The 57,671-nt window shown below is 73.9% G+C and carries 42 protein-coding genes and 1 rRNA gene (1 of these 43 running past the window's edge); 12 read left to right on the top strand and 31 right to left on the bottom strand.

Annotated elements, in window-relative coordinates; translation table 11 throughout:
* The 4 genes from ABZ495_RS25100 to ABZ495_RS25085 all read right to left on the bottom strand — a co-directional run.
* Positions 1 to 555, bottom strand: partial view of an IucA/IucC family siderophore biosynthesis protein gene (locus tag ABZ495_RS25100; RefSeq protein ID WP_359838201.1) — the 5' end (the start) only. 1,239 nt of this gene lie to the left of the window's left edge; the window shows 555 of its 1,794 coding nt (coding positions 1-555); its start codon is at positions 553 to 555; the stop codon falls past the left edge of the window.
* Between the two features lie 7 nt (positions 556 to 562).
* Entirely contained in the window at positions 563 to 2,026 is a 1,464-nt protein-coding gene (locus ABZ495_RS25095; protein ID WP_359806487.1) for a SidA/IucD/PvdA family monooxygenase, read from the bottom strand.
* A 61-nt stretch (positions 2,027 to 2,087) separates the two neighbouring features.
* A complete protein-coding gene (locus tag ABZ495_RS25090; RefSeq protein ID WP_359806560.1) occupies positions 2,088 to 2,711 on the bottom strand; it encodes a GNAT family N-acetyltransferase in 624 nt (207 codons plus the stop codon).
* An 80-nt stretch (positions 2,712 to 2,791) separates the two neighbouring features.
* Complete coding sequence (locus ABZ495_RS25085; RefSeq protein ID WP_359838199.1) at positions 2,792 to 4,531, bottom strand: IucA/IucC family protein; 1,740 nt, start codon at positions 4,529 to 4,531, stop codon at positions 2,792 to 2,794.
* Between the two features lie 427 nt (positions 4,532 to 4,958).
* Here ABZ495_RS25085 and ABZ495_RS25080 point away from each other — a divergent pair, with 427 nt between their 5' ends.
* Together ABZ495_RS25080 and ABZ495_RS25075 are read left to right on the top strand one after the other, a co-directional pair.
* The gene (locus ABZ495_RS25080; RefSeq protein ID WP_359838190.1) at positions 4,959 to 6,155 is read left to right on the top strand and encodes a hypothetical protein; all 1,197 of its coding nucleotides are present in this window, start codon (positions 4,959 to 4,961) and stop codon (positions 6,153 to 6,155) included.
* A 32-nt stretch (positions 6,156 to 6,187) separates the two neighbouring features.
* Positions 6,188 to 7,333 (top strand): hypothetical protein, encoded by a 1,146-nt coding sequence (locus tag ABZ495_RS25075; protein WP_359838188.1) that lies wholly within the window; start codon positions 6,188 to 6,190, stop codon positions 7,331 to 7,333.
* A 78-nt stretch (positions 7,334 to 7,411) separates the two neighbouring features.
* Here ABZ495_RS25075 and hflX read toward each other — a convergent pair whose 3' ends face one another.
* From hflX to miaA, 5 genes are all read right to left on the bottom strand, one after another.
* The gene (gene hflX, locus ABZ495_RS25070; protein ID WP_329489832.1) at positions 7,412 to 8,920 is read right to left on the bottom strand and encodes a GTPase HflX; all 1,509 of its coding nucleotides are present in this window, start codon (positions 8,918 to 8,920) and stop codon (positions 7,412 to 7,414) included.
* A gap of 151 nt (positions 8,921 to 9,071) precedes the next feature.
* Entirely contained in the window at positions 9,072 to 11,447 is a 2,376-nt protein-coding gene (locus ABZ495_RS25065; RefSeq protein ID WP_359838186.1) for an HD domain-containing protein, read from the bottom strand.
* A gap of 180 nt (positions 11,448 to 11,627) precedes the next feature.
* The gene (dapF, locus tag ABZ495_RS25060; RefSeq protein ID WP_359838184.1) at positions 11,628 to 12,548 is read right to left on the bottom strand and encodes a diaminopimelate epimerase; all 921 of its coding nucleotides are present in this window, start codon (positions 12,546 to 12,548) and stop codon (positions 11,628 to 11,630) included.
* A gap of 74 nt (positions 12,549 to 12,622) precedes the next feature.
* Complete coding sequence (locus ABZ495_RS25055) at positions 12,623 to 13,132, bottom strand: hypothetical protein (RefSeq protein ID WP_359806499.1); 510 nt, start codon at positions 13,130 to 13,132, stop codon at positions 12,623 to 12,625.
* Positions 13,133 to 13,378: 246 nt separating this feature from the next.
* Positions 13,379 to 14,329 (bottom strand): tRNA (adenosine(37)-N6)-dimethylallyltransferase MiaA, encoded by a 951-nt coding sequence (gene miaA / locus ABZ495_RS25050; protein WP_359806502.1) that lies wholly within the window; start codon positions 14,327 to 14,329, stop codon positions 13,379 to 13,381.
* Between the two features lie 169 nt (positions 14,330 to 14,498).
* Between miaA and ABZ495_RS25045 the strand changes: the two genes are divergently transcribed.
* Positions 14,499 to 14,759, top strand: coding sequence for an antitoxin (locus ABZ495_RS25045; protein WP_329489827.1), 261 nt, complete (start codon positions 14,499 to 14,501; stop codon positions 14,757 to 14,759).
* Between the two features lie 37 nt (positions 14,760 to 14,796).
* On the opposite strand, the gene ABZ495_RS25040 is transcribed toward ABZ495_RS25045, so the two are convergent.
* Both ABZ495_RS25040 and miaB read right to left on the bottom strand, forming a co-directional pair.
* On the bottom strand, positions 14,797 to 15,495 hold the full coding sequence (locus tag ABZ495_RS25040) for a class III extradiol dioxygenase subunit B-like domain-containing protein (RefSeq protein ID WP_359806505.1): 699 nt from the start codon (positions 15,493 to 15,495) through the stop codon (positions 14,797 to 14,799).
* Positions 15,496 to 15,591: 96 nt separating this feature from the next.
* Entirely contained in the window at positions 15,592 to 17,088 is a 1,497-nt protein-coding gene (gene miaB, locus ABZ495_RS25035; RefSeq protein WP_329489825.1) for a tRNA (N6-isopentenyl adenosine(37)-C2)-methylthiotransferase MiaB, read from the bottom strand.
* Between the two features lie 138 nt (positions 17,089 to 17,226).
* Between miaB and ABZ495_RS25030 the strand changes: the two genes are divergently transcribed.
* On the top strand, positions 17,227 to 18,246 hold the full coding sequence (locus tag ABZ495_RS25030) for a TAXI family TRAP transporter solute-binding subunit (RefSeq protein WP_329489824.1): 1,020 nt from the start codon (positions 17,227 to 17,229) through the stop codon (positions 18,244 to 18,246).
* Positions 18,247 to 18,300: 54 nt separating this feature from the next.
* Here ABZ495_RS25030 and ABZ495_RS25025 read toward each other — a convergent pair whose 3' ends face one another.
* Together ABZ495_RS25025 and ABZ495_RS25020 are read right to left on the bottom strand one after the other, a co-directional pair.
* On the bottom strand, positions 18,301 to 19,737 hold the full coding sequence (locus tag ABZ495_RS25025; protein WP_329489823.1) for a HAMP domain-containing sensor histidine kinase: 1,437 nt from the start codon (positions 19,735 to 19,737) through the stop codon (positions 18,301 to 18,303).
* Positions 19,738 to 19,743: 6 nt separating this feature from the next.
* On the bottom strand, positions 19,744 to 20,517 hold the full coding sequence (locus tag ABZ495_RS25020; protein WP_329489822.1) for a response regulator transcription factor: 774 nt from the start codon (positions 20,515 to 20,517) through the stop codon (positions 19,744 to 19,746).
* Between the two features lie 385 nt (positions 20,518 to 20,902).
* On the opposite strand from ABZ495_RS25020, the gene ABZ495_RS25015 reads away from it, so the two are divergent.
* The 5 genes from ABZ495_RS25015 (at position 20,903) to ABZ495_RS24995 (ending at position 26,229) form a co-directional block, all read left to right on the top strand.
* On the top strand, positions 20,903 to 21,679 hold the full coding sequence (locus tag ABZ495_RS25015; RefSeq protein ID WP_329489821.1) for an amino acid ABC transporter ATP-binding protein: 777 nt from the start codon (positions 20,903 to 20,905) through the stop codon (positions 21,677 to 21,679).
* Between the two features lie 123 nt (positions 21,680 to 21,802).
* On the top strand, positions 21,803 to 22,705 hold the full coding sequence (locus ABZ495_RS25010; protein WP_329489820.1) for a glutamate ABC transporter substrate-binding protein: 903 nt from the start codon (positions 21,803 to 21,805) through the stop codon (positions 22,703 to 22,705).
* A 49-nt stretch (positions 22,706 to 22,754) separates the two neighbouring features.
* Complete coding sequence (locus ABZ495_RS25005) at positions 22,755 to 23,405, top strand: amino acid ABC transporter permease (RefSeq protein WP_329489819.1); 651 nt, start codon at positions 22,755 to 22,757, stop codon at positions 23,403 to 23,405.
* Positions 23,402 to 24,253, top strand: a complete 852-nt coding sequence (locus ABZ495_RS25000) for an amino acid ABC transporter permease (protein WP_359806511.1) — start codon at positions 23,402 to 23,404, stop codon at positions 24,251 to 24,253. Before ABZ495_RS25005 ends, ABZ495_RS25000 begins: the two co-directional genes overlap by 4 nt.
* 146 nt (positions 24,254 to 24,399) lie before the next feature.
* Positions 24,400 to 26,229, top strand: a complete 1,830-nt coding sequence (locus ABZ495_RS24995; protein ID WP_359806514.1) for an FAD-dependent monooxygenase — start codon at positions 24,400 to 24,402, stop codon at positions 26,227 to 26,229.
* Here ABZ495_RS24995 and rny read toward each other — a convergent pair.
* The 7 genes from rny to ABZ495_RS24960 all read right to left on the bottom strand — a co-directional run bounded on the left by rny (position 26,210) and on the right by ABZ495_RS24960 (position 34,099).
* Positions 26,210 to 27,664, bottom strand: coding sequence for a ribonuclease Y (rny, locus tag ABZ495_RS24990; RefSeq protein ID WP_329489816.1), 1,455 nt, complete (start codon positions 27,662 to 27,664; stop codon positions 26,210 to 26,212). The two genes, ABZ495_RS24995 and rny, sit on opposite strands and share 20 nt — an antisense overlap.
* Before the next feature lie 187 nt (positions 27,665 to 27,851).
* Positions 27,852 to 28,622: a regulatory protein RecX gene (locus tag ABZ495_RS24985; protein WP_359838197.1), complete on the bottom strand. Its 771-nt coding sequence runs from the start codon at positions 28,620 to 28,622 to the stop codon at positions 27,852 to 27,854.
* A 301-nt stretch (positions 28,623 to 28,923) separates the two neighbouring features.
* On the bottom strand, positions 28,924 to 30,054 hold the full coding sequence (gene recA, locus ABZ495_RS24980) for a recombinase RecA (RefSeq protein ID WP_329489815.1): 1,131 nt from the start codon (positions 30,052 to 30,054) through the stop codon (positions 28,924 to 28,926).
* Positions 30,055 to 30,254: 200 nt separating this feature from the next.
* Complete coding sequence (locus ABZ495_RS24975) at positions 30,255 to 31,493, bottom strand: AI-2E family transporter (RefSeq protein ID WP_359838195.1); 1,239 nt, start codon at positions 31,491 to 31,493, stop codon at positions 30,255 to 30,257.
* A gap of 191 nt (positions 31,494 to 31,684) precedes the next feature.
* Entirely contained in the window at positions 31,685 to 31,879 is a 195-nt protein-coding gene (locus tag ABZ495_RS24970; RefSeq protein ID WP_359806521.1) for a DUF3046 domain-containing protein, read from the bottom strand.
* A gap of 32 nt (positions 31,880 to 31,911) precedes the next feature.
* The gene (locus tag ABZ495_RS24965) at positions 31,912 to 32,466 is read right to left on the bottom strand and encodes a GNAT family N-acetyltransferase (protein WP_359806523.1); all 555 of its coding nucleotides are present in this window, start codon (positions 32,464 to 32,466) and stop codon (positions 31,912 to 31,914) included.
* A gap of 97 nt (positions 32,467 to 32,563) precedes the next feature.
* Positions 32,564 to 34,099: a S8 family serine peptidase gene (locus tag ABZ495_RS24960; protein ID WP_359838181.1), complete on the bottom strand. Its 1,536-nt coding sequence runs from the start codon at positions 34,097 to 34,099 to the stop codon at positions 32,564 to 32,566.
* A gap of 280 nt (positions 34,100 to 34,379) precedes the next feature.
* Between ABZ495_RS24960 and ABZ495_RS24955 the strand changes: the two genes are divergently transcribed.
* Positions 34,380 to 39,167, top strand: coding sequence for an ATP-dependent helicase (locus tag ABZ495_RS24955; protein ID WP_359838179.1), 4,788 nt, complete (start codon positions 34,380 to 34,382; stop codon positions 39,165 to 39,167).
* 100 nt (positions 39,168 to 39,267) lie between these two features.
* Here ABZ495_RS24955 and ABZ495_RS24950 read toward each other — a convergent pair whose 3' ends face one another.
* The 9 genes from ABZ495_RS24950 to ABZ495_RS24910 all read right to left on the bottom strand — a co-directional run bounded on the left by ABZ495_RS24950 (position 39,268) and on the right by ABZ495_RS24910 (position 52,612).
* A complete protein-coding gene (locus tag ABZ495_RS24950; RefSeq protein ID WP_359806531.1) occupies positions 39,268 to 39,549 on the bottom strand; it encodes a hypothetical protein in 282 nt (93 codons plus the stop codon).
* Positions 39,550 to 39,603: 54 nt separating this feature from the next.
* Positions 39,604 to 39,972 carry a helix-turn-helix transcriptional regulator gene (locus tag ABZ495_RS24945; RefSeq protein WP_329489809.1) on the bottom strand — a complete coding sequence of 123 codons (369 nt, stop codon included), beginning with the start codon at positions 39,970 to 39,972 and terminating at the stop codon, positions 39,604 to 39,606.
* A gap of 383 nt (positions 39,973 to 40,355) precedes the next feature.
* Positions 40,356 to 40,826: a CinA family protein gene (locus ABZ495_RS24940; RefSeq protein ID WP_329492264.1), complete on the bottom strand. Its 471-nt coding sequence runs from the start codon at positions 40,824 to 40,826 to the stop codon at positions 40,356 to 40,358.
* A 107-nt stretch (positions 40,827 to 40,933) separates the two neighbouring features.
* Positions 40,934 to 41,572 carry a CDP-diacylglycerol--glycerol-3-phosphate 3-phosphatidyltransferase gene (gene pgsA, locus ABZ495_RS24935; protein WP_359838177.1) on the bottom strand — a complete coding sequence of 213 codons (639 nt, stop codon included), beginning with the start codon at positions 41,570 to 41,572 and terminating at the stop codon, positions 40,934 to 40,936.
* The gene (gene rimO, locus ABZ495_RS24930; protein ID WP_329489807.1) at positions 41,569 to 43,041 is read right to left on the bottom strand and encodes a 30S ribosomal protein S12 methylthiotransferase RimO; all 1,473 of its coding nucleotides are present in this window, start codon (positions 43,039 to 43,041) and stop codon (positions 41,569 to 41,571) included. The genes pgsA and rimO overlap by 4 nt, the downstream gene beginning before the upstream one ends.
* A gap of 96 nt (positions 43,042 to 43,137) precedes the next feature.
* The gene (locus ABZ495_RS24925; protein ID WP_352297597.1) at positions 43,138 to 44,001 is read right to left on the bottom strand and encodes a RodZ domain-containing protein; all 864 of its coding nucleotides are present in this window, start codon (positions 43,999 to 44,001) and stop codon (positions 43,138 to 43,140) included.
* A 274-nt stretch (positions 44,002 to 44,275) separates the two neighbouring features.
* Positions 44,276 to 46,981, bottom strand: a complete 2,706-nt coding sequence (locus tag ABZ495_RS24920) for a DNA translocase FtsK (protein WP_359806541.1) — start codon at positions 46,979 to 46,981, stop codon at positions 44,276 to 44,278.
* 123 nt (positions 46,982 to 47,104) lie between these two features.
* Positions 47,105 to 47,740, bottom strand: a complete 636-nt coding sequence (locus ABZ495_RS24915) for a response regulator (protein WP_329489804.1) — start codon at positions 47,738 to 47,740, stop codon at positions 47,105 to 47,107.
* A gap of 339 nt (positions 47,741 to 48,079) precedes the next feature.
* Positions 48,080 to 52,612 (bottom strand): HAMP domain-containing protein, encoded by a 4,533-nt coding sequence (locus ABZ495_RS24910; protein ID WP_359806568.1) that lies wholly within the window; start codon positions 52,610 to 52,612, stop codon positions 48,080 to 48,082.
* Between the two features lie 540 nt (positions 52,613 to 53,152).
* Here ABZ495_RS24910 and ABZ495_RS24905 point away from each other — a divergent pair.
* Positions 53,153 to 55,705 (top strand): SpoIIE family protein phosphatase, encoded by a 2,553-nt coding sequence (locus ABZ495_RS24905; RefSeq protein ID WP_359806544.1) that lies wholly within the window; start codon positions 53,153 to 53,155, stop codon positions 55,703 to 55,705.
* A gap of 288 nt (positions 55,706 to 55,993) precedes the next feature.
* The gene (locus ABZ495_RS24900; RefSeq protein ID WP_359806547.1) at positions 55,994 to 56,557 is read left to right on the top strand and encodes an acetate uptake transporter; all 564 of its coding nucleotides are present in this window, start codon (positions 55,994 to 55,996) and stop codon (positions 56,555 to 56,557) included.
* A gap of 81 nt (positions 56,558 to 56,638) precedes the next feature.
* Here the strand turns inward: ABZ495_RS24900 and ABZ495_RS24895 are convergent, their stop codons facing one another.
* Both ABZ495_RS24895 and rrf read right to left on the bottom strand, forming a co-directional pair.
* Positions 56,639 to 57,511: a phosphatase PAP2 family protein gene (locus tag ABZ495_RS24895; protein WP_359838175.1), complete on the bottom strand. Its 873-nt coding sequence runs from the start codon at positions 57,509 to 57,511 to the stop codon at positions 56,639 to 56,641.
* 76 nt (positions 57,512 to 57,587) lie between these two features.
* A 5S ribosomal RNA gene (gene rrf, locus ABZ495_RS24890) occupies positions 57,588 to 57,671 on the bottom strand; the annotation flags it as partial.

The raw sequence follows: 57,671 nt of genomic DNA, 5'->3' as shown, positions 1-57,671 counted from the left end.
GCCGCGGTACTGCGCCAGCCGGCGGTGCACGGCGATCCAGGGCAGTGGTCGCGGGGTGCGCGCCTCCGGTGCCCAGCGGGCGGCGTCGGTGGCGGAGAAGCCGAGCCGGCCCTTGTTGGGGACGATCCAGGGGTGGCCGCCCTGCCGGCCCTCCAGCTCGGGGTGGCCGAGGTCGGCGAGCTCGGCGGCGGTGAGCGCGGTGGCGAGCTGGTGGGCGTCGGCGATCAGGGTCGCGGTGAGTTCGCGGATCAGGTGGCCGGTGGTGTCGCCGCGCAGCCCGAGGGTGTGCCGGGCGTAGGGGAGGAAGCGCAGCGGGTCCAGGCCGTCCGGCCGGGAGCAGCGCACCGAGTCCGGGACGACCTGCCAGCCGCCGTACGCGCCGCGGCCGGCGGTGAAGCGGTACTCGGCCTCGGGCAGCCGGAGCAGGTAGCCGTCGGGGCCGGCGGGGACGGGGGTGATCAGCTCCTCGTAGGCGAACTCGCCGAGCATCTTGGCCAGCAGCGCGCGGCCGGCCCGCGCCCAGTGCCCGGCGGTGAGCTGCGGGGGCAGGTACAGCGGGGGTTCAGCGGCCGGCGGTTGCGGCACGGGTCCACTCCTGGGGTCGCGGAACGGCGGGGACGTCCGCGGTGGCGGGGACGTCGCCCATGGCGGGGGCGGCAGGGCCGGTGGAGCCACCGGGGGTGGCGGGGGTGACGGGGGTGAGGGGGGTGACGGGTGGTGCGAAGCCGGTCCAGGCGGTGCGTTCGGGCAGCCGGTGGACCGTCCGGCCGGCGACGGCGTTGAGGATCACGGCGGCCCGGTGGGCGCCGAGCCCGAGATCGGGAGTGCCGACGCCATGAGTGTGCAACTCGGCGTTCTGTACGTACAGTCCGCCGACGAGGTCGGGCAGGGTCGCGACCCGGTGGTCGAGGTCGACCCGGTAGCGCCCGGCCGTGTCCCAGTCGATCAGGTGGGCGAGCGGCTCCAGGGCGGCCGGGCGGGCGGCGCGGTACCCGGTGGCGAGCACCACGGCGTCGGTGCGCAGCACGTGCTCGACGCCCGAGTCACCGTGCCGGCAGCGGAGTTCGAGACCGCCGCAGGGGCCGGGCCGGGCGTCCGTGACGGCCGTGCCGGGGGTGATCTCGACCGGGGCGTCGTCGATCGGCCGGCCGATGGTCCGCTCGTACAGGTGGTCGTGGATCTCGGCGAGGGTCTCGGCGCTGGCGGCCTTGTGCAGTTGCCACTGGGACTCGACCAGGGTGTCCCGGACGGGCCCGGGCAGGCCGTGGAAGTAGCGGGTGTAGTCGGGCGTGAAGTGCTCCAGCCCGAGCTTGGAGTACTCCATCGGCGCCAGCGCCCGGGTGCGGGTGAGCCAGCGCAGCCGGACGCCCTCCCCCACCCGGCGCAGCAGGTCGAGGAAGACCTCCGCGCCGGACTGCCCGCTGCCGACCACGGTGATGTCGCGCGCGTCGTCCAGGGTCGCCCGGCGGTCCAGGTAGTCGGCGGAGTGGAAGGCCCGGGGGTGGCCGTCGAGGGCGGTGAAGGCCTCGGGCAGCACCGGCCGGGTGCCGACGCCGAGCGCGAGGTTGCGGGCGTGCACCTCGGTGCGCCGGCCGGTGGCGGTGTCGCGGAGTTCGGCCCGGTACAGCGCGCCGTCCCGGTGCAGCGCGGTGACCTCGGTGCCGAAGCGGCAGTTGCCGAGCCGTTCGGCCGCCCAGCGGCAGTAGTGGTCGTACTCCCGGCGGGGCAGCTGGAAGCGCTCGGCGAAGTAGAACGGGAAGAGCCGGTCCTGCTCGCGCAGGTAGTTGAGGAAGGACCAGCGGTTGGTCGGGTCGACCAGGGAGACCAGGTCGGCGAGGAAGGGGACCTGCATCCGGGCCCCGTCGACCAGCATCCCGGGGTGCCAGCGGAACTCCGGGCGCTGGTCGCAGAAGAGCGTGCGCAGGCCGGGGGCGGGTTCGGCCAGCGCGGCGAGCGAGAGGTTGAACGGGCCGATGCCGACGCCGAGCAGGTCGTACGGCGCGGGTGGGGCTGCTGGGGTGTCCATGGAGTCGGAGGTGTCCTCGGCGGGGTCGGTCGCGGGCGGGCGGGCGGCGGAGGGGGCACGGTCAGGCGGCGGGCGGCCGGGCGGCGGGGGCTCGGTCCGGCGGCACCCGGCCCGGCCGGTCCGGACCGCGGTCGCGGACCATCAGCGCCGCGCGCTTGTCGGGCAGGTCGAGTTCGGCGGCCCGGGTGAAGCCGGCCCGCTCGAAGGCACGGATCGAGCGCAGGTTCCGGACGTCGGGCTCGGCGACCACCCGCCGGCAGCGCGGCCGCGCCCGCAGGATGCGGTCGGCCAGCGCGGCGAGCAGGGTCGCGCCCAGGCCCCGCCCCCGGCAGTCGGCGGGGCCGAGCAGCAGGTGGACGCCGGTGTCGTGGGGCTGGGCCGGGTAGTGCGCGGCGAGCGGGTCGAGGTCGGCGCGGTAGATCTCCCAGTAGCTCATCGGGGCGCCGTCGAGCAGCCCCAGGCGGGGCAGGCTGCGGGCGTCGCCGTCGAGCTGGGCCCGCAGGTGCCGTTCGGTGACGGCGGGCGGCCCGGCGAGCTCCCAGAAGGCGGCGGTCTCGGGGTCGTTCATCCACCCGGCGAGCAGCTCCAGGTCGGCGGGCAGCCGGACCGGGCGGAGCCGGAACTCCCCCGCGCCGGTGGCCATCGGGCCCCGGTCGGTCACACCGTCGGGGCCTTCGGCGGACACGCCGTCGGAGCCCTCACCGGAAACGTCCTCAAGACCTTCACCGGTACCGCAGCCGTCGTCGGAGCCGCTCGCGCGGGAGTTCACGCGCCGGCCACCGGGTTGGGGATGTCGACGTAGACGGACTGCGTGGCCACCGGTCCGACCAGCTCGTCCAGGCCGTTGATCCGGGTGAGCAGGTTGGCCTTGCAGGGCAGCGTGGCGGCGTCCAGCAGGAGCGCGGGCAGCGCGGACCCGGTGGCCGCGACGCGCGGTCCGGACAGGAAGCCGCGCAGGGCGGCCAGCAGCACCGACTCGTCGGCCAGCCGCTGCGAGCCGAAGGCGCCGATCAGGCCCAGGACGTGGTTGATCCCGAGGTAGTAGGCGAAGTGGTGGTCGATCACCTCGTCGGCCAGGAAGGTGTCGCTCCGGGCACCGAGCCCGGGCAGCCGGGCGGTGAGCCGGTCGGCCGCGCTCTGCCGGTAGTAGAAGCCCTGGTTGTCCCGGTAGCGGCCGCCCTGCGGCCACCCGTCGGCGTCGAGCAGGACGAGGCTGTTCTGCTGGTGCGCCTCCAGCGCGATGCCGGCCTGGCCGTCCAGCCAGAGCACCGGCAGGACGACGGCGTCCAGGTAGCGCAGGAACCATTCGGCGGCCACCGTGGGCAGCGGGCGTCCGCAGCGCGCGGCGAGCGCCCGCAGGGTGTCGCCGAGCCGCGACGGTACGGTGTCGCCGGTGCCGAGCGGCTGTTCGGCGACCAGCCCGGCCACGCAGAGGGCGCGGTCGCCCGGGGCGAACGGCTGGGCGCGCAGCACGGTGTCCAGCCCGCCGGGGTCGCCGAGCGCGGGGTGGTCGACGCCGATCCAGGCCGGGTCGCGGACGATGTCGAAGCCGGGGTGGGCGGCCCGCCACTCGGCGGCCAGTCCGGTCTCCAGCAGCCGGTGCATCTCCAGGCCCCGGTGGAGCTCCTTGCGGAGGTTCTCCCGCCGGGAGTTGGTGATCCGCAGGCCGAGCGAGAGCTTCAGCATCCAGGGCGTGCCGGGCCGGTAGACGGTGCGCACCGAGGAGGTCGGGTACCAGGGGTCACCGGCCGGGCCGAGGTCGCGCAGCCGCCCGTCGGCGAGCAGTTCCGCGACGGCCGGGCGCAGGGCGAGCTCGCGGGCCTGCCAGGGGTGCAGCGGGAGGGCGGCCGTCCCGGGCGGCACCAGGGTCGGGTCGCCGAGCAGGTGGGCGGTGATCCGGTCGGCGCTCTCGGTCAGCGCCGAACCGGCCGCGAGCAGGTCGCGGTCGACGGCGTACCAGTGCAGCCGGAAGGAGCCGTGGAGCTCCGGGGAGTACGCGGCGCTCTGCGCGGGCCCGAGGCCGTCGCGGCTCTTGGGCGTCGGGTGCAGCGGGTGGCCCAGCAGCAGGGACTGCTCGGCGGCCAGGAACTGCGAGCCCTCCGGCCCGCCGGGGGCGGCGGCGGTGCGGCGGTGGGCCAGGATGTCGGCGGTGCGGACCACCGAGTCGGCGACCCGGGCGGCGAGGTCGGCGACCTGGCCGGGGTCGGGGCGGTCGGCGGCCGCGGCGGCGAGCAGGGCGGCGGCGGTGACGGCGTCCACCGGGGCGGCGGCGGTGCCCTCACCGACCGCGAGGGTGGCCGGGCCGAAGCGGTGCCAGCCGGCCGGCGACCAGTAGCGGACCGGGGCGAGCAGCCGGGCGGCGCCGCCGAGTACGGCGATGCGCAGCCGCCCGTCCGTCCCGGGTACCGCCCCGGTCTCCCGGGCCCAGCACCGCAACAGGGCCTCCAGACCGGCCTGTTCGGCGGCGACGGCCGGGTCCGGATGGAGCAGCGGGTCGGGCGGCACCGGGCGGGCCGCGGCCGGCCGGACCCCGGCGGGCTGGACCGGGGCGGGGTGGCGCGTCGGGGCTTCGGGCGGGGCTCCGGTGACGGCGGTGCTCAAGGCTGCTCCTCGTGGCGCGTGGGGTGCGGACGCGCGCTGGTGGTGGAGAGGGTGTGGCGGGCGCTCGCACCGTCGCGTCAGGTAAGGGTTAGCTATCCCCGAGGGGTGATCACAAGGGCTGCTCACTCGTCCGAGTGAAGAGCGGTGAGAGTTCAACACTCAGGAGGGAGGACCTGCCGTGCCAACGAGCCAACCGGGCGTTCGTCACAGATCGGTGACCTCCGGCCGCCGTCGCAACCCGGGGGTCGGCCCGCGTCGTCCTGGTGGCCAGTGGGAGACTCCAAGGCGGTCGGCCGCCGCCGCACAGGACCAGCAGGGGGAAGCGAACACCATGCCATCGATCCACCGGTCAGCCATGGCCGCGGCCCTCGCCGCCGGAACGCTGCTCGTCGTGACGGCCTGCGGGCCCGACGGCCCCTCCGGCGGGGGCACCGCCGCCCCGCCGCCGGCCCCGGCGAGCGGCAGCGCCACGACCGCCGGGGGTGGCGGCGTGATCGGCGGCGGTGTGATCGGCGGCCTGACCCTGCCGTCGGGCATCCCGACCAGCCTGCTGGAGGGCCTGCCCACGAGCTGGGACGACCTGAAGAAGTGGAAGTTCGAGGACTGGGACAACTGGGCCTCCAAGCACGTCTTCAACAACCCGGTGGTGAAGGACTTCTGGAACCCGGACAAGATGGGCGACTCCAAGCCGGCCGACCCGGCCCCGCCCACCGCGAAGCCGACCGGCGACGCCGGGGTGACCGATCCGGACCCGGCCCCGGTCAAGGCCACGCCGGTGACCCGCCCGTACACCAAGCAGCCGTCCGGCAAGGTGTTCTTCAGCGCCGACGGCGGCCGCGGCAACTGCTCGGCCACGGTGATCGCCGACCCGGCGCACCCCGGCAAGAGCAACCTGGTCTGGACCGCCGGGCACTGCGTGCACCCCGGCAAGGGCGGCGACTTCTACAAGGACCTCGTCTTCGTCCCCGCCTACAACAACTCCGGTGCCTCCAGCGGCGGCAAGAAGGCCCCGCTCGCGGAGCTGGCACCGCTGGGCACCTGGTGGGCCAAGGACGTGGTGACCTCGCCGCAGTGGACGGTCGAGGGCGGCGGCACCGGTGACGCCGCCAACCAGTACGACTTCGCCGTGATGCGGGTGCAGAACCAGAACGACACCGGCAAGTCGCTGGAGGAGACGGTCGGCGCGGCCGTCCCGGTCTGGTTCGACGCCCCGCGCGACCGGATCTCCGCCTCGGCCTGGGGCTACCCGCTCTACAAGCCCTTCGACGGGCAGGAGTTGTACAAGTGCGACGGCGGGAAGCCCACCCGGCTCTCCTTCGACGCCAAGCGCCCGGCGATGCTCACCATCGGCTGCACCATGACCCAGGGCTCCAGCGGCGGCGGCTGGTTCGCCCCGATGCCGGACGGCCGGACCGCCCTGGTCAGCAACACCTCCATCGGCACCCAGGACCACACCTCGCTGAGCGGCCCGTACCTGGAGACGGTCGCCAAGCAGGCCCTGGACTACATCTCCAGGAAGCAGAAGTAGCCGCCTCCGCGCCGAAGACCACACGGGGACCGATGACCATGCCGAAGACCAGGCACCGCACCGCGCCGGCGGCCGCCGCCGTACTCGCCGCGCTCGCGCTCACCGCGACCGCCTGCGAACCGGAGGACGCGGGAAGCGCCGACGCCGCGTCCACCCCGGCCACGACCGCCGCCGCCACCGCCGCGTCCGCCAAGCCGGGCGCACTGCCCGGCAGCCTCCAGGACCTCGCCGGCTGGAAGCTCGACGACTGGGCCCGTTTCGTCAGCGAGAACGCCTTCGTCAACGAGGTCGCCCAGGGCTTCTGGTCGATCGCCAAGATGGAGAACGCCAAGGGTCGGCCCACCCCGGAGTACTCGCACAAGAGCCCGGGGAACACGGTCGTCCGGGACGACCCGCCGGCGGCCGTCCCGGCCAGGCCGCAGCCGCACCCGTACAGTCCGGCGACGGCGGTGGTCGGCAAGATCTTCATGACCGCGCCCGAGGGCGACTCGATGTGCTCGGGCACCGTGGTCTCCGACCCGGCCAACCCGGGCCGCAGCAACCTCGTCTACACCGCCGCGCACTGCCTGCACGACGGCAAGGGCGGCGGCTGGCTGAAGAACATCGTCTTCGTCCCCGGCTACAACCGCGACGGCCAGGCCAGCCGGGGCAGGCAGTACACCGAGCAGCAGGTCTCCCCGTACGGGCGGTGGACGGCGGTCCGCGCGCTGGTCGCGCCGACCTGGGTGAAGGAGACCGGTGTCGGCCCCAACTCCCAGTTCGACTACGGGATCATCCGGGTCCGCAACGAGAACGGCTCCGGCAAGTCGCTGGAGGAGACGGTCGGCGGCTCCGTCCCGATCTGGTTCAACGCCCCGCGCGAGCAGATCACCTCGGCCTTCTCCTACGGCTACCCGGCCGAGCGGCCGTTCGACGGCATGGAGCTCAACCACTGCGACTCCACCGTCCGGCCGGTCAGGCTCTCCTTCGACCAGGCCCGCCCGCCGATGTACGTGATCGGCTGCACCATGACCGGCGGGTCCAGCGGCGGCGGCTGGTTCATCACCAAGGACGGCAAGCCGAACCTGATCAGCGTCAACTCGATCGGCAACCGCAACCCGTCCGAGTACATGGCCGGCCCCTCGCTCCAGGACCAGGCGAAGCAGGCCTTCGACTACTTCTCCAAGAACGCCAAGTAGGACGCGCCCGGCCCCCGGGGACGACGACGGGCCCCGGCCTCCCGCAGGGGGAGGCCGGGGCCCGTCGGCTGCCGGTGCTCAGCTCTGCGAGCTCAGCGCGACCGCGTAGCGCTCCAGCTCGGCGGCCAGCTCGGCCGGCACCTTCGCGTGCAGCAGGGTGCCCTCGGCGGTGTGCTCGGTGGAGAGCAGCTCGCCCTCGGCGTGCACCCGGGAGACCAGGCCGCCCTGGGTGTACGGGACCAGCACCTGCACCTCGATCGCCGGGCGCGGCAGCTCGTCGTCGATGAGCTTCAGCAGCTCCTCGATGCCCAGGCCACTGCGGGCCGACACCACGATCGCATGCGGCTCGCGGCGCAGCAGGCGCTGCAGCACGAGCGGGTCGGCGGCGTCCGCCTTGTTGATCACCACGATCTCCGGCACGTTCTGTGCCTCGACCGAGACGATCACCTCGCGGACAGCGGCCAGCTGCGTCTCCGGCTCGGGGTGCGAGCCGTCCACCACGTGCAGGATGAGGTCCGCGTCGGCGACCTCCTCCATGGTCGAGCGGAACGCCTCGACCAGGTGGTGCGGCAGGTGCCGGACGAAGCCCACGGTGTCGGCCAGGGTGTAGAGCCGGCCGCTCGGGGTCTGCGCCCGGCGCACCGTGGGGTCGAGGGTGGCGAACAGCGAGTTCTCCACCAGCACGCCCGCGCCGGTGAGCCGGTTGAGCAGCGAGGACTTGCCGGCGTTGGTGTAACCGGCGATGGCCACGGACGGCACCTGGTGGCGCTTGCGCTCCTGGCGCTTGGTGTCGCGGCCCTTCTTCATGTCGGCGATCTCACGGCGGAGCTTCGCCATCTTCTCGCGGATCCGCCGCCGGTCGGTCTCGATCTTGGTCTCACCGGGACCACGGGTGGCCATGCCGCCGCCGGACGAGCCGGAGCCACCACCACCCATCTGCCGGGAGAGCGACTGACCCCAGCCCCGCAGGCGCGGCAGCATGTACTGCATCTGCGCGAGCGAGACCTGCGCCTTGCCCTCGCGGGACTTGGCGTGCTGGGCGAAGATGTCCAGGATCAGGGCCGTCCGGTCGACGACCTTGACCTTGACGACGTCTTCCAGGTGGATCAGCTGGCCCGGGGTGAGCTCACCGTCGCAGACCACGGTGTCGGCGCCGGTCGCCGCGACGATGTCGCGCAGCTCCTTCGCCTTGCCGGAGCCGATGTAGGTGGCCGCGTCGGGCTTGTCGCGGCGCTGGATGACGCCGTCCAGCACCTCGGAACCGGCGGTCTCGGCGAGGGCGGCGAGCTCGGCCAGCGAGTTCTCCGCCTCCTCGACGGTGCCGTCGGTCCAGACGCCGACGAGCACCACGCGCTCCAGACGGAGCTGGCGGTACTCGACCTCGGTGACGTCCTGGAGTTCGGTGGAGAGGCCGGCGACACGGCGCAGGGCGGCTCGCTCGCTGCGGTCGTACTGGTCGCCGTCGTAGTGGTGGTCGAGGTCCTCGTCGATGGCCGCGAGGTCCTCGTCCATGAGGGCTTCCGCCCGCAGACCGTCGAAGCGGCGCGGGGCGTCGGCGTGGTCGCGGGTGTCTGACGTGGAGGTCATTCTGTCCTTTGGCTGCAGGAGTGGGACGGCCTGTGGGCGCGACCGTGCACAACGGTCTCACCCGGAGTCTGCCCAGCTGCCGCCCCGTCTACCGCTCGGGCGAGTCGTGAGCTACCCCTCAGGGCCACGGAGCCCACTGGGACTCTTGTGTTCAGTGTCCAGTGAACGCCGCGGACCGGCCGTGAATTCCCCATGATGGTCGCACGCCGGGCGCCGACGGGTCATCCCCATTTCCCTGCGCGGACACCGGCCCGGACACCGACTCGGACACCGCGCCGGAGACCGGCTCGGGCACCGGGCCCGGCGCCGGGCGGGTCGCCGCCCCGGCCGCCGCGGCCGGGGTGCGGGCGCCGCCCCCCGCCGGGGCGTACGGCCGGCCCACGTCGTACACCCCGGAGACCCGGAGCATCGCCCGCAGCACGGCGGGCAGCGCGCCCGGCTCGGGCAGCTCCACGGTGTAGGTGTGCCGCACCCGCAGCTCCTGCGGCGGCTCCACCTCCGCCGAGACGATCCCGACGCCCTCCCCCGAGATCGCCGCGGTGAGGTCCGCCAGCAGCCGGGGCCGGTTCAGCGCCTCGGCCCGCAGGGTGGCCCGGTAGCCGGACGGCGGCGCGGCGCCGGGCCGCCAGCGGACCTCCGGGGTGCCCCGCCCGTCCGCCCGCATCCGCTCGCCGGCCGGACAGCCGGTGCGGTGCACGGCGACCGCGCCGCCGCGGATCGCGAAGCCGCTGACCTCGTCCGGTGGCACCGGGGTGCAGCAGCGGGCCAGCCGGACCGGCGCCCCGGGCCGGCCGACCACCGTGACCGGGGCCTCGCCGCGCTCGGCGGTGCGGTGCGCGGGCGGTGCCGGCTGGCCGGCCGACGGCCCGGTGCGGACCACCGGGACGCGCGGCGGGTGGTCGGCCAGCCACCGTTCGATGGCCAGCCGGGCGGCCGGCGTGCGGGCGTGCGCCAGCCACTCGGGCGCCGGGCCGGACGGGCGGGCGGCCGGATCGCCCTGCTCGGTGAGGATGGCCACCCGGTCACCGTCCTGGAGGACGGTGGAGAGCGCGGTGAGCCGGCCGTTGACCCGGGCGCCGATACATCGGTGGCCGGTCTCCTCGCCGAGCAGGTAGGCCGCGTCGACGCAGCTGGCACCGGCCCGCAGCTGAAGCGTTTCGCCGGCCTCGGTGACGACGGTGATCTCGCGGTCCCCGGCGAGGTCGGCGGTCAGCGCGGACCAGAACGCGTCCGGATCGGGCGTCTCCTGCTGCCACTCCAGCAGCCGGCTGAGCCAGCCGGGTCTGGCCGGGTCGGTGCGGTCCAGCTCGTCCGCGCCCGGCTCGGTGCCGGGCTGGCGGGGGTCCCCGAGGGCCACCACCCCGGTCTCGGCGATCTCGTGCATCCGCCGGGTGCGGACCAGCACCTCGACCACCTCGCCACCCTCCAGCGCCACCGCGGTGTGCAGCGACTGGTAGAGGTTGAACTTGGGAGCGGCCACGAAGTCCTTGAACTCGCCCGGCAGCGGTGTCCAGCAGGTGTGCAGTTCGCCGAGCACGGCGTAGCAGTCCGCGTTCTCCTCGACCACCACCAGCACCCGGCCGAAGTCGGCGGGCTGGGGCCCCTGCGGGCGCCCGTCCGGCCCGGCGGCGGCGTCCCGCTTGAGCAGGACCCGGTGCAGCGAGACGCAGTGCCGCGGCCGGACGGTGACCTCGGCGGCCACCCCGGCCTCGGCGAGCTGGCGGCCCAGCGCCAGGGCGAACGGGGCGAGCAGGGCGTCCGGGTGGTCCTCGCGGCCGGCCAGCAGCGCCCTGGTCCGGGCGTACTCCTCCGGGTGCAGGGTGGCGAAGACGATGTCCTCCAGCTCCGCCTTGAGCACCTGGATGCCCAGCCGCTCGGCCAGCGGGATCAGCACGTCCCGGGTGACCTTGGCGATCCGGACCCGGCTGGCCGGCTTCATGTGCCGGATGGTGCGCATGTTGTGCAGCCGGTCGGCGAGCTTGATGACCATCACCCGGACGTCGTCCCCGGTGGCGACCAGCATCTTGCGGAAGGTCTCCGCCTCGGCCGCCGCACCGAAGTCGACCTTCTCCAGCTTCGTCACCCCGTCGACCAGGTAGGCGACTTCGGGCCCGAAGCCGGCCCCCACCTGGTCCAGCGTCAACTCGGTGTCCTCCACGGTGTCGTGGAGCAGCGAGGCGACCAACGTGGTCGTCCCGGCGCCGAGTTGGGCCAGGATCATGGTGACGGCCAGTGGGTGGGTGATGTACGGCTCGCCGCTCTTGCGCTTCTGCCCGCGGTGGCTGGCCTCGGCGAGCCGGTAGGCCCGGCCGAGCAGGCCGAGGTCGGCCTGCGGATGGTGGCGGCGGTGGGCCTGCACCAGCGGTTCGAGCGCGTCCGGCACCGGCGTGCGGCCGGTGGCCAGCAGGGCGGCGCGCCCGGCCCGGCCGAGGGCGGCCCGGCCGAGGCCTCCCAGGGGCCGCTTGGGCCCGGCCTGCCGTGCGGACGTCGGCTGCCCCGCCAGGGGCTGCCCGGCTTCGATGGTCATCGGCACCTCCGGCAGCGGTCACCGGGAGCATTGGCCGACCCGGTGGTCCATGCTACCGAGCAGAGCACGTTCCGCGACGCCCTGCTCCCCGTCGGTCATCGGGATCACCCGAACGGGGGGATTCATCACCGCACGAAATGGGCAAACCGGCCGCACTGCCAGGGCCTGTTCGAACCGGACCTACCGGTGGGCGGTGGCGAGCCACCCCGGGTCGAGCTCGCCGCGGGCCACGATGACCGCCGGACCGGTCTTCTCCACCCGGCCGTCCGGGTACTCGGTGATCATCAGCCGGCCCCCGAGCACGTCCACGGTGTAGGTGACGGCCTCACCGGTGACCGCCGGGTCGACACCGTCCCGCCGGGCGGCGGCCACGGCGACGGCGCAGGCCCCGGTGCCGCAGGAGCGGGTCTCGCCCGAGCCGCGCTCGTGCACCCGCATCGCGACGTGGCGCGGACCGCGGTCCACCACGAACTCGACGTTGACGCCCTCCGGGTAGGCGTTCGCGGGGCTGGTGAGCGGCGCGCTCAGCAGGTCGCCGGCCTGGTCGAGGCTGTCCACGAAGGCCACCGCGTGCGGGTTGCCCATGTTCACGTTGCGGGCCGGCCAGCGCCGCTCGCCGACCGCCACCTCGATGCCGTCCGGTCCGGGCAGCACCGCGCGGCCCATGTCCACGGTCACCTGACCGGGCGTGCCGTCCCCGGCGTCCGCGCCCACCCGCACCCGCCGCACGCCGGCCCGGGTGGCCACCGCCAGCTCGCCAGGCTCGGCCAGCCCGGCCTCGACCAGGTAGCGGGCGAAGACCCGGACCCCGTTGCCGCACATCTCGCCGATCGAACCGTCGGAGTTGCGGTAGTCCATGAACCACTCGGCCTGCTCCGCCTGGTCGGCCGCGACCGGGTCGGCGGCCGAGCGCACCACCCGCAGCAGCCCGTCCCCGCCGATGCCGGCCCGGCGGTCGCAGAGCGCGGCGACCGCCTCGGGGCCGATCGTCAGCAGGCCGTCCGGATCGGGCACGATGACGAAGTCGTTCTGGGTGCCGTGCCCCTTCAGGAAGGGCAGGCCGGCGGGGGTCACGGAGGATTCGCTCACCCTCCCGATCATACTGAGCGGGCCCGCTCCGCAGCGCCGCGGACCAGCAGGCGGACCGCGCCCGCCGAGGCGGCGGGCGCTGGCGGTCAGCGCAGGTGGACGACCCGCCACAGCGCGAGCGCGCAGGCGACCAGGGCGACCAGGGTGTAGATCACGATCGCCTTCCACCCGGCGCGCCGGCCCGAGCCGCGACGCGGCAGCCCCGGCCACTTGTACCCGGCGTGCCGGGCGGCCATCGCGCCCCAGCCGACCGAGGCCGCGGTGAGCAGCAGACCGAGCATGCCGACCATCGCGGAGCCGGCCCCGGCCGAGCCGAAGGCGAGCGGGAAGGCGAACATCAGCGAGCCGGCGGTGCCCAGCAGCGCGATCGGCAGGGTCTGCCACCAGCGCAGCCGGCGGCGCGGCCGGATCTCCCGCTCGTGCACCGCGCCGGCCGGGGCGCTGGTGTCCAGGGCGGGCAGCGCGAGCGCGTAGGAGGTCGGTCCGTCGAGACCCGCCAGCACCGGCAGGTCCGGCAGGGAGGAGGTGTCGGGGCCGTCGGCCTGAGCCGTGGCGCTCCCGCTCTGACCGCTTTCGGGGCCGGTACCCGTCGACACGCGGCCTCCCCTGACAGTTCGACACGAGTGCGGACTCGCGGCCGGGCAACGGTCGACCCGCCCGGGGCCGACCCTTATGGCATCGATGATGGCATGTCCAGGAGGGCGTTCCGGGCCTGACCGGGGCCATCGGGTGATCCGTGGCCATGACGTGATCCGGCCGTAACCGCGGGTTCGTCCTGCACGCCCACCTGCGCGCGCAGGTGCACCGCCGGATTGGCCGGATCCCGTCCACGGGCCGTCCGATTACTGACGCTCGATCAGCTCCAGTGAGCGGGAGAGCAGCTCGGCGGGGTCGGCGCCGGCCGGCCGGGAGAGCCAGTGGATCCGGTCGTCGCGCCGGAACCAGGACTCCTGGCGGCGGGCGAACCGCTTGGTGGCCCGGACGGTCTCGGCACGGGCCTCGTCCTCGGTGCACTCGCCGGCGAAGTGGTCCAGCACCTGCTGGTAGCCGAGCGCCCGGGAGGCCGTCCGGCCCTCACGCAGGCCGAGCCCCTCCAGCTCCCGCACCTCGTCCAGGAGTCCGGCCCGCCACATCCGGTCGACCCGCAGGGCGATCCGCTCGTCCAGTTCGGGCCGGGGCACCGCGACGCCGATCTGGACGGCGTCGTAGACGGCGGTGTTGCTCGGCAGGTTGGCGGTGAAGGGCTGCCCGGTGATCTCGATGACCTCCAGCGCCCGGACGATCCGTCGGCCGTTGCCGGTCAGGATCGCCTCGGCGGCGGCCGGGTCCAGCTCCGCCAGCCGCCGGTGCAGCGCGTACGGGCCGGCCTGCGCCAGCTCGGCCTCCAGCCGGGCCCGGACCTCCGGGTCGGTGCCGGGGAACTCCATCTCGTCGATCGCCGCCCGGACGTACAGGCCCGAGCCGCCGACCAGGACGGCGGTCCGGCCGGCCGCGAGCAACCGGTCGATCTCGGCCCGGGCCAGCCGCTGGTACTCGGCGACGCTGGCGGCCTCGGTGACGTCCCAGATGTCCATCAGGTGGTGCGGGACGCCCTCGCGCTCCGCCAGGGTGAGCTTGGCCGTACCGATGTCCATGCCCCGGTAGAGCTGCATCGAGTCGGTGTTGATCACTTCGCCGCCCAGGGCCCGGGCGAGGGCGACGGCCAGGTCGGACTTGCCGGCGGCGGTCGCGCCCACCACCGAGACGACGCGCGGCGGGGCGGCATGGGGCTGGACGGTACGGGAGCTGCTCACCGGACCAGTCTCGCAAAACCGTCGCCGCGCCGGTGACCTCCCCGTCCGTCCGGCCCCACCGGGCGACGATATGAGCGGTTCCGGCCGTTTTCACCGGGCTGCGAACGGTTCGGCCACGACGGACGTTGAGCAGGAAACAGAGAGGAACGGTGAGACCACCATGGGTCTGATGGACAACCTCAAGGGCAAGGCCGGCGAGCTCAAGGGGAAGGCGAGCGAACTGGCCGGCAAGCACAGCGAGCAGATCGAGCAGGTGGTGGACAAGGCCGGCGGCGCGATCGACAAGGCGACCAAGGGCAAGTACAGCGACAAGATCGAGCACGGCGCCAGCAAGGCCAAGGGGGCGGTCGACGACTTCGCCCACAAGCCCGGCGACCCGGGCGCTCCAGGGGCTCCCGGCGCTCCCGGTGCCGGCGGCCCGTCCGCCTGACCCCGGCCCGCTCCCGGGTCGCTCGCCGGGCCCGGTCTCAGCTCCAGGACGCGACGAAGTACCCGACCCCGTACGGCGCGTCCCGGTAGCCCAGCCGCGCGGTGAGGCCGGCGCCCCCGGCGGCGCCGGCCAGCACCTGCCAGGGGGCCCGGCCCTCGGCCAGCAGCTCGCCGGCCAGGCCCGGGTCGACGGCGGCCAGCGCCGCCGTGTCCGCCGAGCCCAGCGCGTCCGCGATCACCGCGTCGAAGCCCTCGGCCCGCTCGTCCAGGTAGCCCGGCGCCTTCAGCGAGCGGCAGGCGCTGCCGTCGCCCATCACCAGCAGCCCGACCCGGTCGGCCAGCCCGGCCAGCCCCTGGCCCAGCCCGAGCATCCGGTCGGCGGGCGCGTCGGCGGGCACCGCGCAGGCGTGCGTCGGCAGGGTGGCCCCGGCCCGCTCCAGCAGCCAGGCGCCGACGGTCAGCGCGGGGCTCAGCTCCGGCCCCTCGACCCGGCCGGACGGCAGCCTGGCCACCAGCGGCACGCCGTACCGGTGGAAGGAGCCCGCGCCGCCCTCGGTCCAGACCTCGGGCTCGGGACCGGTCCCGACCACCACGACCAGCTCCGGTCCCGCCGCGAGCAGCGCGGCGAGCGCCTCGTCGCAGGCCGCGCGCAGCGGCTCCAGCTCGGCGGCGGCGCCGGCGGCGACCTCCGGGACGAGCAGCGGCGGACAGGGGCAGACGGCGGCGGCAACCAGCATGTGGATCACTCTAACGAAGAAGGACGGCCGTTCGGCCGGGGACGACGGCGGCCCGGCGGGATCCGAGATCCCGCCGGGCCGCCGAAGGAGCGCCGGTCAGTCGCCGCAGCAGCCGCCCGCCGCGGGGGCCGCCACCGGCGCCGGGGCGCCGATGGTGGGCAGGCCGAGCATCACGCCGGCCGGCTTGGCCGCCGGGGCCGCCTGGCGCTTCTCCCAGGCGTCGCCGGCCCGGGTGCGGCGCACCCCGAGGGTCGGGCCCTCGGCCAGCAGGTGGTGCGGGGCGGCGTAGGTGATCTCGACGGTCACCGTGTCGCCCGGGCGCACCGGCTCGGCGGGCCGGGTGAAGTGCACCAGCCGGTTGTCGGGCGCGCGGCCGGAGAGCCGGTCGGTCCGGTCGTCCTTCTTGCCCTCGCCCTCGGCGACCAGGATCTCCAGGGTGCGTCCGACCTGCTTCTTGTTCTCCTCCCAGGAGATCTCCTCCTGGAGCGCGATCAGCCGGTCGTAGCGGGCCTGCACGACGGCCTTCGGCACCTGGTTCTCCATCTCGGCGGCCGGGGTGCCGGGGCGCTTGGAGTACTGGAAGGTGAAGGCGTTGGTGAAGCGGGCCTCGCGCACGGTGTGCATGGTCTGCTCGAAGTCCTCCTCGGTCTCGCCGGGGAAGCCCACGATGATGTCGGTGGAGATGGCCGCGTCCGGCATCGCCTCGCGCACCTTCCGGATGATGCCGAGGAAGCGCTCCTGCCGGTACGAGCGGCGCATCGCCTTGAGCACGGTGTCCGAGCCGGACTGCAGCGGCATGTGCAGCTGGTGCATCACGTTCGGGGTCTCGGCCATCGCGGCGATCACGTCGTCGGTGAAGTCCCGCGGGTGCGGCGAGGTGAAGCGGATCCGCTCCAGGCCCTCGATCTGCCCGGCGGCGCGCAGCAGCTTGGAGAACGCCTCGCGGTCGCCCAGGTCGGAGCCGTAGGCGTTGACGTTCTGGCCCAGCAGGGTGACCTCGATGACGCCCTCGCCGACCAGCGCCTCGATCTCGGCGAGGACGTCGCCCGGGCGGCGGTCCTCCTCCTTGCCGCGCAGCGCGGGGACGATGCAGAACGTACAGGTGTTGTTGCAGCCGACCGAGATGGCCACCCACGCGGCGTACGCGGACTCGCGGCGGGTGGGCAGCGTGGACGGGAAGGTCTCCAGCGACTCCAGGATCTCGACCTGGGCCTTGCGCTCGACCGCGGCCCGCTCCAGCAGCGCGGGCAGGTGCCCGATGTTGTGGGTGCCGAACACCACGTCGACCCAGGGGGCCTTGCGGACGATGGTGTCGCGGTCCTTCTGCGCCAGGCAGCCGCCGACGGCGATCTGCATGCCCCGGTGGCGGCTCTTCACCGGCGCCAGCTGCCCGAGGTTGCCGTACAGCTTGTTGTCGGCGTTCTCGCGCACCGCGCAGGTGTTGAACACGACCAGGTCCGGGTCGCCGTCCTGCCCTGCCTTCACGTACCCGGCGTCCTCCAGCAGCCCGGACAGCCGCTCGGAGTCGTGGACGTTCATCTGGCAGCCGTACGTGACGACCTTGTAGCTCTTCAATCCGCTCTCACCGCTCACCCAACCAGGGTACGGGCACCCGCGAAGGGCTTTTCCCCGCCCGCCCGGGCGCCGCCCGCCCGCTCTCCGGGCGCCGGCCGCCACCCGCCCCGGCCTGCGCCCCTCCCGTTCGCCGCCCGCGCCTGGCACTATCCCTGCATGGCCCCCTCCCCCGATCCCCGCCCCGGCGGCGCCCTCCGCGCCGCCGCCCGCAGCCCGCTGTGGCGGACGCTGCTGGTCCTGGTGCTGGTGGCGGCCGGGTTCGGCGGCTGGTGGCTCTCGGCGGGCCGCACGCCCGACTACCCGCGCGGCGAGACCGGCTTCGCCACCGGGGTCCAGCGCGGCGTCTACGACCGGTACGGGCAACTGCTGCAGACCCACGTCGCCAGGGCGATGCCGGGGGTGCGGCTGCGGCTGGACAACTCGCAGGGCTCGATCGACAACCTGGCCCGGGTCACCAGCGGCCAGGACGACTTCGCGATCGCGACCGCCGACGCCGTCGCCGAGTACTCCGGCCCCGGCAAGGACCGGCTGCGGGCCATCGCCCGGCTCTACGACGACTACCTCCAGCTGATCGTCCCCGCCGACTCGACGGTGCGCCGGACGGCCGACCTCAAGGGCAAGCGGGTCGGCGTCGGGCAGGCCCTGTCCGGGGTGAACCTGGTGACCAGACGGCTGCTCTCCTCGGCCGGCCTCGACCCGGACCACGACATCACGCCGGTCATGCTGGGCGTCGGCGACGCCGCCGACCAGCTGCGGGCCGGCAAGCTGGACGCCTTCTTCTGGTCCGGCGGGCTGCCGACCAGCGCGCTGACCGACCTGTCCGACCACATCGGGATCAGGCTCGTACCGCTCGGCGACCTCGCCGAGGCCGTGCACAAGGTCGAGGGCGGCGGCACCGACGCCTACCGGGCGGCCACCATGCCGAAGGGCACCTACCCCAACGCCGAGCCCAAGGACGCCGTCGCCACGGTGGCCGTGCCCAACCTGCTGATCACCCGCGAGGACGTGGACACCGACCTGGTGCAGGGGATGACCCGGGCGGTGATAGACAGCCGCGACCAGATCGGCGCCCAGGTCCACGCCGCCCAGCTGGTCGACCTGCGCACCGCCGTCTACACCGACCCGCTCCCGCTGCACGAGGGCGCGATGCGCTACTACCGCTCGGTGAAGCCGTGAGGTCCTGACACCGCGAGGCCCGGACCGCCCCGGCCCCGGCCCCGGCCCCGGCCGTCAGAGCTTCTTGCCCGCCCGCGGCACCGCCAGCGTCACCGCGAGGCCGGTCGGCCGGACCGGGGCGAAGGTGAGCGAGCCGCCGGCGGCCAGCAGCAGGGTGCGGGCGATCGAGAGCCCGAGCCCCGAGCCGTCCACGTTCTGGTGACGCGCGCTGCGCCAGAACCGGTCGCCGGCCCGGGCCAGCTCCTCCTCGGCGAGCCCCGGCCCGGCGTCCGAGACGGTCACCGCGACCTCGTCGCGCCGCACCGCCACCAGCACCCGGACCCGGCTGCCGGCCGGGCCGAACTTGAGCGCGTTGTCGACCACGGCGTCCAGCGCGCTGCCGAAGCCGATCGGGTCGGCCATGCCGAGGGCGAGCGCCGGGCCCTCCCAGCCGAGCTCGATCCCGCGCTGCTGGGCCACCGGCCGCCAGGCGTCCGCCCGGGCCAGGGTGAGCGCGACCAGGTCGGTCGGCTCCGGCTCGGGGCGGGCGTGCTCGGCGGTGGCCAGGCCCAGCAGGTCGTCCAGCACCCGGGCCAGCCGGACGCCCTCCTCCCGGACCCTGCCGAGCTCCTCGTCGTGCCCCTCGGGCAGCTCCAGGCCCAGCACCTCGACCCGCAGCAGCAGCGCCGCCAGCGGGTTGCGCAGCTGGTGCGAGGCGTCCGCGACGAAGGCCTTCTGCTGGTCCAGGGCGAGCACCACGTGGTCGGCCATGTCGTTGAACGAGCGGGCCAGGCGCTGCAGTTCGGGCGGCCCGCCGCCGGGCGCCACCCGGGCGTTCATCCGGCCGGTGGCGATGTCGTGGGTGGCCCGGTCGAGAGTCCGGACGGGCCGCAGCACCCACTCGGTGAGCCGGACGGCCAGCAGCACCGCGACGATCATCGCGGCGGCCTCGCCGGCCCCGATCACCAGCCAGCGGTGCAGCACCCGGGTGCGCATCGGCCCGGTCGGGGACTCGCTGAGCACCACGGCGACCACGTCGCCGTCCCGGACCACCGGGGTGGCGATGGTCAGGGTCCGGTCGGGGGTCCACGGCCAGACCTGCGGCGGGTTGTGGCTGCGCCGCCCGTCCAGGGCCTCCTGGAAGGCCTGCTCGCCCCAGCCGCCGGCGGGTACCCGCCAGTCCTCGGGGGCGGTGGCGATCGGCAGGCCGTCGCGCTGGAAGATGCCGAGCCGCACGCCGTAGAGGTCGTGGTAGCGCGCCACCTCGGCGTCCAGCGCGTGCCGGCGGCTGAGGTCGCCGGGAGCGGGCTGGGACTCCCCCTTGAGGGCGGACTCCAGCCCGGAGACGCCCGAGGTGGGCAGGTCCTGGGCGAACCGGGCGGCGTCGTCGAGCCGGTCGACCACCACCCGGCTCTGCTCGGCGGCCGCGACCGCCGCGGCGAGCGGCAGCCCGAGAGCGGCCAGTACGCAGAGCATCAGGGCGAGCAGGATCCCGAGCAGGCGGGTACGCACGTGCGGTCAGTGCTCCGCGCGGGCCTGGGGGGCTTGCGCCGCGGCCGTCGCGGCGGACCCGGCGGCGGCCGGGCTCTCGGGGATCAGCCGGTAGCCGACGCCGCGGACGGCCTCGACCAGCCCGGGCAGCGCGAGCTTGGTGCGCAGCGAGCCGATGTGCACCTCCAGGGTGCGGCCGTTGCCCTCCCAGCCGCTGCGCCAGACCTCGCTGAAGATCTGCTCGCGGCGGTAGACCACGCCGGGGCTCTGCGCGAGCAGCGCCAGCAGGTCGAACTCCTTGCGGGTGAGCGGGACGTCCCGGCCGTCCACGCTGACCCGGCGGCGCTCGCGGTCGATCAGGATGCCGCGGGACTCCAGCGGCCCGCCCTGCTGCGGTACGACGTCGGGGGCGGGCACCGCGGCGGCGGCGGGTGCCGCGCCGCGCCGGGCCACGGCGTGGATCCGGGCGAGCAGCTCGCCCATGTCGTAGGGCTTGGTGACGTAGTCGTCGGCACCGAGGTTGAGGCCGTGGATCCGGGAGCGGATGTCGGCGCGGGCGGTCACCATGATCACGGGCACGCCGCTGCCGGCCCGGATCCGGCTGCAGACCTCGAAGCCGTCCCGGTCGGGCAGGCCGAGGTCGAGCAGGACCACCCGGTACGGGTCGTTGCCGTCCGGCACCAGCGCGTCGAGCGCCTCGTGCCCGCTGCGGGCGTGCCTGACCTGGAAGCCGTGCCGGCCCAGGACCGCGACCAGCGCGGCGGCCACACGTTCGTCGTCCTCGACGAGCAGCAGTCGCATCGTTCCTCCTCCCCCCGACGTTCCCCGGGGTGTCACGTGGTGTTCACGGGCCCCACCGGGCAGGTCCCGGTCCTGCGCAGTATGGGCCAGCGGAGCGCCGGACGCCAGGCTCGGCCACGCCCCGGGACCGCCGGGGACGGCGCGCGGCGGTGCGGGTGCCCGCTGTCACGGTGCCCCCCTGTTTCCCGGTGTGAACGGCACTTGCCGGGCGTGTGGCCGGATCGTGATCCTCAAGTTCCGCTCAGATCGGCTGACGTGGCATCGTCATCGCTCCTATGGTCACCCCACTGGGGGCCGAGGCTCCGCCGGCCGAGGCCCCCGGTTCCTACCATCACTGCCGCCCAAGGGAGTTCGACTCCGGGGGCCGACACGAGGAGCAGGCGCGATGACCGAGAGCCTGATCAAGGACTCCAGCGCCGCCGCGACCGCTCCGCTGGTGGTGCTGAACGGGGTGAACAAGCACTTCGGTGCCCTTCACGTCCTCCAGGACATCGATCTGGAGATCGCCCAGGGCGAGGTGGTGGTGCTGATCGGCCCCTCCGGCTCCGGCAAGTCCACGCTCTGCCGGACGATCAACCGGCTGGAGACCGTCGACTCCGGCACGATCACCATCGACGGCCGGCCGCTGCCCGCCGAGGGCCGGGAGCTGGCCAAGCTGCGTGCCGAGGTCGGCATGGTGTTCCAGAGCTTCAACCTCTTCGCGCACAAGACCGTGCTGGAGAACGTGGTGCTCGGCCAGGTCAAGGTGCGCGGGATCGCCCGTGAGAAGGCGGTGCGGACCGCCCAGGAGCTGCTGGAGCGGGTCGGGGTCGGCGCGCAGGCGTCGAAGTTCCCGGCGCAGCTCTCCGGCGGCCAGCAGCAGCGCGTCGCGATCGCCCGGGCACTGGCGATGAACCCGAAGGTGATGCTCTTCGACGAGCCCACCTCGGCGCTCGACCCGGAGATGATCAACGAGGTGCTGGAGGTCATGCGCCAGCTGGCCGCCGACGGCATGACGATGGTCGTCGTCACCCACGAGATGGGCTTCGCCCGCTCCGCCGCCAACCGCGTGCTCTTCATGGCCGACGGCCGAATCGTCGAGCAGAACACCCCCGAGGCCTTCTTCACCGCGCCGCGCAGCGACCGCGCGAAGGACTTCCTCTCGAAGATCCTGCACCACTGAGCTTCCGGACGGACCACCGGTCGGCGACGGCAAGGACGCCGGCGCCGGTCCCGTCCGCCCGGCCACCTTCCTGTCGCCAGAGCCCGGTTGAACCGTGGCCCAGCCCCGAGGAGAACCACCCTCATGAGGACTCGTCGCACCTTCGCCGTCGCGCTCTGTGCCATCGCGCTCACCGCCACCGCCGCCTGTGGCAAGGACGGCACCCCCGGTGACGCCGCCGCCAGCGGCAGCACCGCCCCCAAGCTGCCCACCTACACCGTCAAGACCGACGCGAAGGTGGACTCCGCGATCTTCGCCGAGGCCAAGAAGCGCGGCCAGCTGATCATCGGCGCCAAGTCCGACCAGCCGTTCCTCGGCTTCGAGGACCTCGCCAGCGGCGACCGCAGCGGCTTCGACATCGAGATCGCCAAGATGGTCGCCGCGGACCTCGGCTTCACCCCGCAGCAGATCAAGTGGCAGACCCTGGTCTCCTCGCAGCGCGAGCCCGCGATCTCCAAGGGCCAGATCGACTTCTACGTCGGCACCTACAGCATCAACGACGAGCGCAAGAAGACGGTGTCCTTCGCCGGCCCGTACTTCATCGCCGGCCAGGACTTCCTGGTCAAGGCGGACAACACCTCGATCACCGGCCCGGAATCGGTCAACGGCAAGAACATCTGCACCGCCACCGGCTCCACCTCGATCAAGAACATCCAGCAGTACTCGCCGAAGATCACCCAGTTCGACACCTACTCGGCCTGCGTCGAGAAGCTGCTGTCGGGCGAGGTCGACGCCGTCACCACGGACGACGCCATCCTCAAGGGCTACGCCTCCAAGTACGCGCCCAAGCTCAAGGTGGTCGGCAAGCCGTTCACCAAGGAGAACTACGGCGTGGGCCTGAACAAGGACGACGCCGCCCTGCGGGGCGCCATCAGCGACGCCCTGAAGGCGCACCAGGACAACGGCGACTGGAAGAAGGCGTACGACGCCACCCTCGGCCTCTCCGGCTCGGCCGCGCCCACCCCGCCGGCCCTTGAGCGGTACTGACCGCCCGCCGACCACCGTTCCTGACCACTCCTGAGAGGAGGGCCGCCGGATGGGTTTCCTGTTCGAGGACGGCAACTTCGCGCTGTTCCGCGACGGCTTCCTGCAGACGATCGAGCTGAGCGCGCTCAGCGCACTGCTCGCCCTGCTGCTGGGCACCCTGCTGGCGGCCTTCCGGGTCTCCCCCATACCCGCGCTGCGCGGCTTCGGCACGGCCTGGGTGACGCTCTTCCGCAACACCCCGCTGACGGTGCTGTTCTTCGCCGTCACGTTCGGGCTCCCGCCGCTCGGCGTGCACTTCAGCCACCTCACCTTCGCGGTGCTGGCGCTGGGCAGCTACACGGCCTCGTTCGTCTGCGAGGTGCTCCGCTCGGGCATCAACACCGTGCCGCTCGGCCAGGCCGAGGCCGCCCGCAGCCTCGGCATGACCTTCGGTCAGACCCTGACCAGCATCGTCCTGCCGCAGGCCGCCAGGACGGTGCTGGCACCGCTGAGCAGCGTCTTCATCGCCCTGCCGAGGAACTCGGCGATCGCCGGCGCCTTCAGCGTCAGCGAGCTGTACAGCGCGCAGCAGTCGTTCTCCGAGGACGGCTACTCGATCTTCGCGATCTTCTTCTGGGTGGCCTGCGCCTACCTGGTGATCAGCGCCGTCGTCGCCCTGCTGTTCCGCTTCCTGGAAGACCGACTGGCGGTGGCCCGATGAACGCCCTCTTCACCCGCTCCTCCACGGCCAGCGTCCTCTACGACGCCCCGGGCCCGCGGGCCCGCACGCGGTACCGGCTGTTCGGGGTGCTGTCGCTGCTCGCGATCGCCGGCCTGCTCTGGTACGCGATCGCCAGCCTGGCCTCCAACGGCCAGTTCGACGCCCAGCTCTGGGATGTCTTCCAGTACAACACCGTCCAGCAGCGGATCGTCGACGGTCTGCTGGCCACTTTGGAGGCCTTCGGGCTGGCCGCGGTCGGCTCGCTGGCCCTGGGCGCGCTGCTGGCGGCCGGACAGCTCTCCGACCACAGGCCGGTCCGCTGGGCGGCGGTCTCCTTCGTCCAGTTCTTCCGGGCGATGCCGCTGCTCATCCTGATCGTCGCGCTCTACTACGCCTTCTTCGCCAAGGAGCCGATGTGGGCCCTGGTGATCGGGCTCACGCTCTACAACGGCTCCGTGCAGGCGGAGATCATCCGCAGCGGCGTCAACGCCGTGCCGCGCGGTCAGGGCGAGGCCGCGTTCGCGCTCGGCCTGCGCAAGACCCAGGTGATGACGACCATCCTGGTGCCGCAGGCGGTCCGCTCGATGCTGCCCACGATGATCGGCCAGCTGGTCGTCACCCTCAAGGACACCTCGCTCGGCTTCATCATCACCTACCACGAGCTGCTGTTCGTCGGTAAGGCGATCGCCAGTCAGCCGCTCAACGCCGCGGGCTTCCCCTACATCCCCGTGGTCCTGGTGATCGGGCCCATCTACATCGCGATGTGCCTGCTGCTCACCGCGCTCGCCCGGTGGATCGAGGCACGCGGCCGCCGCGGCGCGAACCGGCGCACATCAGCTGCTGCTTGACGGACACGCAGGCGAACTGTTGCATTGCTCTTCGTGACACCATCCGGGACCATCCTCGCGGCATATGACGCCCCCTCGTCGGCCTGCCCGGCCCCGGGGGTGCGCGGCTCCGCCCGCCCGGCCGGCCGCTGCGCGGAGGGCCCGGCATGGACCCGGTGATCGTGGTCGGGGCCGGACCGGTCGGTCTGGCCCTGGCCCTCGCCCTCGCCCGGCACGAGGTGCCGACCGTCGTCCTGGACGAGGGCTCCGGGCTCTGCCCCGAGGGCCCTCGCAGCGTCGTGCTCGGGGCCGACACCGCCGCCTTCCTGACCAGGATCGGCTACCCGCGGGCCGCCTCGGACGCCGCCCGGTGGGACGCCTTCACCATCTGGCGCCGCCGCCAGGAGGTGCTGCGGATCGACCTGGCCGACACCCCCGTCCTCCACCTGCCCCAGCACCGCCTCCAGCGCGGCCTGCGCGACGCCCTGACCGGCACCCCGCTGGTGCGGCTGGTGCCGTTGAGCCGCGTCACCGAACTCGCCCAGGACCGCGACGGCGTCAGCGTCCGCACCCGCAACCCGCAGGACGGCACCGAGACCTGGTGGCGCGGCAGCCACCTGGTCGGCTGCGACGGAGCCCGCTCAGCCGTCCGGAAGCTGCTGCGGATCCGCTTCCCCGGCCGGCCGGCCGTCGACCGCAACGCCGTCGCCACCGTCCGGGTCGACCTGCCCTTCACCGAGGCCCGGCTGCACCGCGAGCCCCCGTGGCGCGGCGACCGCGAGGCCTCCGCCCGACCGCTGCCGGACGGCGTCTGGCGCCTCGACTGGCGACTGCCCCCCGGCCGGCCGGTCCCCAGCGAACCCGTCGACCCGCACGCCACCTGGCCCGGCGTCGTCACCGGCGACACCCTGCTCACCCGGGTCACCGCGACCCTGACCGGCTGGTGCGGCGAGCTGCCCCGGTACGAGCTGCTCGCCGCCGCCGACCACACCGCCCAGCAGCGCCTCGCCGCCCGGTTCCGCAGCGGCCGCTGCTTCCTCGCCGGCGACGCCGCCCACCTGCACGGCGCCCTCGGCATGCAGAACCTCGCCGACGGCCTGCGCGACGCCGACAACCTCGCCTGGCGCCTCGCCCTCGCCTGGCATCTGCACACCGGCGGCCCCCAGCCCGGCGGCTCGCTGCTCGACGGGTACGAGGCCGAGCGGCGCGGCGCGGTCGGCGCCCGGCTGCGCGCCGTCGACCAGGCCATGCCGCTGCTGCGCCCGCTGCGCGGCTGGCAGGCCACCCGGCGCTCGCTGCTCTCCGGCTCGTTCCGCAAGCACGCGCCGCTGCTCGCCGACGGCCAGCTCGGCACCGGCCGCTTCGGCGGCGCTCCCGCCTACCCGGCGGCGCCCAGCGGCGTGCCCGGGCGGGTCCCGGTGCAGCGCGGCCGGCGCGACGCGACCTCGCTCAGCGAACTGCTGCCCGCCACCTCGCCCGGCGTGCTCGTCCCGGACCTGCCGGTGCTCACCACCGACGGGACGCCGGACCAGCTGCACGCCCGGCTCGGTGCCCCCTTCCTGCTGCTGCTGGTCGCCCCCGGCACCGCCGTCTGGTCCGCCGAACACTGGCTCGGCGCCGGGCTGATGCCCCGGCTGGCCGAGGTCGCCGCGGCCCTGCCGGTGCCGGCCGAGGTGCTGGTCGCCGAGGAGTACCCGGGAGCCGGACCGCACACCGTGCTGCTGATCCGGCCGGACGGCCATCTGGTCGGGGTCACCCAGGGCGCCGCGGCGGACGACCTCCTCGCGCTGGCCGAGCGCGCCCGGGGCGGGCCGCCGACCCTGGCCGGCGGTGCCGAGCCGGACCAGGAACCCGATCGTCCCGGCCGCGACACCGGCACCGAATCCGCCCGCGGTACCGGCTCCGGTCCCGGGGCGGGCGCCGGGGCCGCCGCGCCCCGACAGGTCCCCGGCGCGACGCCGCGCCCGGCGGACTCGCCTAGCGGGCCACCTCGGTGACCCTGCTCTCCCGCACCACCGTGACCCGGATCTGGCCCGGGTAGGTCAGCTCCTCCGCCACCTGCTTGGCGACCTCGCGGGCGATCACCTGCGCCCCGAGGTCGTCCACCACCTCCGGCCGCACCATCACCCGCACCTCGCGGCCGGCCTGCATCGCGTAGACCTTGGCCACCCCTTCGTGCGCCCGGGCGATCTCCTCCAGCCGCTCCAGCCGGCGCACGTAGACCTCCAGCGACTCCTTGCGCGCCCCCGGACGGCCGCCCGAGCAGGCGTCGGCGGCCTGGGTCAGCACCGCCTCGACCGTCCTCGGCTCCACCTCGCCGTGGTGCGCCGCGATCGCGTGCACCACGTCCGCCGACTCGCCGTACCGGCGGGCGAAGTCCGCCCCGATCGCCGCGTGACTGCCCTCGACCTCGTGCGTCAGCGCCTTGCCGATGTCGTGCAGCAGCGCCGAACGGCGCACCGGCGCCGGGTCCACCCCGAGCTCGGCGGCCATCATCCCGGCCAGGTGCGCCGACTCCACCAGGTGCCCCAGCACGTTCTGCCCGTACGAGGCCCGGTAGCGCAGCGTCCCCAGGGTGCGCACCAGCTCCGGGTGCAGCCCGCCGACCCCGGCCGACAGCAGCGCGTCCTCACCGGCCCGGACGCAGCGCCGCTCGACCTCCTCGCGGCTGCGCTCGTGGACGTCCTCGATCCGCATCGGGTGGATCCGGCCGTCCTCGACCAGCTGCTCCAGGGTGAGCCGGGCGGTCTCCCGGCGGACCGGGTCGAAGCAGGACAGCTGCACCGAGACCGGGGTGTCATCGATGATCAGATTGACGCCGGTGACCGCCTCGAAGGCGCGGATGTTGCGACCCTCCCGGCCGATGATCCGCCCCTTCATCTCCTCGTTGGGCAGCCGGAAGAGCGACACCGCCGTCTCGGCCGTCTGCTCGCTCGCCAGCCGCTGGATCGCCCCCGCGACGATCTCCCGGGCCCGCTGCTCGCCCTCCTCCTTGGCCGCCCGCTCGATCTCGCGGACGGCGACGGCCGCCTCCCGCCGCGCCTCGGCCTCGGCCTCCCGGACGAGTTGGGCCCGGGCCTCGGCGGCCGAGAGTCCGGCGGCGCGCTCCAGCTCCGCCGCCCGGCGCCGCAGCAGTTCGTCGGCCTGGATCCGGGACCGCTCCAACGCGGTCGAGCGGTCGTCGAGTTCACCCTCGCGGGCCCGGAGGCGGCTCAGCTCCTCGGTCAACCGCTCCTCGCGCCGGTCGAGTTCGGCCCGCAACCGCGCGGACTGCTCCTCGGCCCGGCGCCGGGCCCGCTCGGTCTCGGCCGTGGCCCGCCGCTGCGCGACCCGCAGGCGCCCGACCGTCAGCCAGGCCGCCGCCACGACGGCGACCAGCACCGCGGCCGACAGCAGGGGGACGACCGGTCCGGCGCTCAGCGCGATCCTCATCCTGCCCACTCCCCGTCCTGCGCGCCACGCCGCCCGGGACCAACCGAGACCGGGCCCGGGCATGCCTGCCCGCGGCACGGCCGGGGAGTGATCGACGCGTTACCCGCACTGAGTGCGAGGCTAAGCGCAGGTTACGAAACGGTCAAGACTGGCCAGGTAGTTGGCGAACTCCTCCACAGCGGGGCCGTCATTCCCACCCGGAACCGGGTCCTCCGTCCACGTCCTCTCCATCCAGACCGCCGTCGGCCGCCTCCGCGTCCAGGACCTCCCGGACCACCCGGAAGGCCAGCCCCTCGGAGTAGCCGCGCCGGGCCAGCACGCCGACCAGACGCCGCGTCCGGGCCTGCCGCTCCAGGCCCCTGGTCACCCGCAGCTTGCGTTCGACCAGGGCCCGGGCCGCCTCGGTCTCGTCGTCGTAGTCCAGCTGCGCGACGGCCTGCTCGACCAGGTCGCCGGCGACCCCCTTGGTCCGCAACTCCTGGGCCAGCGCCCGCCTGGAGAGACCGCGAACGGCGTGCCGGGACTCCACCCAGGCCTGGGCGAAGGCCGCGTCGTCGATCAGCCCGACCTCCTCCAGCCGGGTGAGCACCCCGTCGGCGACCTCGTCCGGGATCTCCCGCCGGCGCAGGGCGTCGGCCAGCTGTTTGCGGGACTTGGCGGCGCCGGTGAGCAGGCGCAGGCAGATGTCCCGCGCCCGGGCCTCGGGGTCGAGCGACTCCTCGGGCTTCGCCGCCCGGGCACCCCGGGCGCCCTTGCGCCCTTCGCCCTCGGCGCGCTCCCGCGCGCGTCCCCGCGTGCGACGGGCACCTGCGCCCCGCCCGGCGCGCCCGCCCTCCTCGGCCGCGTCGGCCGGGTCGGCGAGATCGGCCGCCGGGCCGGTGCGGGAGACAGGGGCGGCCGCACCCCCGTGACCGGCCGCCCCTCCCCCGGCCGGATGGCCGGGAGCCGTCTCCTCCACCAGCGCCGAACGGCGCCGGCGCCGACCCGTCGGCAGCTCGGACGCGGACACCAGCCCGAGCGCGTCGTCCAGGCCGTCCGGACCGCTCGCGCCGTCAGGAGCACCCCGCCGCCCGGCCCGGCCGGGCGGCACGCCCCGCTCGGGCCGCGGTCCGGGCCCCGGCTCCGGATCCGGTTCGAACTCCGGCTCCGGCCCCGGTTCCGGCTCGGCCACTGCGGCGAACCAGTCCGGCGGGCCGTAGTCGTCGTCCTCCGGGCCCGCCGGGCCGCCGTCCACCGCCCTGCTGTGCTGCATCAATGACTCAGGCCTTGGCCGCCGCCGTCGTCTTCTTCGCCGCGGCCGTCTTGGCGGCGGTCGCGGTGATCGGCTTGGCCCCGCCCTCGGCAGCGGCGTCGGCACCGGCGGCCGGCGCCTCGCCCTCGGCCGGCTCCGCCGTCTTCGGGCCGATGCCGAGCTTGGTCTTGATCTTCCGCTCGATCTCGTCGGCGAGCTGCGGGTTGTCCCGCAGGAAGTTGCGGGCGTTCTCCTTGCCCTGGCCGAGCTGGTCGCCCTCGTAGGTGTACCAGGCGCCCGACTTGCGGATGAACCCGTGCTCGACGCCCATGTCGATCAGGCCGCCCTCGCGGCTGATGCCCACGCCGTACAGGATGTCGAACTCGGCCTGCTTGAACGGCGCGGCCACCTTGTTCTTGACGACCTTCACCCGGGTGCGGTTACCGACCGCCTCGGTGCCGTCCTTCAGGGTCTCGATCCGGCGGATGTCGAGCCGGACGGAGGCGTAGAACTTCAGCGCGCGGCCACCGGTCGTCGTCTCCGGCGAGCCGAACATGACGCCGATCTTCTCGCGGAGCTGGTTGATGAACACCGCGGTGGTGTTCGACTGGTTCAGCGCACCGGCGATCTTGCGCAGCGCCTGGCTCATCAGACGGGCCTGCAGACCGACGTGCGAGTCACCCATCTCACCCTCGATCTCCGCGCGCGGGACGAGCGCCGCGACGGAGTCGATGATCACCAGGTCGATCGCGCCGGAGCGGATCAGCATGTCGGTGATCTCCAGGGCCTGCTCACCCGTGTCCGGCTGGCTGACCAGCAGGGCGTCGGTGTCCACGCCGAGCTTCTTCGCGTAGTCCGGGTCGAGCGCGTGCTCCGCGTCGACGAACGCGACCGTGCCGCCGGCCCGCTGGGCGTTGGCCGCCAGGTGCAGGGTCAGCGTGGTCTTTCCGGACGACTCGGGGCCGTAGATCTCGACCACCCGGCCGCGCGGGATGCCGCCGACCCCGAGGGCGACGTCCAGGGCGGTGGACCCGGTGGGGATCACGTCGATCGGCTCGTTGGCCTTCTCGCCGAGGCGCATCACCGAGCCCTTGCCGAACTGCCGCTCGATCTGGGCGAGTGCGGTCTCAAGAGCCTTCTCGCGGTCCGTACCTGCCATGGCTTCCACCCTCGGGTTCTGTGCTGTGCGCTTCATCGTTCTCGACGCTAGCGCGTCCCACTGACAATCGGCCCCGACCGGGCTCGACCCTGTGGAAAACTCTTCGCCGGAGAGTACAAAGAACACCTGTTCGATTCAAGTGGAGCAGGTGGGCCCGGCCCGACCGGTCCCGTCCGAACGGTCGGCCGCCGGCCCCGGCGCTACTCCTCGCCGCCCCGGCCCGGGCCCCCGCCCCGCCCGGAGTCCCGCCCGGCGTCACGGCCGCCCGCGTCCTCCCCGCCCGCGGCGCCGTCCGGCCCCACCCCCGCGCCGACCATCCGCCGCAGCCGCCGCGCCGCCTTCCGGCGCAGCTCCCGCCGGGCCCGCCGCTGGGCCCCCCGGTCGATCCGCGGATCGGTGGCCACCTCGTACCGGCGCACGTAGGTGCCGACGAAGCCCTGCAGGGTGGCGGCCGCCGGGATGGCGATCAGCGCGCCCACCGCGCCGAGCAGCGCCGCGCCCGCGATCACCGAGCCGAAGGCCACCGCCGGGTGCACGTCCACCGTCCTGGCGGTGATCCGGGGGTGCAGCAGGTAGTTCTCGATCTGCTGGTAGACGACCACGAACGCCAGCACCCAGAGCGCGTCCACCGGCTCCACGGTGAGCGCGACCAGCACCGGCAGCGCGCCGGCCAGATACGTCCCGATGGTGGGCACGAACTGCGACATGACGCCCACCCAGACCGCCAGCGCCGCCGAGTACGGCAGGTCCAGCAGCGCGAACATCACCCAGTGCGCGAGTGCCGAGGCGACCGCGAGCAGTGCCCGCGAGTAGAGGTAGCCGCCGGTCTTCGCCAGCGCGATCTCCCAGGCCCGCAGCACCTCACCCTGCTTGGCGGGCGGCAGCAGCGAGCAGACCGTGCGGCGCACCCGGGGGCCGTCCGCGGTGAAGTAGAAGGTGAAGAGCCCGACCGTGAAGGCCTGGAACAGCCCGCCGATCAGGGTCGAGGAGACGCCCCACACGTTGTCGGCGGCCTGCTGCGCGTAGGTCTCGATCGCCCCGGAGTCCTTGAGCAGCTTCTTCTGCAGCTCGTCCAGCGAGAGGTCCTGGTGGAAGGTCTGGTTGATCCAGTGGATCAGGTTGTCGAGCAGGTGCGGCAGGTCACCGGCGATCTTCGCCACCTGGTCGACCAGCAGGGTGCCGAGCGCGGCCAGGAACCCGCCCACCGCGACCGCCACCGCCACGAAGACCAGGAAGGTGCCGACGCCCCGGCGCACCCCCCGGGCCGCCATCCGGTCGACGGCCGGCTCCAGCGCCAGCGAGAGGAAGAAGGCGACCAGCAGCATCACGAAGAGGTCGATCAGCTGGTGGAAGGCCCAGTCGGCGAGCTGGAACAGCCCGACCATGACCAGCGCCAGCACCATGGCGCGGGGCAGCCAGCGCGGCATGCCGGTCCCCAGGAGCCCGTCGGCCGGGGCCGGCGCGCAGTCGCGGGCGGGCTCCCGGTCGGCGCCGTCGCGGTGTTCGGGCCGCCGGCCCGCGGCCTCGTCGGCGACCTGCGCCGACCTGTCCGAATTCTGCGGTTCTGCGCTGCTTGTCACTCGGACAGTCTGTCCCATGCCCGACACCCCACCGGGCACCGGGCACCGGTTCAGCGGAGCACTGCGGAGACGCCCTGGTTCTCGCAGACCATCCGCCAGACGTCCTTGGCCTCCCAGCCCGCGTCCAGGGCCTGCTGCACCGTCCGCCCGCCCAGCTCGCTCATCACGTGGTCGGTGGCGAAGGACTCCGCGTACACCTCCCCGAAGTGTGCGTACATCCGTCGCCAGAATTCGGTCAGCCTCATGCCCACCAGTATCCCGGACCGGACCGGAGGCTTCAGGGCGTCCAGTCGGCCGCCTCCAGCGCGTACTCGACCTCCCCGTGCTCCGAGCCCGGGATCGCCTCCGGGTACTCCTCGTGGAAGGTCCGGACGAAGTGGAGCCCGGCCTTCTCCATCACCCGCCGCGAGCCGCGGTTGACCGTCATCGTGTACGCCACCACCCGGCGCACGCCGAGCTCGCTGAAGCCCCGGCGGATCAGCGCCCGGGCCCCCTCGGTGGCGTAGCCGCGGCCCCAGGCCGGCCGGCGCAGCCGGTAGCCGAGCTCGACCTCGCCGCGGTCTTGCCGGTCCGTCGGGCGGAACTCGAACCAGCCCAGGAAGGCCCCGCCGGCCCGCTCCTCGGCGGCCCACCAGCCGAGGTCGCCGTACCGCCGGTAGTGGTCGAAGTAGAGCGGCAGCAGTTCCCGCTCGACCACCTCGCGCGGGGTGGCCCGGCCGCCGGTGAGGTGGCGCATCACCTCGGGGTCGCCGTCCAGCTCCAGCAGGTGGTCGACGTCGGCGGGGGTGAAGCGGCGCAGCACCAGCCGCTCGGTGGTGAGGTGGACGGTCATCCCCCGATCCTCGCCCACGGCGCGGCGCCCGTCACCCGGTTTCCGGCGGTCCCCAGCCCGGCGCGGGCCCCGGCCACCCGGGGCGGGCCCCGCCCGCTCAGTGCGGCAGCGCGAGCGTCCCCGCGCCGTAGTACTGGCGGTCGCCGCAGGCGTACGGGCCGGGCGGGCAGGCGGCGGCCGCGGTGGTGGCCAGCAGGGTCGCGAGCCGGTCCGAGTCCCAGTCCGGGTGCAGCGCGGCGGCCACCGCCACCGCGCCGGTCACATGGGCCGCGGCCATCGAGGTGCCGGCCAGCGCGGCGTACTGGCCGCCGGGCCAGTCGGAGACCACCGCCCCCTGCGGGCCGCCGTCCGGGTCGCCGCCGGGGGCGGCCAGCGAGACCTTGCCGCGCCCGAAGTTGGAGTAGGCGGACGGGTGGCCGTCCCGGTTGACGGCGGTCACCGTGACCACCCCGGGGAGTTCGCCGGGGAGCCGGACGCACTCCGTCCCGACGTAGCGGGTCCGGGCCGGGCCGGAGCTGCGGTCGTTGGGGCTGCGGTCGTCGGTGCGGGCGGCCCCGAGGTCCTGCCCGTCGTTGCCGGCCGAGGCCACCACCACCGCCCCCTTGCGCCGGGCGTAGTCGACGGCCCGGGCGACGGCGGCGGTCAGCGCGGCCTGGTCGCCGTCCTCCGGGCAGTTGTACTTCCAGGGGTCGGCGAAGTAGCTGTTGTTGATCGCCTTGGCACCGTGGTCGGCGGCCCAGAGCATGCCGCAGACGATGTTCTCCGCGTAGTACTGCCCCAGCGGCCCGAGCAGCCGGACGGCGGCGATCCGAGCGCCTGGCGCGACGCCGCTGACGCCGTGGCCGTCCCGGGCCGCGCCGACGATCCCGGCGACGTGCGTGCCGTGGCCGCTCTCCCCGACCCCGGGGTCGGGCCGCCAGGCGCCGGTCCGGGCGTCCGGGCGGCCGTCCGCGCAGGAGGCGGAGCTCTTCGGGTCCACGGCCGCGCGCAGGTCCGGATGGGTGTCGTCGACGCCCGAGTCGAGCACGGCGACCAGCACCCGGCGCAGCGCGTCGGCGGAGGGGGCGCCCGGTCCGGTGCCGGGACCGCGCAGCAGGGTGGCGGTGGTGTCGGCGGACGGGCCGCCGCCGCTGCCGAGCATCGCGAGGTTCCAGGCGTCGCGCTCGCCCGGGTCGGCCACGGTGGGGGTGGCGTCGTCCGCGCTGTCCGACCCCGCCCGGTCGCCGCCGGCCCCGGCCCCGAAGTCGCCGGCGCCGTCCAGCGGGCGGGGCGGACTCGGCACCGGTGAGGTCCGGGTGGCGCCCACCGCGGCCACTCCGGGCCGGTCCCGGACCTTGTCGGCGAAGCCGCCGGCGGCGTACGCGAGGACCGCCCCGATCTGGGGGTACTCCTGGACGACCTGCCCGCCGGCGGCACGCGCCTCGGCACCGGCCCGGGCGGCGCCGGACGCGTCCTGCCGCTCGGCCAGCACCAGGTAGCTGAAGTACTCCCGCCCGGGCCCGGCCACGTACGGGACGGCGCCGCCGACCACCAGCGCGGTGAGCAGCATCGCGAGCAGTGCGCGGACCGGGCCCCGGGTCCGGCGCGGGGGGACCTGCACGGGACCGCTGCCGGCCGGGTGCGCCTGCGCCATCGCACGGTCTCCGCTCGTCGGTCCCGGTGGCCGCGGGGGTCCGGCGATCACCGGAGGTCCGATGCCACGAGAGGATCAGGTGTCTGAATTATCACCATATGAGCGGATTATCCTTTCTGCCTTTCCGGTGACCCTCCCGACCCCTCCTGCCCCGACTTCGCCACGGCCCGGCACCCCGACGCCCCGCCCTCGCGACACCCCGACGGACCCGGCCGCCCCGGCCGACCGGCGCTGCCGCCTCCACCCGCCCCTTGTCAGTGCCACCCGGCACCATGGGGGCATGGCGCCGAAGACCCACCCCCAGCCGCCCGCCGACCCGCTGGCCGGATTCGCCCCGGCCACCCGGGCGTGGTTCTCGGGCGCCTTCCACGCGCCCACCACCGCCCAGGCCGAGGCCTGGCAGGCCATCGCCGGCGGGACGGACGTCCTGGTGGTGGCCCCCACCGGCTCCGGCAAGACGCTCGCCGCCTTCCTCTCCGCGCTGGACCGCCTGAGCAGCACCCCGCCCCCCGCCGAGCCGAAGCGCCGCTGCCGGGTCCTCTACATCTCGCCGCTCAAGGCCCTCGCCGTCGACGTCGAGCGGAACCTGCGCTCTCCACTGGCGGGACTGCGCCAGGCCGCCGTCCGGCTCGGCCTGCCCGAGCCGGACGTCCAGGTCGGCATCCGCTCCGGCGACACCCCCGCCGCCGACCGGCGCCGCTTCACCACCCACCCGCCGGACATCCTGATCACCACCCCCGAGTCGCTCTTCCTGCTGCTCACCTCCGCCGCCCGGGAGGCCCTGCGCGGCATCGACACGGTGATCCTGGACGAGGTGCACGCCGTGGCCGGCACCAAGCGCGGCGCCCATCTGGCGCTCTCCCTGGAGCGGCTGGACGAGCTGCTGGAGCACCCGGCCCGCCGGATCGGCCTCTCCGCCACCGTCCGGCCGGTCGAGGAGGTGGCCCGCTACCTCAGCCCGCGGCGCGGTGCCGCCGTCGTCCAGCCCGCCGGTGCCAAGGAGTTCGACCTCTCGGTGGTCGTCCCCGTCCCCGACCTCGACGACCTGCCGCCCGCCCCCGCCACCGGCGGCGACACCGACCGGCAGAGCGGCGGAGCCTCGATCTGGCCGCACGTCGAGGAGCGGATCGTCGACCTCGTCCAGGCCCACCGCTCGACCATCGTCTTCGCCAACTCCCGCCGGCTCGCCGAGCGGCTCTGCAACCGGCTCAACGAGATCGCCTACGAGCGAGCCGCCGGCGAGCCGCTCCCCGAGGCGCACGCGCCCGCCCAGGTGATGGCCGAGTCCGGCGTCGCCAGGGGCGCCCCGCCGGTGATCGCCCGCGCCCACCACGGCTCGGTCTCCAAGGAGCAGCGCGCCCTGGTCGAGGAGGAGCTGAAGGCCGGCCGGCTGCCCGCCGTGGTCGCCACCTCCAGCCTGGAGCTCGGCATCGACATGGGCGCCGTCGAGCTGGTCGTCCAGGTCGAGTCACCGCCCTCGGTCGCCTCCGGCCTCCAGCGGGTCGGCCGGGCCGGCCACCAGGTCGGCGCCGTCTCCACCGGCGTCTTCTTCCCCAAGTACCGGGGGGACCTGGTGCAGTCCGCCGTGGTCACCGAGCGGATGCGGGCCGGCCGGATCGAGGCGCTGCGCATCCCGCGCAACCCGCTGGACGTGCTCGCCCAGCAGCTCGTCGCCATGACGGCGCTGGACACCTGGCCGGTGGACGACCTGCTCGCACTGGTCCGCCGGGCCGCACCGTTCGCCACCCTGCCGCAGTCCGCCTTCGACGCCGTGCTGGACATGCTGGCCGGCCGCTACCCCTCGGACGCCTTCGCCGAGCTCCGCCCCCGCCTGGTCTGGGACCGGGTGGCCGGTACCGTCACCGGCCGCCCCGGTGCCCAGCGGCTCGCCGTCACCTCCGGCGGTACGATCCCCGACCGCGGCCTGTTCGGCGTCTTCATCGCCGGCTCCGAGGCGGCCGACTCCAAGGCCGGCCGCAAGGGCACCGGCGGCCGCCGGGTGGGCGAGCTGGACGAGGAGATGGTCTACGAGTCGCGCGTCGGGGACGTCTTCACCCTCGGCACCACCTCCTGGCGGATCGAGGAGATCACCCACGACAAGGTGCTGGTCACCCCCGCGCCCGGGGTCCCCGGCCGGCTCCCGTTCTGGAAGGGCGACACCCTCGGCCGCCCGCTCGAACTCGGCCGCGCGCTCGGCGCGTTCACCCGCGAGCTGGGCGCGCTGGAGCCCGCCGCCGCCACCGCCCGGCTCCGGCAGGCCGGCCTGGACGACTGGGCCGCCGGGAACCTCCTCGGCTACCTCACCGAGCAGCGCGCCGCCTGCGGCCACCTCCCGGACGACCGCACCATCGTGGTCGAGCGCTTCCGCGACGAGCTCGGCGACTGGCGGATCGTCATCCACTCCCCGTTCGGCGCCCAGGTGCACGCGCCCTGGGCGCTCGCGATCGGCGCCCGGCTGCGGGAGAAGCACGGTCTGGACCCCCAGGTCATGCACGCCGACGACGGCATCGTGCTCCGCCTCCCCGACGCCGACCTGCTCGACTTCCCGGTGGAGCAGCCGGCGCCGGACGACGCCCCGGTCGGCGCCGACGCCGCCCTGTTCGACTCCGGCGAGATCGAACAGCTCGTCACCGACCAGGTCGGCGGCTCCGCCCTGTTCGCCTCCCGCTTCCGCGAGTGCGCCGGCCGCGCCCTGCTGCTCCCCCGGCGCAGCCCGGGCAAGCGCACCCCGCTCTGGCAGCAGCGCCAGCGATCCGCGCAGCTCCTGGAGGTCGCCTCGGAGTACGGCTCGTTCCCGATCGTCCTGGAAGCCGTCCGGGAGTGCCTCCAGGACGTCTTCGACGTCCCCGGCCTGGTCGAGCTGATGCGGGACCTCGAATCGCGCGCCGTGCGCCTGGTCGAGGTCACCACGCCCGAGCCCTCCCCGTTCGCCCGCTCGCTGCTCTTCGGCTACGTCGCCCAGTTCCTCTACGAGGGGGACTCCCCGCTCGCCGAGCGCCGGGCCGCCGCCCTCGCGCTGGACTCTCGGCTGCTCTCCGAGCTGCTCGGCCAGGCCGAGCTGCGCGAGCTGCTCGACCCGCAGGTCCTGGCCGAGCTGGAGGCGGAGCTCCAGCGGCTCACCCCCGAGCGCCGGGTCAAGGACGCCGAGGGCGTCGCCGACGCCCTGCGGCTGCTCGGTCCGCTCACCGAGGCCGAGCTGACCGCCCGCGGCGCCGAACCGCTCTGGGCCCTGGAGCTCGAAGCCACCCGCCGGGTGATCGCGGTCCGGATCGCCGGCGAGCAGCGCTGGGCCGCCGTCGAGGACGCCGGGCGGCTGCGCGACGCCCTGGGCACCCCCCTGCCGGTCGGCGTCCCGGAGGCCTTCACCGAGCCGGTCAAGGACCCGCTGGGCGACCTCCTCGCCCGGTACGCCCGCACCCACGGCCCGTTCACCGCCGCCGAGGCCGCCGCCCGCTTCGGCCTCGGCAGCGCGGTGGTCGCCGGCACCCTGCAGCGCCTCACCGCCGCCGGGCGGCTGGTCCAGGGCGAGTTCCGCCCGCCCGACGCCCACCCCCTCGTGCCGGACGCCGCTCGCCCCGCCTCCACCGACGGCCACTCCGCCACCGTCGAGTGGTGCGACGCCGAGGTGCTGCGCCGGCTGCGCCGCCGTTCGCTGGCCGCCCTGCGCCAGGAGGTCGAGGCCGTCCCGCCGCGCGCCCTGGCCGCCTTCCTCCCGCAGTGGCAGCACCTGGCCGGCCACCGGCTGCGCGGCCCGGACGGCCTGCTCCGGGTGGTCGAGCAGCTCCAGGGCACCGCCCTGCCCGCCTCCGCCCTGGAGCGGCTGATCCTCCCGGCCCGGCTCGCGGACTACTCCCCAGGCCTGCTGGACGAGTTGATGGCCGCCGGTGAGATCGGCTGGTCCGGCGCCGGCGCCCTGCCCGGCAAGGACGGCTGGATCGGCCTGCACCTCGCCGAGCACGCCCACCTGCTGCGTCCGGAGCCCGTCCCGCCCGCCGTCACACCCGTGCACACCGCGCTGCTGGAGGCCCTGGCCGGCGGCTACGGGCTCTTCTTCCGCCAGTTGGTCGCCCAGTTCCCCGACACCCCCGAGACCGAGGTCGTCGAGGCCCTCTGGGACCTGGTCTGGGCCGGGTACGTCAGCAACGACACCCTCGCCCCGCTGCGCGCCCTGCTCGGCTCCGGCCGGACGGCCGGCGCGACCGCCCACCGGGCGCCCCGGGCCACCCCGCGCGGGCGCTACGGCGGCGCGGGCCGGGCCTTCGGCCGGGCCGGCGGCACGCTGCGCGGCGGACCGCCGACGGTGGCCGGGCGCTGGTCGCTGCTGCCCGCCTTCGACGCCGACCCGACGGTGCGGGCCACCATCCAGGCCCAGAGCCTGCTGGACCGGCACGGCCTGCTGACCCGGGGCGCGGTGGTGGCCGAGCGGATCCCGGGCGGCTTCGCCGGGGTGTACCGGGTGCTCGCCGCGATGGAGGAGCGCGGCCGGGCTCGCCGGGGGTACTTCGTGGAGGGGCTGGGCGGCGCCCAGTTCGCCATGGACGGCGCCGCCGACCGGCTGCGGTCCGTCAGCGGGCGGCTGGAGCGGGCCCGGGCCGCCGAGTGGCCGGCCGGTCCGGCGGCCGAGCCCCCGCAGGTGCTGGTCCTGGCCGCCGCCGACCCGGCGAACGCCTACGGCGCCGCGCTGCCCTGGCCCGACCCGCCGGGCACCGCGGCACCCGGTGCCGAGCGGGCCACCGCGGCCGGGGAGGCGCCGAAGGAGACCAAGGAGGCCCGGGAGGCCAGGGCGCACCGCCCCGGCCGCAAGGCCGGCGCCCTGGTGGTGCTGGTCGACGGCCAGCTGGGCCTCTACATCGAGCGGGGCGGCAAGTCCCTGCTGGCCTGGCCCGAGGACGAGGCCACCCTCGCCGCCGCGACGGCCGCGCTGGCCTCGGCGGTCCGCGCGGGGGCGCTCGGCAGCGTCACCGTCGAGCGGGCCAACGGCGTGCCCGCGCTCGGCTCCCCGCTCGGCGCCGCCCTGGAGGAGGCGGGCTTCCACCCCACCCCACGGGGCCTGCGGCTGCGCCCCTGACCCGCCCCGGGCCCGGGGAACGGCGGGCGCCCGCCGCCGGGCACGGCGAAGGCCGCGAGGCGGAGAACCACCTCGCGGCCTTCGCACCGCGTCACTGCACTCACCCGATCGGAGGCTCTGCCTCCATCCGGGCCTTCGGCTCACCCGTTCGGCGCGGCTCCGGTCCGGTGGACCACCGGTCCGCGTGCACCGGGATCAGCCCGAGCCCCCACCCGCCGGCCGCGAGCAGCCCCAGCGCGGCCCCGTCGGCGGGTTGGCCCCGGAGCACCAGCCAGCCGGCGAGAGCGCCCGCCGACATCGGCAGGAGCCTGCGCAGACGCCGGGGAACCAGCTGCCCCAGCCGTATTCGGGCCTCGGCGAACGTCGTAGCTGCCTTCCGCACGACCGGCCTCCTTCGCTCGCCCCGGGCACCAGGCGCCCGGGCGTCGAGGCCAGGTCAGGCGGCGACCACGTCCATCGCGGCGGCCTTGGGCGAGAGGTTCGCCCGGTCGTTGCCGGGGGCGGGCAGCGGTACCGGTTCGAGCACCGGCCTCAGCAGTTCACCTTCGGAGAGGCTGGACATCGCCGCAAGTTCGGCGAGCGAGAGTTCGTCACTGACCTCGCGCATGACCTCGGACATTCGAACGTCGAGTGCGTCGCAGATCGCGGAGAGCAGCTCCGAGGAGGCCTCCTTCTGTCCCCGCTCGACCTCGGAGAGGTAACCGAGCGAAACCCTGGCTGCTGCCGACACCTCGCGAAGTGTGCGGCCCTGGCGCTGGCGCTGCCGACGCAGTACATCGCCCAGTAGGCGACGGAGCAGGATCATCGGTGCCTCCCTCCTCGGACTGCGGATCGAGATGTCACGCCCCCACCGTACCGCCTTGCCCGCTTCGCGTGCGGGGACCATGGTCGTGTTCACTCTGGGCTGCAAGGCTGTCCCCTCCCCTGTTTCGGTGTCGCACCCCGGCCTGCGGGCACCTCGTCGTACCCTCCGTGCGGCACCGGGTCACCGCCGCGCCACTCGTTCGCCACCTGGTTTCTGCCCCAGGACCTCCGATGTAACACGATCCTCCGTCGACCTCATCCCCGGACGCCAGTTCGGCAGATCTCGGTTCGGTGGAGATCTGCGCCGACGGACCGGTCCGGACACCGGGGGCGGAGCCTTCCACGGTGCGGGCCGGACGGCGGACACCGAGGGCGAGCGGCTGGTCAGTGCGTGGACGCACCGGACGGGAGCCGCCCGACGAGCAGCTCCAGAGCGGCGGTCACCGCTCCGTGACGGATTGTGGCACGGTCCCCCGACAGTCGCGGCGAACTGACCCGACTTCCCCCCGGGCCGGCCAGTGCGAGGTGTACCGTGCCCACCGGCTGTCCGTCCTGCGGATCCGGGCCGGCCACTCCGGTGGTCGCGAGCCCGTACGTGGCCCCCAGCAGCCGGCGCACGCCCTCGGCCATCTGCCGGGCCACCAGCGGGTGGACCGGCCCGTGCACGGCCAGCAGCCCCTCGTCGACGCCGAGCACCGAGGCCTTCAGCTCGGTCGCGTACGCGGTGACCGAGCCGCGGAAGGTCGCGGACGCCCCGGGGACGTCGACCAGCGCGGCCGCCAGCAGCCCGCCGGTGAGCGACTCGGCGACCGCCAGCGTGGCGCCCTCCCCGCGCAGCGCGGCGTGCGCCTTCAGCGCCGCCGTTCCGTAGTCAGCTCCGAAGCCGCCCGCTCCGGAGTCGCTCGCTCCGACGTTATCCGCTCCGACGTTGTCCGCTCCGAACCCCACCCCGTCCGCCTCCCTCACCGGCCGGCGCGCTCCGCGGCCAGCCCCTCACGGCGCAGGCGCAGCGCCTGCCCGACGTAGTCCAGCGCCGTCCCGACGGTGAGCAGCACCGCGAACGCCATCAGCACGGCCCGCGCGGTGGCCAGCCAGCCGGTCAGCTCCAGGACGTACATGCCCACCGCGATGCCCTGGGTGAGCGTCTTCAGCTTGCCGCCCCGGCTGGCCGGGATGACCCCGTACCGGATCACCCAGAACCGCATGACGGTGATGCCCAGCTCCCGGGCCAGGATGACGACGGTGACCCACCACGGCAGGTCGCCCAGCACCGAGAGGCCGATCAGCGCCGAGCCCATGATCGCCTTGTCGGCGATCGGGTCGGCGATCTTCCCGAAGTCGGTGACCAGGCCCTTGCGGCGGGCCAGCTCGCCGTCGAACAGGTCGGTGATCATCGCGACCGCGAACGTGGCCCAGGCCACCGCGCGCCACTTGGGGTCGTGGCCGCCGTCGGCGAAGAGCAGCGCCACGAAGACCGGCACCAGCAGCAGCCGGAGCATCGTGAGCATGTTCGCGATGTTCCAGATTCCCGGCGCCGGCGGGGCCGCGGCCGCCGGTCTGCCCGGGTGAGCCGCGGCCGGAGCGCCGGGCCCCTTGGTCATTCCCCGGCTCCCGGGGCCTGGCCGACCCGGACCTGCTCCAGCGCCTCGGCGATCAGGTCGACGCCCTCGCTGGCGACCACGCGGGCCCGGTAGAACCGGCCGACCTGCGGGTCGGCCACCCCGGTGAGCGTGGTGAGGCCGTCCGTCTCGGGGGCCTGGTGGGCGGCGCGGCCCTCGACCAGGTCGCCGTCGACCGACTCGATCAGCACCTCGACCTCGGTCCCGATCCGCTGCTCGGCCCGCTGGGCGGTCATCTCCTCGGCGAGCCTGGAGAGCCGGTTCAGCCGGTCCGCCACCACGTCCTCGGGCAGCTTGCCGTCGAAGGTCGCCGCCTCGGTGCCGTCCTCGTCCGAGTAGCCGAAGACGCCGATCGCGTCGAGGCCCGCGTGCGTGACGAACCGCTCCAGCTCGGCGAAGTCCTCCTCGGTCTCACCGGGGAAGCCGACGATGAAGTTGGAGCGGGCGCCGGCCTGCGGGGCCTTGCCGCGGATGGTCCCGAGCAGCTCCAGGAACTGGTCGGTGGAGCCGAACCGCCGCATCCGGCGCAGCACCGCGGGCGCCGAGTGCTGGAACGAGAGGTCGAAGTAGGGCACCACGTCGGCGGTGCCGGTCATCGCGTCGATCAGCCCCGGCCGCATCTCGGCGGGCTGCAGGTAGGAGACCCGGACGCGTTCGACGCCCTCGATCGCGGAGATCTCGCCGAGCAGCGTCTCCAGCAGCCGGATGTCGCCGAGGTCCTTGCCGTAGGAGGTGTTGTTCTCGCTGACCAGCACCACCTCGCGGACGCCCTGCGCGGCCAGCCACTGGGCCTCCTGCAGCACGTCGGAGGGGCGGCGCGAGATGAACGAGCCGCGGAAGGCCGGGATGGCGCAGAAGGAGCACCGGCGGTCGCAGCCCGAGGCGAGCTTCACCGAGGCGACCGGGTTGTCGTCCAGCCGCTTGCGCAGGGTGCGCGGGCCGGAGGCCGGGGCGAGGCCCTCGGGCAGGTCCTCGGGGGCGCCGTGGCCCGGCAGGGCGACCTCTGCGGCGGCGGCCTGGCGCTCGACCGGGCTCAGCGGCAGCAGCTTGCGGCGGTCGCGCGGCAGGTGCGGGGCGTGGTGGCCGCCGGACAGGATGGTCTGCAGGCGGTCGGAGATGTCGGAGTAGTCGTCGAAGCCGAGCACGCCGTCCGCCTCGGGCAGCGCGTCGGCCAGCTCCTTGCCGTACCGCTCGGCCATACAGCCGACCGCGACGACGGCCTGGGTGCGACCGTGCCCCTTGAGGTCGTTGGCCTCCAGCAGGGCGTCGACGGAGTCCTTCTTGGCGGCCTCGACGAACCCGCAGGTGTTGACGACGGCCACGTCGGCGTCGGAGGCGTCGTCGACGAGCAGCCAGCCGTCGGCCTCCAGTCGCCCGGCGAGTTCCTCGGAGTCCACCTCGTTGCGGGCGCATCCGAGCGTGACAAGGGCGACAGTACGGCGTTCAGGCATAGGGCCAAGATTAACGCGCGGCCTCCGGTGCCGTTCGCCCCGGAGGCCGCGCGCCTCGGATTACCAGATCTTCACCGGGGCGCACGGCCCCTGCCATCAGCCCGCCTGCGGGTCGCCGGGGGTGTACGTGACGTGCACCACCTGGCCGTTCTTCCCGGCCGGACCGAGATCCTTGCCGTTGACGTACACATGCACGGCACCCGCGTTGCCGATCACCAGCTTGATCTGCTTCGGGTCGGTGAAGGTCTGGTCCTGGCCTTCCTCGATGTTGTTCTGGAACAGGGACTTGCCGCTGCCGTCCAGCGCCGAGACCCAGCTGGTGTCCTTCTCGGCGACCAGCTTCACCGTGACCTTGTCGGCCGGGGCGGCCGCGATCGCCGCGGCGCTGGGCGCCGGGGCCGGCGGCTGGACGCTCGGTGAGGCGACGGGCGCGACCGAGCCGGTGCCGGACCCGCTGGGCAGCGGCGCGCTGGCCGAGCCGGTGGTCGAGCCTCCGGTCTTGCCGCTCACCAGGTTGAAGCCGATCAGGGCCACCACCGCGAAGATCGCGGCCACCATCGCGGCCGTCCAGTTCGGGCGGCCGCGGCCGGGCACCTTGATCGGCCCGCTGTCGATCAGCTGGGTGGGCCGCTTGCCGGCGGGGGCCCCGCCGTGCGCGGCGTCGTACCGGGCGACCAGCGCCTCGCCGTCCACGCCGACCGCCCGGGCGATCGCCCGGATGTGGCCCCGGGCGTAGAAATCGCCACCGCATCGGGCGAAGTCGTCCTCCTCGATGGCATGCACGATCGGCACCCGGACCCGGGTGGCGGTACTCACCTGATCGACCGTGAGTCCGGCGTCGATCCGGGCGACGGACAGCACCCGGCCGATGCTCGGGGCATCGGCCGCGTGGTCCGGCTCGCCGGACAGCTCGGCGGAGGACGGAGCGTTCTCGCGATCGGGGGACTTGCCGATGGTCACGGTGCACGCCTTTCGAGCGGATGGCCACCTGCTGGAGAACAGTCTAGGGGCGGAGGAGGATCGTTTCTCAAGCGGAGCAGGACCGAATGCGCACGCCCATCCGGGCACGGTTCCGATCGTCCACTGACCGACAGTCAGGACGGGGGCCGACGAACCCGGAGGCCGCTCTTGCGCCCTGTGACGCGGTGCACGTTCGATCGGTTCCGCGCACCGCGCCTACCCTCCTCCGAACGAGTGAACACCCGCAAGGGCACGCACCGTCCGGGGCGGTCGGTCAGCCCCGGATGGCGATGAGCACGCCGTCCAGCTCGTCCGGTTTCACCAGGACGTCGCGGGCCTTGGAGCCCTCGCTCGGGCCGACGATCCCGCGCGACTCCATCAGGTCCATCAGCCGGCCCGCCTTGGCGAAACCGACCCGCAGCTTGCGCTGGAGCATCGAGGTGGAGCCGAACTGGGTGGAGACGACCAGCTCGGCGGCCTGGATCAGCAGGTCCAGATCGTCGCCGATCTCCTCGTCGATCTCCTTCTTCGGCCCGCCGCCGACCGTCACGTCGTCCCGGTAGACCGCCGTCAGCTGATCCTTGCAGTGCTGGACGACGGCGGCGATCTCGGCCTCGGTGACGAACGCGCCCTGCATCCGGACGGGCTTGCTCGCGCCCATCGGGAGGAAGAGCGCGTCGCCCTTGCCGATCAGCTTCTCCGCGCCGGGCTGGTCGAGGATGACCCGGGAGTCGGCCATCGCCGAGGTGGCGAAGGCCAACCGGGACGGCACGTTGGCCTTGATCAGACCGGTGACCACGTCCACCGAGGGCCGCTGGGTGGCCAGCACCAGGTGGATGCCGGCCGCGCGGGCCAGCTGGGTGATCCGGACCACCGAGTCCTCGACGTCGCGCGGGGCGACCATCATCAGGTCGGCCAGCTCGTCGACGATCACCAGCAGGTACGGGTACGGGGTCAGCTCGCGCTCGCTGCCCAGCGGGGCGGTCACCTTGCCGGCCTTCACCGCCGCGTTGAAGTCGTCGACGTGCCGGAAGCCGAACGCGGCCAGGTCGTCGTAGCGCAGGTCCATCTCGCGCACCACCCACTGGAGGGCCTCGGCGGCCTTCTTGGGGTTGGTGATGATCGGCGTGATCAGGTGCGGGATGCCCTCGTACGCGGTCAGCTCGACCCGTTTGGGGTCGACCAGCACCATCCGGACCTCGTCCGGGGTGGCCCGCGCCAGGATCGAGGTGATCAGGCAGTTGATGCAGGACGACTTGCCGGCGCCGGTCGCGCCGGCCACCAGGATGTGCGGCATCTTGGCGAGGTTGGCCATCACGGTGTGGCCCTCGACGTCCTTGCCCATCCCGACCACCATCGGGTGGGTGTCCTCGGCGGCCGTGCGCGAGCGCAGCAGGTCCCCGAGGTTGACCATCTCGCGGTCCCGGTTGGGGATCTCGATGCCGACCGCGGACTTCCCCGGGATCGGGCTGATGATCCGCACGTCCGGGCTGGCCACCGCGTACGCGATGTTCTTGGCGAGCGCGGTGATCCGCTCCACCTTGACGGCCGGGCCCAGCTCGACCTCGTAGCGGGTGACCGTCGGCCCCCGGGTGAAGCCGGTGACCTTGGCGTCCACCTTGAACTCGCCGAAGGTCCCGGTGAGCTGGGCCACCACCTCGTCGTTGAGGGCGCTGCGGGCCTTCGCCGGGCCGCCGCGCTCCAACAGGTCGAGCGGGGGGAGCGCGTAGGTGACGTCGCCGGAGAGCTGGAGCTGCTCCATCCGCACCGGGGCCGGGCCGTGCTCCTCGGGGGCCGCCTGGCCGCCGCTGCGGGCGGGCGGCACGGCGGCCTCCTCCGGCGGGGCGGTGCGGTCCTGCACCTGATGCATCATGTCCGCCACCGCCGAGGAGGCGGGCACCCCGTAGACCAGCGCGCCGTCCAGGTCCGCGGCGGCCCCGGCGGCGAGGTCGCGGGTGGCGTACGGGTCCACCGGGTCCTCGCCGAACGGGTCCTTCGCGAGCAGGTCGGGGACGCCGGAGGCGAGCTCCGGGTCGTCCAGCTGCTTGCGGCGGCGCCGGCGACGGCGGGCACCGACCTCGTCCGGCGGAGCGAGACCGTCGATCTCGACGCGGTACGGCAGCGCCGAGGGGTCCGCGTCCTCCGGCGGCTCGGTGGAGAACTCGCGCTCCGGCGCACGCCCCTCGGCGAAGGCGGCCTGCGGGCCGGGCTCGACCACGCCGAGCCGCACCCCGGCGGCGCGCAGCCGTTCGGGGATCCGGTTGACCGGGGTGGCGGTGGTCACCAGCAGGCCGAAGAAGGCCAGCAGCAGGAGCAGCGGCACCGCGAGCGGCGGCCCGGCGGCGGCCATCATCGGGGTGGAGACGGCCCAGCCGACGATCCCGCCGGCCGCCCTTATCCGGGTCGCGCCGCTGCCCATCATGGGCGCGCCGCAGCCGATGTGGACCAGTCCGAGCACGCCGACCACCAGGGCGCTCAGACCGATCATGATCCGCCCGTTGGCCTCCGGCAGCTCCGGATGGCGCATCAGCCGGACCGCGACCAGGGCCAGCAGGAACGGCACCAGCACGTCCAGCCGGCCGAAGAGCCCGGAGACCACGTTGGTGGCCGCCTCGCCGAGCCAGCCCTGCGGGCTGAACCAGGTGCCGGCGGCGGTGACCAGCGCGAGCGCGAACAGCAGCAGGCCCACGCCGTCCTTGCGGTGCGCCGGGTCGAGGTTCTTGGCGCCGTCACCGAAGCCGCGGAAGACCGCGCCGACGCTGTGCGCCAGGCCGAGCCAGACGGCCCGGACGGCCCGGAAGAGTATCGGCCTCGGTGCCGGCGGGGCGGGCGGCGCGGGCTTGGCCGCCGCCTTCTTCGCCGGGGCGGCCTTCTTGGCCGCCTTCTTCGCGACCGGCTTGGCCGGAGCCTTCACCGCGGCCTTCTTGGACGGTCCCGGACTCGGGTTGCGTGCCGCGCTTCCGGGCGTACGTGTGGCCATGGCTCAGCAGCCTACCGGGGCCGACCAGCTGTGCCCACGTGCCGAGCCGGGGCGCCCCGCCGTGTCGCAGACACACCGTCACACCGCCCCGGTTTCACCCGGACGGGTGCGCGCGGGCGGCCGCTACTCCACCCCGGGACGCAACGCGTCCAGGGCCCGCCGCAGACCCGCCAGCTTGCGCTCCAGATGCGCCGCGGTGGCGGCGACCCCGCCGTCCTCGGTGCCGTCCAGCTGCTTGACGAGCGCCTCGGCCTGTTCCTCCACCGAAGCCAGCCGCGCCGACAGCTCGCCGAGCAGCGCACCGCCGAGGGCAGGCTGCTCGCCGCCCGCCTCCAGTTGCAGGCGCAGCAGCGCTGCCTGCTCCTTGAGCTGGCAGTTCTTCATGTAGAGGTCGACGAAGACCGAGACCTTGGCGCGCAGCACCCACGGGTCGAAGGGCTTGGAGATGTAGTCCACCGCGCCCGCCGCGTAGCCGCGGAAGGTGTGGTGCGGCCCGTGGTTGAGCGCGGTCAGGAAGATGATCGGGATGTCCCGGGTGCGCTCCCGCCGCTTGATGTGGGCGGCCGTCTCGAAGCCGTCCATCCCGGGCATCTGGACGTCCAGCAGGATCACCGCGAAATCGTCGGTGAGCAGCGCCTTGAGCGCCTCTTCGCCGGAGGCCGCCCGTACCAGCGTCTGGTCCAGCGCCGAGAGGATCGCCTCCAGCGCCAGCAGGTTCTCCGGCCGGTCGTCGACCAGGAGGATCTTCGCCTTCTGCATTACGGCCCGCCCTCCTGTCGCCTGCCTGCCTGGGGAAGGCACTCGCACACTGCCCACCACTACCCCGGTCATGCTAGCCGCACCCCCTCGCCCGGCACACCGCCCCGTCGCAACCTGGTCCGGGGCAACGCGCACCCAGTGCCCCGGCGCACGCTCACCAGCGAGTCGCCATCCGGTCACTGTTCGCAACGATCGGTGACCCTACCGGGTTCCCGGCCCTCCCCGCCAGCAAAGCACGCCCCGAAAGGCGCGAACCCCGGAGCGGGCTCCGGGGTTCGCGCCCCCACGACCCGGTGGGGTACCGGGCGGCGGGGGCGGGCCCGGCCGCGGAGGGCCGGGTCAGGACTTCCGCGCCGACAGCCACTCGTGCATCACGGTGAGCAGGTGGTCGGTCTCCACCGGCTTGGTGATGTGGTCGGTGGCACCGGCCTCCAGGGACTTCTCCCGGTCGCCCTTCATCGCCTTGGCGGTCAGCGCGATGATCGGCAGCCCGGCGAACTGCGGCATCCGGCGGATCGCCTCGGTCGTCGCGTAGCCGTCCATCTCCGGCATCATGATGTCCATCAGGACCAGCGCGACGTTCTCGTGCTGCTCCAGCATCTCGATGCCCTCACGGCCGTTCTCGGCGTACAGCACGGTCAGCCCGTGCTGCTCCAGGACGCTGGTGAGCGCGAAGACGTTGCGGACGTCGTCGTCCACGATCAGCACCTGCTGACCGTCGAAGCGGGTGTCCACCCGGGACGGCTGGTGGGCCGCCGGGCCGCCGGACGGCAGCCGGCCCTCGATCGGTGCTTCCAGGGCCGCACGACGGCGCTCCACGGCGCCGCGCCGGCGCTCCTCCGCGAGTTCGCGGACCTCCTGGGCCCAGTGGTCCGCCGGGTTCTCGCCGACCGGGACGGGCGTGCCCGCCGGGGTGACGCCGACCGCGGCGCGGATCGTCGGGGCGTTCGGCGCGGACGGCGGCGCGACCTCCCCGCCGTCGGTGCGCAGCGGCAGGTAGAGGGTGAACGTCGAGCCCGCGCCCAGCTCGCTCTCGGCGTGGATCTCGCCGCCGAGCAGCCGGGCGATCTCCCGGCTGATCGAGAGCCCGAGACCGGTGCCGCCGTACTTGCGGCTGGTGGTGCCGTCGGCCTGCTTGAACGCCTCGAAGATCTCCCGCAGCTTGTTCTCCGGGATGCCGATGCCCGTGTCGGAGACCGAGAAGGCGATCAGCGGGTCGTCCGGGCCCTTGATCGCGCCGGCCTCCAGCAGCCGCTCGCGGACGTGCTGCGGGACGTCGGGACCGGCCGGGCTGATAGAGAAGTCCACCGCGCCGGAGTCGGTGAACTTGACCGCGTTGGAGATCAGGTTCCGCAGCACCTGCTGGAGCCGCTGCTCGTCGGTGTGCAGGGTGACCGGCAGCGCCGAGGAGACCCGGACGGCGAAGTCCAGGTTCTTGTCCAGCGCGACCGGCTGGAAGGTGGCCTCCACGTAGTCGACCAGCTGCACCAGGGCGATCCGGGACGGGCGGACGTCCATCTTGCCCGCCTCGACCTTGGAGAGGTCCAGGATGTCGTTGATCAGCTGGAGCAGGTCCGACCCGGCGCCGTGGATGGTGTCGGCGAATTCGACCTGCTTGGGCGAGAGGTTGCCCTCGTTGTTGTCGGAGAGCAGCTTGGCCAGGATGAGCAGCGAGTTGAGCGGGGTCCGCAGCTCGTGCGACATGTTGGCGAGGAACTCGCTCTTGTAGCGGGAGGCCAGGGCGAGTTGCTCGGCGCGCTCCTCCAGGACCTGTCGGGCCTCTTCGATCTCGCTGTTCTTGATCTCGATGTCGCGGTTCTGCTGGGCGAGTTGCTCGGCCTTCTCCTGCAACTCCTCGTTGGTCCGCTCCAGTTCCTCCTGGCGCGCCTCCAACTCGGCCGATCGCATCGAGAGTTCGGCGGTGAGCCGCTGGGACTCCAGCAGCAGGCCCTCGGTCTTGGTGTTGACGCTGATGGTGTTGACCGTGACGCCGATCAGATCGGCGATCTGGTTGAGGAAGTCCAGCGCGACGGTGGTGAAGGAGCTGAAGGTGGCCAGCTCGATCACGCCCAGCAGGCGGCCCTCGAACAGCACCGGCAGCACCACGATGTGGGCCGGCGAGGCCTCCCCGAGGCCCGAGGCGATCTTCAGGTACCCGGGCGGGGCCTCCTTGAGGATGATCGAGCGCTTCTCCACCGCCGCCTGGCCGATCAGCGACTCGCCGGGCCGGAAGGTCGTCGGCATCGCCCGCCGCTGGTAGCCGTAGCTGCCGATCAGCCGCAGCACGGTGTCGTTCTCGTCGTCGTCCTCGGTGATCAGCTCGGCGGTCCGGCCGGCCGGCTGGGCCAGGAAGAACGCGCCGTGCTGGGCCGAGACCACCGGGGTCAGCTCGGTCATGATCAGCGAAGCGACCGCCTCCAGGTCCCGACGGCCCTGCAGCAGGCCGGAGATCCGGGCCAGGTTGGTCTTCAGCCAGTCCTGTTCCTGGTTGGTGCGCGTGGTCTCGCGCAGGTTGGCGATCATCTGGTTGATGTTGTCCTTGAGCTCGTCGAGCTCACCGGACGCGTCCACGTCGATCCGCAGCGAGAGGTCGCCCCTGGTCACCGCGGTGGCGACCTGGGCGATCGCGCGCACCTGCCGGGTCAGGTTGTTGGCCAGCTCGTTCACCGACTCGGTGAGGTCCTGCCAGGTGCCGTCCACGCCGGGGACGCGGGCCTGCCCGCCGAGCCGCCCGTCGGTGCCCACCTCGCGGGCCACCCGGGTCACCTCGTCGGCGAACGCCGAGAGCTGGTCGACCATGGTGTTGATGCTGGTCTTGAGCTGCAGGATCTCGCCGCGCGCATCGACGTCGATCTTCTGGGAGAGGTCGCCGCGGGCCACCGCCGTGATCACCAGAGCGATGTTGCGGACCTGCCCGGTGAGGTTGTTGGCCATCAGGTTGACGTTGTCGGTCAGGTCCTTCCAGATCCCGGCCACGCCCGGCACCCCGGCCTGGCCGCCCAGGATGCCGTCGGTGCCGACCTCACGGGCCACCCGGGTCACCTCCACCGCGAAGGCGGAGAGCTGGTCGACCATCGTGTTCAGGGTGCCGGCCAGCGCGGCGACCTCGCCCTGCGCCTCGATGTCGATCTTCTTGGAGAGGTCACCGCGGGCCACCGCGGTGGCGACCTCGGCGATGTTGCGCACCTGGCTGGTCAGATTGGACGCCATGAAGTTGACGTTGTCGGTCAGGTCCTTCCAGATGCCCGACACCCCGCGGACCCGGGCCTGGCCGCCCAGGATCCCCTCGGTACCCACCTCGCGGGCCACCCGGGTCACCTCGTCGGCGAACGCGGAGAGCTGGTCGACCATCGTGTTGACGGTGGTGACCAGCTCCAGGATCTCGCCGCGGGCGTCGACGGTGATCTTCTTGGAGACGTCGCCGCGCGCGACCGCCGTGGTGACCTCCGCGATGTTGCGGACCTGGCTGGTCAGGTTGTTGGCCATCAGGTTGACGCTGTTGGTCAGGTCCTTCCAGGTGCCGGAGACCCCCGGCACGCTCGCCTGACCGCCGAGGATGCCCTCGGTACCGACGTCCCGGGCGACTCTGGTCACCTCGTCGGCGAAGGCGCCCAGCTGGTCCACCATCGTGTTGATGGTGTTCTTCAGCTCCAGGATCTCGCCCCGCGCGTCCACCTGGATCTTCTGCGACAGGTCGCCCTTGGCCACCGCCGTCGTCACCTGCGCGATGTTGCGCACCTGATCGGTGAGGTTGTTCGCCATGAAGTTGACGTTGTCGGTGAGGTCCCGCCAGACCCCGGCGGCGCCCGGTACCTGCGCCTGACCGCCCAGGCGGCCCTCGGTACCGACCTGGCGGGCCACCCGGGTCACCTGCTCGGCGAAGCCGGAGAGCTGGTCCACCATCGTGTTGATGGTGTTCTTCAGCTCCAGGATCTCGCCCCGCGCGTCCACCTCGATCTTCTGCGAGAGGTCGCCGCGCGCGACCGCCGTCGTCACCTGCGCGATGTTGCGCACCTGGCCGGTCAGGTTGTCGGCCATGAAGTTCACCGAGTCGGTGAGGTCCCGCCACACCCCCGCGACGCCCGGGACCTGCGCCTGGCCGCCCAGACGGCCCTCCGTGCCCACGTCCCGGGCCACCCTGGTGACCTGCGCCGCGAAGCCGTTCAGCTGGTCCACCATGGTGTTCACGGTGTTCTTCAGCTCGAGCATCTCGCCGGCCACCTCGACCGTGACCTTGCGCGAGAGGTCGCCCTTGGCCACCGCCGTGGTCACCTGGGCGATGTTGCGCACCTGCGCGGTCAGCCGGCCGGCCATCGTGTTGACCGAGTCCGCGAGGTCCTTCCAACTGCCCGAGACGCTGCGCACCTTGGCCTGGCCGCCCAGCTTGCCCTCGGTACCGACCTCGATGGCCACCCGGGTCACCTCGTCGGTGAACTCCGACAGCTGGTCCACCAGCCCGTTGACCGTCCGGCCGATCTTCAGGTACTCGCCGCGCAGCGGGTGGCTCACCCCGTTGCTGTGCAGCGAGCGCAGCTCCATCTTCTGGTCCAGGTCGCCCTCGGCGATCGAGGCCAGCACCCGGCCCACCTCGGCCATCGGCCGGGCCAGGTCGTCGATCAGCGCGTTGCAGTTGTCGACGGCCGCCATCCAGGCGCCCTCGCCCGCACCCGTCTCCAGCCGCTCGTTCAGTCGGCCCTCGCGGCCCACCGCGCGCCGGACCCTGGCCAGCTCACCGGTCAGGTGCTGGTTCCGCTCGGCGACCTCGTTGAACACGGCGGCGATCTCGGCCAGCGGACCGTCGCCGGGCACGGTCAGCCGCCGCCGGAAGTTGCCGTCGCGCATCGCGGTCAGCGCGGCCAGCAGCTTGCGCAGCTCCGCCGGCTCGGCTCCGCGGCTGTGGTTCGCTCGCCGGCCGGCCGCGCTCCGCGGCGCGGCCCCGGGCCGCACACCGCGCTGGGCAGGCGGCGTCGTACCGGTTGCGTCCTTGGTGGCCGAACTCAACGGGCCCCTCCCAGATCGTGAACTGTCCGGTGATCCCCCGTGCCCCGTTTTCGGGGCGCGAAGCCACACCGGTCGGCGCTACAGCGTCCCGGTGACCTCGCGGACCACCGGAACCCGCATCGACCGTACTGCTCCCACGGGCGTCACGGACCCCCCAGTCTGGCAGCACCGGCGCCGGGTATACGGCCGGTTGCGCTCGGTTGGTACCGCCCCGACCGAAACAGGTGGGCAGAATCACCCTCAGGTGCCTGTTTCGGCGCCCCGCCCCCACGGGGAACCAACCGGAAAGTAGGGTGGGGCGCTGCACCGGGCCACGACCCGCCCCAGCGCCGCCGCTCACCCCGCCGGCGCCCACGGGGAGGTCGCCGCCGCACCCGGGCAGCCAGGCCAGAGCAGAGGAGAAGTGGCAACGTGGTCACCGCGCGCGCAGCCGCCACCTTCGAACCGGTCGGCCGGTCGGCCTCGGCCGCCCGCTCGTTCGTCCGGGACGCGCTGCTGGGCTGGGGCCTGCCCGAGATCGTCGACGACGCCGTGGTCCTGGTCAGCGAACTCGTCACCAACGCCGTGGTGCACGCCGGCACCGCCGCCGAGGTCTGCTGCCTGCGCGAGGAGGAGACCGTCCGGATCGAGGTCACCGACCACCACCCCGAGCGCGGTCTGCCGTCCTTCGCCGACGTCCCCGTCACCGCCTCCGAGCGCTACGCCGACCCCGACGGCGAAGGCGGCCGCGGCCTGTTGATGTGCTCCGCCCTCGCCGAACGCTGGGGCGTCGAGTACTCCGCCGGCCGCAAGACCGTCTGGTTCCGGCTCGCCCTGCCCGCCCACGTCACCGGCACCCGCTATGCCGTCCCCGCCACCCCGGGCAGCGAACTGCCCAGCAGCGCCGGACCGGTCCACGTCGCCGTCGTCCAGCTCGACGACGACGGCCGCGTGCTCGCCTGGAACCCGGACGCCGAGGCGCTCTTCCAGCACCCCGCCGACACCGTGCTCGGCCGCCCCTGGGCCGACCTCACCGTCTGGCCGCAGGGCCCCGGCACCGGGCTCGGGCTGGCCGCGACGCTGCGGCTGGCCCGCTGGGAGGGCAGCTACGGCCTGCGGCACGCCGACGGCCGGACCGTCGAGGTCTACGGCCTGCAGGTCCGCATCCGCGACACCGAGGGCGTCCCGTCCACGCTCTGCCTGCTCGTCCTCGAACCCGACCGCGCGGTACTCCGCTCGCCCGCCCGGGCGCTGCCCGGCGACAAGCCCGACCCGACCGGCTCCCGGCTGGACCTGCTCGCCGGTCCCACCGCCTCCGACGACCTGGACACCCTGCTCCAGCGCACCGTCGAACGCGCCCGCGACCTGCTCGACGGGGACGCCGCCTACCTGCTGCTCACCACCGACGACGAGACCGAGTTCGAGGTCCGGGCCGCCACCGGCCTCACCTCCGGCCACCGCCGCCACACCCGCTTCCCGGTCGGCACCGGCAACCGCTACGACTCCGCCCGCCTGCCGTCCGTCCACGAGGACCTCGCCACCCGGCCGACCGGTCTGCCGGTGCTCAGCGACAGTGGCATGCGCTCGCTGCTCACCGTCCCGCTCAAGGTCGAGGGCCGGCTGATCGGCTCGCTGGGCATCGCCGCCGCCGCGCCCGGCCGCTACGACAACGAGGACGCGCTGCGCCTGCAGTTCGCCGCCGACCGGGTCGCCCTGGCCATCGAGAGCACCCGGCTCACCGAGCTCGAACGGCTGCGCCGCGGCTCGCTCTCCTTCCTGGTCGAGGCCTCCGACCTGCTGGCCGGCACCCTGGAGCACGAGCAGACGCTCGCCCTGATGGCGCAGATGGCCGTCCCTACCCTCGCTTCCTGGTGCGCCGTGTACACCAACGGCGCCCCGGCCTCCCTCGCCTTCGTGCTGCACGAGGACGAGGACCGCATCGACCCGCTGCGCGCCCTGCTCGACAAGACGCCCGCCCCGGACTCCGGACCCACTCACGGCGCCCGCTTCTGGGCGGCACCGGCCGAGACCGCGCGGACCGGCGGGCTTTCCGCGAACCCCGAACTCTCCGGCCTGCTCGGTGAGACGGTGGTCCTGCCGCTGGCCGCCCGCAACCGGGTCATCGGCCTGCTCGTGCTCGGCGTCCCGGCCGGCGTCCGGTTCCGCCAGGAGATCCTGGAACTCGCCGAGGACCTCTCCCGGCGGGCCGCCCTCGCGCTCGACAACTCCCGCCTCTACTCCGAGCGCACCGCCACCAGCCAGGCGCTGCAGCGCAGTCTGCTCCCCCCGGACCTGCCCGAGATCCCGGGCGTCGAGGTGGACGTGTACTACCAGGCCGCCGGCGAGGGCAACGAGGTCGGCGGCGACTTCTACGACCTCTTCACCATCCGCGAGGGCACCTACGGCTTCGCCATCGGCGACGTCTGCGGCACCGGACCCGAGGCCGCCTCCGTCACCGGCCTGGCCCGGCACTCGCTGCGGCTGCTCGCCCGCGAGGGACTGGACGCCCCACAGGTCCTCAGCAGGCTCAACGCGGCCATCCTGGACGAGGGTTCACGCAGCCGCTTCCTCACCCTGCTCTACGGCGAGCTCACGCCCCGACCGGACGGCAGCACCGAGCTGTCCATGGTCTGCGCCGGCCACCCGCTGCCGCTGCGGCTGCGCACCGACGGCCAGGTCGACCGGGCCGCCACCCCGCAGCCGCTGCTCGGCGTGATGGAGGAACTCGACCTGACCGCGGAGCACTTGGTGCTCTCCCCCGGCGAGGTCCTGCTCTGCGTCACCGACGGCGTGACCGAACGCCGCGAGGGGTCGCGGATGCTGGGCGACGACGGCCTGGCCGAGGTGCTCACCGGCTGTACCGGGCTGACGGCCGGTGCGGTAGCCCTGCGCGTGCAGCGGGCGGTCGAACGCTTCGCGCCGGAGCCGCCGTCCGACGACATGGCGATCCTCACCCTGCGCGTCCCCACCCAGCGCCCGGGCTGACCGAGTCTGCTCACCCGGGGTCCAACCATGAGCGTTCCACAGCTGACGACGCCACAAATTGTGTGATTCACAAGGGTACAAGCTGGTCCGGCCGGGTACACCGATCTCACCGGGGAATCCCCCGGCGGGGACACGACCAGCAGTTCTTCACGCTGGCCCATCATTCTGACCGCAGCCGTCGCACCCTCCTGTGGTGCGCCCTCGGCGCGGTCGCGCGCATCCACCTCATCGAACATCCTCCTGCGGTTCACAGCGCCCTGCGCGCGCCCAGAGTGAAAGGAGCCTCCGGTGAGCAACGAAGCTACCGGGGCACTGAACGCCCGCTCCACCGGAGCCGACGCGGGGAACCTCGGTTACCTCGCCCTCGGCCTGACCCTCCTCGCCTACGGCCTCCTCTCCACTGGCATCTTCAGTGGCACCGGGGTCGGGGACTCCGCCCGTCTCGCCCACCTCCTCGGCGGCCTCACCCTGTTCATCGCCGGCCTTTGGCAGCTCCGGGCCGGCGAGGGCTTCACCGGCACGGCCTTCACCAGCCTGGGCGCCTTCTGGGCCACCTGGTCGGCCGCCGGCGGGGCCGGCAAGAACGCGGCTGGCCTGTTCCTGCTGCTCTGGGCCCTGCTCGCGCTCACCCTCACCGCCGCGAGCTGGAAGGCCGGCTGGTTCAGCCGCGCGGTGTACGGCCTGCTGACCGTCTCCCTGGTGCTCTCCGCCATCGCGACCTTCGCCACCTCCGGCGGGCTCGCCAAGTTCGCCGGCTGGGTCGCCGCGGCCTCCGGGCTGGTCGCCTGGTACTGGGCCACCGCGGCCATGACCAACAGCGCGTGGGGCCGGGTGGCACTGCCGGTCAAGTAACACCCGACACGCGAACGCCGGTGGGCCGGACCTCCCTTCCGGGGAGGTCCGGCCCACCGGCCCGTGCTGCTCGCGCCCCGGTCAGCTCCCGGTGGTGACGTGCTCCCCGGCCTGGGCTCCGGCCACCTCGGCGTCGTCCGGACCGGGCGACGCCCGGCGGGCCCGCCGGCGGCCGCAGGCCGCCTGGACCGCGTACGCGAAGAGCAGGATCACCACGGCCACCAGGCCGTCCGCCCAGAAGTGGTTGGCCGTGACCACCACCACCGCGACGGTCAGCACCGGGTGCAGGACCACCAGCCAGCGCAGCGGGCTCGACGACACCCTGATCACCGCGACCGCCGCCAGCACGCACCAGGCCACGTGCACCGACGGCATCGCCGACAGCTGGGCGACCTTGACCATCCCGCCGACCGCGCCGCCGTACACCGACTGCCCGTACTCGGCCGCGACGTCGACGAACCCCTCCTGCGGCAGCATCCGGGGCGGCGCCACCGGGATGAACTGCACCGCCAGGCAGATCGCCGTCGTGATCACGACCGTGTTCCGCACCCACGGGTAGCGGGCCCGGTGCCGCACGAAGACCCAGAGCAGCACCGCGATCATCACGGTGAAGTGCATCGACGCGTAGTAGTAGTTCGCCGCCTTCACCACGGCCGGACACGAGGTCACGGCGGCCTGCCAGGAGGCCTCGTCCGGCAGGCCGATCGCCAGCTCCGTCCGGTGGATCCAGCTCGCCCGGTCCAGCGCGTGCTCGGCGCTCATCAGCGAGAGGTGCCCCACCAGCTGCCAGAGCGCGAACAGCGCCAGCAAGGTGCCGGCCTCCCGCAGCAGCGCCGACAGCGGTGCGCGCCGCACCCGGGCGGCCGCGTACGCGCCTCCGTAGAGAGCGACCGCGGCGCCCCCGGCGGACTGCCAGGTAAGAGTCAGGTTCTGCAACGGTTCGCGCCTCTCCACCGAGCGGGTTGTGCTGGGGAGACGTTAACGCAAAAAGACCCCCTCCCGAACGGGAGGGGGTCTTCTTGGAATGATTGTTCGGCGGCGTCCTACTCTCCCACAGGGTCCCCCCTGCAGTACCATCGGCGCTGTGAGGCTTAGCTTCCGGGTTCGGAATGTA

Source organism: Kitasatospora sp. NPDC005748, from assembly GCF_040630735.1.
Classification (GTDB): Bacteria; Actinomycetota; Actinomycetes; order Streptomycetales; family Streptomycetaceae; genus Kitasatospora.
This window is presented reverse-complemented; position numbering and strand designations above follow the sequence as displayed.

Excerpts from the sequence above, each read along its gene's own strand:
- rny (WP_329489816.1), bottom strand. The coding sequence starts at position 27,664 with ATGAGGATCGCGCTGAGCGCCGGACCGGTCGTCCCCCTGCTGTCGGCC.
- ABZ495_RS24970 (WP_359806521.1), bottom strand. The coding sequence starts at position 31,879 with ATGAGGCTGACCGAATTCTGGCGACGGATGTACGCACACTTCGGGGAG.
- ABZ495_RS25075 (WP_359838188.1), top strand. The coding sequence starts at position 6,188 with ATGACCATGCCGAAGACCAGGCACCGCACCGCGCCGGCGGCCGCCGCC.
- ABZ495_RS25095 (WP_359806487.1), bottom strand. The coding sequence starts at position 2,026 with ATGGACACCCCAGCAGCCCCACCCGCGCCGTACGACCTGCTCGGCGTC.
- ABZ495_RS24945 (WP_329489809.1), bottom strand. The coding sequence starts at position 39,972 with ATGATCCTGCTCCGTCGCCTACTGGGCGATGTACTGCGTCGGCAGCGC.
- ABZ495_RS24955 (WP_359838179.1), top strand. The coding sequence starts at position 34,380 with ATGGCGCCGAAGACCCACCCCCAGCCGCCCGCCGACCCGCTGGCCGGA.
- ABZ495_RS25015 (WP_329489821.1), top strand. The coding sequence starts at position 20,903 with ATGACCGAGAGCCTGATCAAGGACTCCAGCGCCGCCGCGACCGCTCCG.
- ABZ495_RS25065 (WP_359838186.1), bottom strand. The coding sequence starts at position 11,447 with ATGACCATCGAAGCCGGGCAGCCCCTGGCGGGGCAGCCGACGTCCGCA.
- ABZ495_RS25000 (WP_359806511.1), top strand. The coding sequence starts at position 23,402 with ATGAACGCCCTCTTCACCCGCTCCTCCACGGCCAGCGTCCTCTACGAC.
- ABZ495_RS24960 (WP_359838181.1), bottom strand. The coding sequence starts at position 34,099 with ATGGCGCAGGCGCACCCGGCCGGCAGCGGTCCCGTGCAGGTCCCCCCG.
- ABZ495_RS25005 (WP_329489819.1), top strand. The coding sequence starts at position 22,755 with ATGGGTTTCCTGTTCGAGGACGGCAACTTCGCGCTGTTCCGCGACGGC.
- ABZ495_RS25040 (WP_359806505.1), bottom strand. The coding sequence starts at position 15,495 with ATGCTGGTTGCCGCCGCCGTCTGCCCCTGTCCGCCGCTGCTCGTCCCG.
- ABZ495_RS25045 (WP_329489827.1), top strand. The coding sequence starts at position 14,499 with ATGGACAACCTCAAGGGCAAGGCCGGCGAGCTCAAGGGGAAGGCGAGC.
- hflX (WP_329489832.1), bottom strand. The coding sequence starts at position 8,920 with ATGACCTCCACGTCAGACACCCGCGACCACGCCGACGCCCCGCGCCGC.
- recA (WP_329489815.1), bottom strand. The coding sequence starts at position 30,054 with ATGGCAGGTACGGACCGCGAGAAGGCTCTTGAGACCGCACTCGCCCAG.
- ABZ495_RS25020 (WP_329489822.1), bottom strand. The coding sequence starts at position 20,517 with ATGCGACTGCTGCTCGTCGAGGACGACGAACGTGTGGCCGCCGCGCTG.
- ABZ495_RS25010 (WP_329489820.1), top strand. The coding sequence starts at position 21,803 with ATGAGGACTCGTCGCACCTTCGCCGTCGCGCTCTGTGCCATCGCGCTC.
- ABZ495_RS24920 (WP_359806541.1), bottom strand. The coding sequence starts at position 46,981 with ATGGCCACACGTACGCCCGGAAGCGCGGCACGCAACCCGAGTCCGGGA.
- ABZ495_RS25030 (WP_329489824.1), top strand. The coding sequence starts at position 17,227 with ATGGCCCCCTCCCCCGATCCCCGCCCCGGCGGCGCCCTCCGCGCCGCC.
- ABZ495_RS24995 (WP_359806514.1), top strand. The coding sequence starts at position 24,400 with ATGGACCCGGTGATCGTGGTCGGGGCCGGACCGGTCGGTCTGGCCCTG.
- dapF (WP_359838184.1), bottom strand. The coding sequence starts at position 12,548 with ATGATCGGGAGGGTGAGCGAATCCTCCGTGACCCCCGCCGGCCTGCCC.
- ABZ495_RS24965 (WP_359806523.1), bottom strand. The coding sequence starts at position 32,466 with ATGACCGTCCACCTCACCACCGAGCGGCTGGTGCTGCGCCGCTTCACC.
- ABZ495_RS25080 (WP_359838190.1), top strand. The coding sequence starts at position 4,959 with ATGCCATCGATCCACCGGTCAGCCATGGCCGCGGCCCTCGCCGCCGGA.
- ABZ495_RS24915 (WP_329489804.1), bottom strand. The coding sequence starts at position 47,740 with ATGCAGAAGGCGAAGATCCTCCTGGTCGACGACCGGCCGGAGAACCTG.
- pgsA (WP_359838177.1), bottom strand. The coding sequence starts at position 41,572 with ATGACCAAGGGGCCCGGCGCTCCGGCCGCGGCTCACCCGGGCAGACCG.
- rimO (WP_329489807.1), bottom strand. The coding sequence starts at position 43,041 with ATGCCTGAACGCCGTACTGTCGCCCTTGTCACGCTCGGATGCGCCCGC.